General features: G+C 52.6%; 55 protein-coding genes and 5 tRNA genes (1 of these 60 running past the window's edge). 26 read left to right on the top strand and 34 right to left on the bottom strand.

What is annotated here, in order from left to right; translation table 11 throughout:
• Window positions 1-461 carry the final stretch of a multidrug efflux MFS transporter permease subunit EmrB gene (gene emrB, locus ACU8YC_RS19260; protein WP_151218180.1) on the top strand. Its footprint begins 1,078 nt before the window's first position, so the window shows 461 of its 1,539 coding nt (coding positions 1,079-1,539); the start codon falls outside the window, past its left edge; the stop codon is at window positions 459-461.
• A 49-nt stretch (window positions 462-510) separates the two neighbouring features.
• Here the strand turns inward: emrB and ACU8YC_RS19255 are convergent, their stop codons facing one another.
• From ACU8YC_RS19255 to mltB, 16 genes are all read right to left on the bottom strand, one after another.
• The gene (locus ACU8YC_RS19255; RefSeq protein ID WP_151218181.1) at window positions 511-1,878 is read right to left on the bottom strand and encodes a carbohydrate porin; all 1,368 of its coding nucleotides are present in this window, start codon (window positions 1,876-1,878) and stop codon (window positions 511-513) included.
• Between the two features lie 346 nt (window positions 1,879-2,224).
• Window positions 2,225-2,740, bottom strand: coding sequence for an S-ribosylhomocysteine lyase (luxS, locus tag ACU8YC_RS19250; protein WP_370619758.1), 516 nt, complete (start codon window positions 2,738-2,740; stop codon window positions 2,225-2,227).
• A gap of 149 nt (window positions 2,741-2,889) precedes the next feature.
• Window positions 2,890-4,446, bottom strand: coding sequence for a glutamate--cysteine ligase (gshA, locus tag ACU8YC_RS19245; RefSeq protein WP_151218183.1), 1,557 nt, complete (start codon window positions 4,444-4,446; stop codon window positions 2,890-2,892).
• 77 nt (window positions 4,447-4,523) lie between these two features.
• The gene (locus ACU8YC_RS19240) at window positions 4,524-4,952 is read right to left on the bottom strand and encodes a YqaA family protein (RefSeq protein ID WP_151218184.1); all 429 of its coding nucleotides are present in this window, start codon (window positions 4,950-4,952) and stop codon (window positions 4,524-4,526) included.
• Complete coding sequence (gene yqaB / locus ACU8YC_RS19235) at window positions 4,949-5,515, bottom strand: fructose-1-phosphate/6-phosphogluconate phosphatase (RefSeq protein WP_446895656.1); 567 nt, start codon at window positions 5,513-5,515, stop codon at window positions 4,949-4,951. The genes ACU8YC_RS19240 and yqaB overlap by 4 nt, the downstream gene beginning before the upstream one ends.
• A 307-nt stretch (window positions 5,516-5,822) precedes the next feature.
• Window positions 5,823-5,899, bottom strand: a tRNA-Arg gene (locus tag ACU8YC_RS19230).
• A gap of 192 nt (window positions 5,900-6,091) precedes the next feature.
• Window positions 6,092-6,168, bottom strand: a tRNA-Arg gene (locus tag ACU8YC_RS19225).
• A gap of 192 nt (window positions 6,169-6,360) precedes the next feature.
• A tRNA-Arg gene (locus ACU8YC_RS19220) sits at window positions 6,361-6,437 on the bottom strand.
• A gap of 90 nt (window positions 6,438-6,527) precedes the next feature.
• Window positions 6,528-6,604 (bottom strand) — tRNA-Arg (locus ACU8YC_RS19215).
• Between the two features lie 3 nt (window positions 6,605-6,607).
• Window positions 6,608-6,700, bottom strand: a tRNA-Ser gene (locus ACU8YC_RS19210).
• Window positions 6,701-7,036: 336 nt separating this feature from the next.
• Entirely contained in the window at window positions 7,037-7,222 is a 186-nt protein-coding gene (gene csrA / locus ACU8YC_RS19205) for a carbon storage regulator CsrA (protein ID WP_000906486.1), read from the bottom strand.
• A 237-nt stretch (window positions 7,223-7,459) separates the two neighbouring features.
• The gene (gene alaS, locus ACU8YC_RS19200) at window positions 7,460-10,087 is read right to left on the bottom strand and encodes an alanine--tRNA ligase (RefSeq protein ID WP_187253098.1); all 2,628 of its coding nucleotides are present in this window, start codon (window positions 10,085-10,087) and stop codon (window positions 7,460-7,462) included.
• A 128-nt stretch (window positions 10,088-10,215) separates the two neighbouring features.
• Window positions 10,216-10,716, bottom strand: a complete 501-nt coding sequence (recX, locus tag ACU8YC_RS19195) for a recombination regulator RecX (protein ID WP_151218187.1) — start codon at window positions 10,714-10,716, stop codon at window positions 10,216-10,218.
• Between the two features lie 72 nt (window positions 10,717-10,788).
• Entirely contained in the window at window positions 10,789-11,853 is a 1,065-nt protein-coding gene (recA, locus tag ACU8YC_RS19190) for a recombinase RecA (RefSeq protein WP_003037330.1), read from the bottom strand.
• Between the two features lie 92 nt (window positions 11,854-11,945).
• Window positions 11,946-12,443, bottom strand: a complete 498-nt coding sequence (gene pncC, locus ACU8YC_RS19185; RefSeq protein ID WP_151218188.1) for a nicotinamide-nucleotide amidase — start codon at window positions 12,441-12,443, stop codon at window positions 11,946-11,948.
• 192 nt (window positions 12,444-12,635) lie between these two features.
• Complete coding sequence (gene mltB, locus ACU8YC_RS19180) at window positions 12,636-13,715, bottom strand: lytic murein transglycosylase B (RefSeq protein WP_032947148.1); 1,080 nt, start codon at window positions 13,713-13,715, stop codon at window positions 12,636-12,638.
• Between the two features lie 265 nt (window positions 13,716-13,980).
• Between mltB and srlA the strand changes: the two genes are divergently transcribed.
• From srlA to gutQ, 7 genes are all read left to right on the top strand, one after another.
• Window positions 13,981-14,544, top strand: a complete 564-nt coding sequence (gene srlA, locus ACU8YC_RS19175; protein ID WP_003037339.1) for a PTS glucitol/sorbitol transporter subunit IIC — start codon at window positions 13,981-13,983, stop codon at window positions 14,542-14,544.
• Window positions 14,541-15,512, top strand: a complete 972-nt coding sequence (srlE, locus tag ACU8YC_RS19170; RefSeq protein WP_151224238.1) for a PTS glucitol/sorbitol transporter subunit IIB — start codon at window positions 14,541-14,543, stop codon at window positions 15,510-15,512. The genes srlA and srlE overlap by 4 nt, the downstream gene beginning before the upstream one ends.
• A 13-nt stretch (window positions 15,513-15,525) precedes the next feature.
• Window positions 15,526-15,888 (top strand): PTS glucitol/sorbitol transporter subunit IIA, encoded by a 363-nt coding sequence (gene srlB, locus ACU8YC_RS19165; RefSeq protein ID WP_151224239.1) that lies wholly within the window; start codon window positions 15,526-15,528, stop codon window positions 15,886-15,888.
• A gap of 17 nt (window positions 15,889-15,905) precedes the next feature.
• On the top strand, window positions 15,906-16,685 hold the full coding sequence (gene srlD, locus ACU8YC_RS19160) for a sorbitol-6-phosphate dehydrogenase (RefSeq protein WP_151218191.1): 780 nt from the start codon (window positions 15,906-15,908) through the stop codon (window positions 16,683-16,685).
• Window positions 16,686-16,740: 55 nt separating this feature from the next.
• On the top strand, window positions 16,741-17,100 hold the full coding sequence (gutM, locus tag ACU8YC_RS19155; protein WP_151218192.1) for a transcriptional regulator GutM: 360 nt from the start codon (window positions 16,741-16,743) through the stop codon (window positions 17,098-17,100).
• A 68-nt stretch (window positions 17,101-17,168) separates the two neighbouring features.
• A complete protein-coding gene (gene srlR, locus ACU8YC_RS19150) occupies window positions 17,169-17,942 on the top strand; it encodes a glucitol operon DNA-binding transcriptional repressor SrlR (protein WP_003037350.1) in 774 nt (257 codons plus the stop codon).
• Window positions 17,935-18,900 carry an arabinose-5-phosphate isomerase GutQ gene (gene gutQ / locus ACU8YC_RS19145; protein WP_187253100.1) on the top strand — a complete coding sequence of 322 codons (966 nt, stop codon included), beginning with the start codon at window positions 17,935-17,937 and terminating at the stop codon, window positions 18,898-18,900. Before srlR ends, gutQ begins: the two co-directional genes overlap by 8 nt.
• On the opposite strand, the gene norR is transcribed toward gutQ, so the two are convergent.
• Window positions 18,897-20,417, bottom strand: coding sequence for a nitric oxide reductase transcriptional regulator NorR (gene norR, locus ACU8YC_RS19140; protein WP_151218194.1), 1,521 nt, complete (start codon window positions 20,415-20,417; stop codon window positions 18,897-18,899). The two genes, gutQ and norR, sit on opposite strands and share 4 nt — an antisense overlap.
• A 187-nt stretch (window positions 20,418-20,604) precedes the next feature.
• Between norR and norV the strand changes: the two genes are divergently transcribed.
• Both norV and norW read left to right on the top strand, forming a co-directional pair.
• A complete protein-coding gene (norV, locus tag ACU8YC_RS19135; protein ID WP_278238630.1) occupies window positions 20,605-22,053 on the top strand; it encodes an anaerobic nitric oxide reductase flavorubredoxin in 1,449 nt (482 codons plus the stop codon).
• The gene (norW, locus tag ACU8YC_RS19130) at window positions 22,050-23,183 is read left to right on the top strand and encodes an NADH:flavorubredoxin reductase NorW (protein WP_446895655.1); all 1,134 of its coding nucleotides are present in this window, start codon (window positions 22,050-22,052) and stop codon (window positions 23,181-23,183) included. Before norV ends, norW begins: the two co-directional genes overlap by 4 nt.
• A gap of 112 nt (window positions 23,184-23,295) precedes the next feature.
• Here norW and hypF read toward each other — a convergent pair whose 3' ends face one another.
• From hypF to ACU8YC_RS19115, 3 genes are all read right to left on the bottom strand, one after another.
• Window positions 23,296-25,536, bottom strand: a complete 2,241-nt coding sequence (gene hypF, locus ACU8YC_RS19125; protein WP_414438478.1) for a carbamoyltransferase HypF — start codon at window positions 25,534-25,536, stop codon at window positions 23,296-23,298.
• 139 nt (window positions 25,537-25,675) lie between these two features.
• Entirely contained in the window at window positions 25,676-26,221 is a 546-nt protein-coding gene (hydN, locus tag ACU8YC_RS19120; protein WP_003037366.1) for an electron transport protein HydN, read from the bottom strand.
• 145 nt (window positions 26,222-26,366) lie between these two features.
• Window positions 26,367-27,380, bottom strand: a complete 1,014-nt coding sequence (locus ACU8YC_RS19115) for a LacI family DNA-binding transcriptional regulator (RefSeq protein ID WP_151224446.1) — start codon at window positions 27,378-27,380, stop codon at window positions 26,367-26,369.
• A 264-nt stretch (window positions 27,381-27,644) separates the two neighbouring features.
• On the opposite strand from ACU8YC_RS19115, the gene ascF reads away from it, so the two are divergent.
• From ascF to ACU8YC_RS19100, 3 genes are all read left to right on the top strand, one after another.
• Window positions 27,645-29,099 (top strand): PTS cellobiose/arbutin/salicin transporter subunit IIBC, encoded by a 1,455-nt coding sequence (gene ascF, locus ACU8YC_RS19110; protein WP_446895654.1) that lies wholly within the window; start codon window positions 27,645-27,647, stop codon window positions 29,097-29,099.
• A gap of 22 nt (window positions 29,100-29,121) precedes the next feature.
• Entirely contained in the window at window positions 29,122-30,546 is a 1,425-nt protein-coding gene (locus tag ACU8YC_RS19105) for a 6-phospho-beta-glucosidase (protein ID WP_151224243.1), read from the top strand.
• 172 nt (window positions 30,547-30,718) lie between these two features.
• On the top strand, window positions 30,719-30,958 hold the full coding sequence (locus tag ACU8YC_RS19100; RefSeq protein WP_151218200.1) for a SymE family type I addiction module toxin: 240 nt from the start codon (window positions 30,719-30,721) through the stop codon (window positions 30,956-30,958).
• 55 nt (window positions 30,959-31,013) lie between these two features.
• On the opposite strand, the gene hycI is transcribed toward ACU8YC_RS19100, so the two are convergent.
• The 9 genes from hycI to hycA all read right to left on the bottom strand — a co-directional run bounded on the left by hycI (window position 31,014) and on the right by hycA (window position 38,892).
• A complete protein-coding gene (gene hycI / locus ACU8YC_RS19095) occupies window positions 31,014-31,484 on the bottom strand; it encodes a hydrogenase maturation peptidase HycI (RefSeq protein ID WP_446895653.1) in 471 nt (156 codons plus the stop codon).
• The gene (locus ACU8YC_RS19090) at window positions 31,477-31,887 is read right to left on the bottom strand and encodes a formate hydrogenlyase maturation HycH family protein (protein ID WP_005130585.1); all 411 of its coding nucleotides are present in this window, start codon (window positions 31,885-31,887) and stop codon (window positions 31,477-31,479) included. The genes hycI and ACU8YC_RS19090 overlap by 8 nt, the downstream gene beginning before the upstream one ends.
• Complete coding sequence (gene hycG, locus ACU8YC_RS19085; RefSeq protein ID WP_151224246.1) at window positions 31,884-32,651, bottom strand: formate hydrogenlyase subunit HycG; 768 nt, start codon at window positions 32,649-32,651, stop codon at window positions 31,884-31,886. The genes ACU8YC_RS19090 and hycG overlap by 4 nt, the downstream gene beginning before the upstream one ends.
• On the bottom strand, window positions 32,651-33,193 hold the full coding sequence (hycF, locus tag ACU8YC_RS19080) for a formate hydrogenlyase subunit HycF (protein ID WP_003846595.1): 543 nt from the start codon (window positions 33,191-33,193) through the stop codon (window positions 32,651-32,653). Before hycF ends, hycG begins: the two co-directional genes overlap by 1 nt.
• 9 nt (window positions 33,194-33,202) lie before the next feature.
• Window positions 33,203-34,912, bottom strand: coding sequence for a formate hydrogenlyase subunit HycE (gene hycE, locus ACU8YC_RS19075; protein ID WP_446895652.1), 1,710 nt, complete (start codon window positions 34,910-34,912; stop codon window positions 33,203-33,205).
• A 17-nt stretch (window positions 34,913-34,929) separates the two neighbouring features.
• On the bottom strand, window positions 34,930-35,853 hold the full coding sequence (locus ACU8YC_RS19070) for a respiratory chain complex I subunit 1 family protein (protein ID WP_003825914.1): 924 nt from the start codon (window positions 35,851-35,853) through the stop codon (window positions 34,930-34,932).
• A gap of 2 nt (window positions 35,854-35,855) precedes the next feature.
• Window positions 35,856-37,682 (bottom strand): formate hydrogenlyase subunit 3, encoded by a 1,827-nt coding sequence (gene hycC, locus ACU8YC_RS19065; RefSeq protein WP_187258903.1) that lies wholly within the window; start codon window positions 37,680-37,682, stop codon window positions 35,856-35,858.
• Window positions 37,679-38,290 (bottom strand): formate hydrogenlyase subunit HycB, encoded by a 612-nt coding sequence (hycB, locus tag ACU8YC_RS19060; protein ID WP_005130602.1) that lies wholly within the window; start codon window positions 38,288-38,290, stop codon window positions 37,679-37,681. Before hycB ends, hycC begins: the two co-directional genes overlap by 4 nt.
• A 143-nt stretch (window positions 38,291-38,433) precedes the next feature.
• Window positions 38,434-38,892, bottom strand: coding sequence for a formate hydrogenlyase regulator HycA (gene hycA, locus ACU8YC_RS19055; protein WP_151218204.1), 459 nt, complete (start codon window positions 38,890-38,892; stop codon window positions 38,434-38,436).
• Window positions 38,893-39,090: 198 nt separating this feature from the next.
• Here hycA and hypA point away from each other — a divergent pair, with 198 nt between their 5' ends.
• The 6 genes from hypA (at window position 39,091) to flhA (ending at window position 44,990) form a co-directional block, all read left to right on the top strand.
• Window positions 39,091-39,447, top strand: a complete 357-nt coding sequence (gene hypA / locus ACU8YC_RS19050; protein WP_042310587.1) for a hydrogenase maturation nickel metallochaperone HypA — start codon at window positions 39,091-39,093, stop codon at window positions 39,445-39,447.
• A gap of 72 nt (window positions 39,448-39,519) precedes the next feature.
• Entirely contained in the window at window positions 39,520-40,392 is an 873-nt protein-coding gene (gene hypB / locus ACU8YC_RS19045; protein ID WP_151218205.1) for a hydrogenase nickel incorporation protein HypB, read from the top strand.
• Window positions 40,383-40,655, top strand: a complete 273-nt coding sequence (gene hypC, locus ACU8YC_RS19040) for a hydrogenase 3 maturation protein HypC (protein WP_151218206.1) — start codon at window positions 40,383-40,385, stop codon at window positions 40,653-40,655. Before hypB ends, hypC begins: the two co-directional genes overlap by 10 nt.
• Window positions 40,655-41,776: a hydrogenase formation protein HypD gene (gene hypD, locus ACU8YC_RS19035; protein ID WP_151218207.1), complete on the top strand. Its 1,122-nt coding sequence runs from the start codon at window positions 40,655-40,657 to the stop codon at window positions 41,774-41,776. The genes hypC and hypD overlap by 1 nt, the downstream gene beginning before the upstream one ends.
• Window positions 41,773-42,783 (top strand): hydrogenase expression/formation protein HypE, encoded by a 1,011-nt coding sequence (gene hypE / locus ACU8YC_RS19030; protein ID WP_151218208.1) that lies wholly within the window; start codon window positions 41,773-41,775, stop codon window positions 42,781-42,783. Before hypD ends, hypE begins: the two co-directional genes overlap by 4 nt.
• A 128-nt stretch (window positions 42,784-42,911) precedes the next feature.
• Window positions 42,912-44,990, top strand: a complete 2,079-nt coding sequence (gene flhA, locus ACU8YC_RS19025; RefSeq protein WP_446895651.1) for a formate hydrogenlyase transcriptional activator FlhA — start codon at window positions 42,912-42,914, stop codon at window positions 44,988-44,990.
• A gap of 39 nt (window positions 44,991-45,029) precedes the next feature.
• On the opposite strand, the gene ACU8YC_RS19020 is transcribed toward flhA, so the two are convergent.
• The 3 genes from ACU8YC_RS19020 to dcuC all read right to left on the bottom strand — a co-directional run bounded on the left by ACU8YC_RS19020 (window position 45,030) and on the right by dcuC (window position 48,572).
• Window positions 45,030-45,374 carry a nitrous oxide-stimulated promoter family protein gene (locus ACU8YC_RS19020; RefSeq protein WP_446895650.1) on the bottom strand — a complete coding sequence of 115 codons (345 nt, stop codon included), beginning with the start codon at window positions 45,372-45,374 and terminating at the stop codon, window positions 45,030-45,032.
• An 84-nt stretch (window positions 45,375-45,458) separates the two neighbouring features.
• Window positions 45,459-47,153, bottom strand: coding sequence for an NAD-dependent malic enzyme (locus ACU8YC_RS19015; RefSeq protein ID WP_151224251.1), 1,695 nt, complete (start codon window positions 47,151-47,153; stop codon window positions 45,459-45,461).
• A gap of 51 nt (window positions 47,154-47,204) precedes the next feature.
• Window positions 47,205-48,572, bottom strand: coding sequence for a C4-dicarboxylate transporter DcuC (gene dcuC / locus ACU8YC_RS19010; protein WP_151218209.1), 1,368 nt, complete (start codon window positions 48,570-48,572; stop codon window positions 47,205-47,207).
• A 353-nt stretch (window positions 48,573-48,925) separates the two neighbouring features.
• Between dcuC and ACU8YC_RS19005 the strand changes: the two genes are divergently transcribed.
• Complete coding sequence (locus tag ACU8YC_RS19005) at window positions 48,926-49,819, top strand: MurR/RpiR family transcriptional regulator (RefSeq protein ID WP_151218210.1); 894 nt, start codon at window positions 48,926-48,928, stop codon at window positions 49,817-49,819.
• Window positions 49,820-49,865: 46 nt separating this feature from the next.
• Here the strand turns inward: ACU8YC_RS19005 and ACU8YC_RS19000 are convergent, their stop codons facing one another.
• Window positions 49,866-51,236, bottom strand: a complete 1,371-nt coding sequence (locus ACU8YC_RS19000; protein WP_151224252.1) for a class-II fumarase/aspartase family protein — start codon at window positions 51,234-51,236, stop codon at window positions 49,866-49,868.
• A gap of 407 nt (window positions 51,237-51,643) precedes the next feature.
• Between ACU8YC_RS19000 and ACU8YC_RS18995 the strand changes: the two genes are divergently transcribed.
• The 6 genes from ACU8YC_RS18995 (at window position 51,644) to sitD (ending at window position 57,085) form a co-directional block, all read left to right on the top strand.
• Window positions 51,644-52,684 (top strand): porin, encoded by a 1,041-nt coding sequence (locus ACU8YC_RS18995; protein ID WP_151224253.1) that lies wholly within the window; start codon window positions 51,644-51,646, stop codon window positions 52,682-52,684.
• A gap of 10 nt (window positions 52,685-52,694) precedes the next feature.
• A complete protein-coding gene (locus ACU8YC_RS18990; protein WP_151218213.1) occupies window positions 52,695-53,468 on the top strand; it encodes a DUF4886 domain-containing protein in 774 nt (257 codons plus the stop codon).
• A gap of 179 nt (window positions 53,469-53,647) precedes the next feature.
• Window positions 53,648-54,565, top strand: a complete 918-nt coding sequence (locus tag ACU8YC_RS18985; RefSeq protein ID WP_446895649.1) for a metal ABC transporter substrate-binding protein — start codon at window positions 53,648-53,650, stop codon at window positions 54,563-54,565.
• Window positions 54,562-55,377 carry a manganese/iron ABC transporter ATP-binding protein gene (gene sitB / locus ACU8YC_RS18980; RefSeq protein ID WP_210905308.1) on the top strand — a complete coding sequence of 272 codons (816 nt, stop codon included), beginning with the start codon at window positions 54,562-54,564 and terminating at the stop codon, window positions 55,375-55,377. Before ACU8YC_RS18985 ends, sitB begins: the two co-directional genes overlap by 4 nt.
• Window positions 55,378-55,379: 2 nt before the next feature.
• The gene (sitC, locus tag ACU8YC_RS18975) at window positions 55,380-56,237 is read left to right on the top strand and encodes an iron/manganese ABC transporter permease subunit SitC (RefSeq protein WP_187258907.1); all 858 of its coding nucleotides are present in this window, start codon (window positions 55,380-55,382) and stop codon (window positions 56,235-56,237) included.
• Window positions 56,234-57,085 carry an iron/manganese ABC transporter permease subunit SitD gene (gene sitD, locus ACU8YC_RS18970; protein ID WP_446895648.1) on the top strand — a complete coding sequence of 284 codons (852 nt, stop codon included), beginning with the start codon at window positions 56,234-56,236 and terminating at the stop codon, window positions 57,083-57,085. The genes sitC and sitD overlap by 4 nt, the downstream gene beginning before the upstream one ends.
• An 80-nt stretch (window positions 57,086-57,165) precedes the next feature.
• Here sitD and ACU8YC_RS18965 read toward each other — a convergent pair.
• Window positions 57,166-57,671: M20/M25/M40 family metallo-hydrolase (locus ACU8YC_RS18965; protein WP_446895647.1), on the bottom strand; the 506-nt coding region annotated here is incomplete at its 5' end.

The raw sequence follows: 57,671 nt of genomic DNA, 5'->3' as shown, positions 1-57,671 counted from the left end.
ACTTTGGCGCATCGGCCTGGCCGCAGTTTATTCAGGGTTTCGCGGTAGCCTGCTTCTTTATGCCACTGACGACCATCACGCTGTCCGGTTTACCGCCTGAGCGTTTGGCGGCTGCATCGAGCTTGTCTAACTTTACGCGAACGCTGGCCGGCTCTATTGGTACATCGATTACAACAACGATGTGGACTAACCGTGAGTCGCTGCATCATGCGCAGCTAACGGAATCCGTTAATCCCTACAACCCAAATGCTCAGGCAATGTACGACAAGCTGCAGGATTTAGGGATGACGCACCAGCAAGCGTCAGGATGGATAGCCCAGCAAATCACTAATCAGGGTCTGATTATTTCAGCCAACGAAATCTTCTGGATGTCGGCGGGGATCTTCTTGGTTCTGCTTGGTCTGGTGTGGTTCGCTAAACCCCCCTTCGGCGCGGGCGGCGGCGGCGGTGGCGCGCACTAACTATCTGAAAAAAAGGGATCTGCGGATCCCTTTTTTATTGTGGCCAGCATCAGAAATAATATTTGAATCTCAGGCGTCCGCCGTAACGTGCATCTTCACTATTGTCGCCACTGTTCGGATCGGCCTCAACCCATGAGGCATAAGCACCGAGATAGATATTAAAGTTTTTCATATTCATTACGTTAGGGAATAAGTATGAGGCATGAATGGTGTGAATGTCATAGCTGCCCGGATCGGTGATCCAGCAGTCTTCCTCGCAAACGGCCCCCAGGTTAGCGGCATTGAAAGCATCAATATTGTTATGCGCATAGATATAGCCCAGTTCGAATCGATGCCACAACGCGTTCACCCCAGCGGTAAAATCGGTCTCATCGGTCGCGTCCATATAAGCAGTATTCAGGTTAATCACCGCGCCATCTTCCGGATCGGTTTTTTGTCCGTCCCAGGTCATGGTAAAACCATACCCCGTACGATCGGACTGATCGATCCACTTCCCGTTCTCATAATAGCCGTAGGCATTATTGACGACGTTACTTTCCATCGCCACCGCCGTCGAGAAACGCCCGTTTTGCCAGGCGATCACCGGGCGCACGTAAGCCACGTTTTTATCATTGGTTAAGTCCATTCCGTGGTACTGCTTCTCGGTATAGAGCGTACTGCCATTTTCCATCAATGTATTCACTTCAAAATACCAGTTATCGATGGTTTTACTGATCAGGAAATTACCGCCGCTGTCGCTACGTCCACGCCCCTCTTTCATCATATAAATATAGCCATAGCCATCACTGTAAAGGTCATTCGCCGTATTACCTGAATATTCAATAAACGTATCCTGATTCAGCGGGAACATATCGTACGCTTCAAAACGTCCCACCTTAATTTTCCAGTCTTTTTCCTGACCAAAAAAGAACACCGCATCATCGAGGTTCATTTTTCCGGTCAGGTCTGCCAGAGGTTGAACCGAGAATCCGGCAAAATTACCGTTATTCAGTCGTTGGTAGCCATCAAACCCCAATAGCAGACGCCCGTTGATATCCCAACGTTCATTCGTTCCAGGTGCCCAATCTTTATTTGCCGAGGTTCGGGTTGATGTCAGACTACCAGAGCGGCTTGCCGCATCCATGTTAAACTCAACGTCGCCATAGAACTTAATATCGCTAAAACCGGATAGCGTTAACTTGGGTGGATTTTCCGTAGAGGCGGTGGGTTCAGCAGACTGTACTTGCACCGTCGGCGCTGCGGCTACTTGCTGCTGCTTCAGCGAGCGAATTTGCGACTCAGCATCTGCGGCTCGCTGTTCGGCCTTAATCACGCGCTGCTCCAGCTCGGCAAGACGCTGTTCAATAGTGGTATTTGCTGCCCAAAGGTTATGCGAAAAGCAAGCGCCGACCACAAGCGCTAAATATTTCACCTTCATTTTTTATCCCTAAAGTTTAATGTATACCAGATAAGATTTGATAAAAACCCCATCCACCAGCAATGAAAAGAGTCTTTTTATTACCTGGATACCTGGCGTATTCCATTATGTTTTTCTATTAATTATTTATGTTTTTTTATTTATGTGATCGGTGTGAGATGGCATCGTTAATTATCCATTATTTTCTGCCTGCCAGATCACATTTTATTATTTAGCAGGTTATGAATTAATTGAGCGAGATTATATTCCCGTCGTAAATATAATAGCTCTGGATTATATAGCGAAATAAAAAACCCCGGTGATAAGCCGGGGTTGATTTCAATACAAGAACAGCTAATTAATAAGACTAAATATGCAATTCCTGCAGTTTCTCTTTCGGCAACGCCAGCTCTTCATTGCTGTTCACGCGCACACCATGCTCCAGAATATGACGCGCGATATCCTGTGCTTCGCTAAGAGAGTGCATCTGATACGTACCGCACTGGTAAACGTTCAGTTCCGGGATCTGATTCTGATCCTGCACTTTCAGCACGTCCGCCATCGCCGCTTTCCATGCATCGGCAACACGCTGCTCGTCCGGCGTACCAATCAGGCTCATGTAAAAGCCGGTACGGCATCCCATCGGAGAGATATCGATAATTTCAACGCCGTCACCGTTGAGGTGGTTACGCATAAAACCTGCAAACAGGTGCTCCAGCGTATGGATACCTTTCTCAGGCATCACTTCTTTGTTCGGAATGCAGAAACGTAGATCAAACACGGTGATTGCGTCGCCATGCGGGGTATTCATCGTTTTTGCAACCCGGACTGCGGGAGCTTCCATCCGGGTGTGATCGACAGTAAAACTATCTAACAACGGCATTTAGCCACCTCCGATAAATTTTTTTAAAATAATCTGAACTCTTTGTTCCGGGGCGAGTCTGAGTATATGAAAGACGCGCATTTGTTATCATCATCCCTGTTTTCAGAGATGAAATTTTGGCCACTCCCGAGTGGCCTTTTTCTTTTGTATCAAGCGTGCTTTTCCAGCCACACGCTAAACGGCTCAGTATCAGCCGCTTCTATCTCCTGCTGACGACGCTTTGAAGCCTCGGTTTCAGCAATAAATTCAGCTTCCTGCAATATTTCTAATGGCTCTTCACGCAGCAGATTTCGGTAAGCCTCACCCAGCGCTTTGCCCGTACCGCCAATGCCTTCATCAATCATAGACCGCAGGATCCGGGCAGAGAAAGTCAGTTCAGGATTGTCAAAACAGGCCACCAGTTGATCACAGATCTTCTGATACTCCTCTCCCCCATCGATGCTGTCCAGCGTTTGTGCCACACGTTTCAGATCACGGAACAGATCTTTACCCACTTTAGGCAGCGGGAACTGGGCGGCTTCACAGCCAATACCTAACGTCAGCCCTGGCTTACGACCTTCGAGAATCACACGATTCCAGTTTTTACGCGTACACAGCAATTCATCACTGCTCATTTCCGGGGCATCAGCAAGAGCACACCAGACCATAAACAGATCGAGGAAGCGCACCTGCTGCTCGTCAACGCCGATCGGTGAGAACGGATTAATATCCAGCGAGCGTACTTCGATGTATTCAATGCCGCCACGCAGAAGCGCATCAGATGGTGTTTCACCACGACGAGTAACACGTTTCGGGCGGATAGGCGCATACAGCTCATTTTCAATCTGAAGAACGTTGCTGTTGATTTGCAGGCGCTTACCCTCCTTCTCCAGACCGATCGCTGCATACTCCTCGGAAGGCGTTTTAATCGCGCGCTTTAATCCTGCCACATACTCATGCAAATCGTTAAACGTAATTCCGAGATTACTTTGCGACTTATTGGTATAGCCCAAATCACTCAGACGCAACGATGTTGCGTACGGCAGGTAGTACATCCCGCAGTCAGTTTTTTCAAACGGAAGGGTTGTCGGTTTTCCTTGCAGGAAGGAGGAACAAATGGCCGGAGAGGCGCCAAACAGATACGGGATCACCCAACCAAAACGGTAGTAGTTGCGAATCAGACGGAAGTAGCCCGCAGAGATCTTCTCTTTAGCATCTTCGCCTTCGGTTACGCCGCACTTCGCCTGCCAGAAGGCCATTGGCAGGGAGAAATTGTAGTGTACGCCGGAGATAGTCTGCATCAATGCGCCGTAACGGTTTTTAAGGCCTTCACGGTACAGCGTCTTCAGACGACCAGTATTAGACGTGCCGTACTGCGCCAGTTCGATATCCTGGCCTTCGGCAATATAGCAAGGCATGCTCAACGGCCACATACGCTCGTCGCCCAGGTTTCTGGCGGTATACCGATGCAGGTCGCGCATGAACGTGAGCATTTTCTCAATGTCATCGCCTGGCGGAGTGATAAATTCCAGCAGCGCTTCGGCAAAGTCAGTCGTTATCCATTTATGCGTTAGCGCTGAGCCTAACACCTCAGGATGGCCTGTTGTTGCTAATGACCCGTCTGCATTAACACGCAGCGTTTCGCGCTCCAGCCCACGTTGAATCCCCTTTAACGCCTGAGGATGGTTTTCCAGCCAGGCCAGCGCCTGTGATACGTCCGGGATCAAATTGACCTCCCGCCTGTCAAAATCGTTTTAATTAGCATAATGGTATTGGTTACCCTGAAGGCTATCTCACAACACAATTAGTGCCACCACATAATGCCTTGCGTCGTAACCGCCGCGACAACAACATAGCGCAGCGCCTTGCCAAGGCATAAGAAAAAGAGAACTGGACCCCACGAGATGCGCATCCATCCAGCTAACAGGCACAATAAATCACCTATAACCGGCATCCAGCTTAATAATAGTGTGACAGCGCCATAGCGCCGCAGCCAGCCAGTGGCTTTTTCTTGCCAGCGCGATGTTTTACGCAATGGAAAGAAACGCCCAAGGATAACGTTAGTTAACCCTCCAAGGCTATTACCCATTGTTGCTGTTAAGACTAAGACCCAGGGATGACTTACCCCGGAGACCAGCAAAGCAACTAAAACAACTTCAGAATTGCCGGGTAATAGCGTGGCGCTGAGAAAACTGCTGGCAAACAGTGACAGGAGCGACAGTCCATCACTCACAATAACCGGACATCCACGGCGTCCATTCCTGCGGCACGCGCCGCCTGAAGTCCAAAATCGGCATCTTCAAACACGACGCAACGCGCCGGTTCAACACCCATGCGTTCAGCACAGAGCAAAAACGTATCAGGAGCAGGTTTGTGGCGTTGTACGTGATCGGCTGCGACGACAGCATCAAAATAGCGACGCAGTCCAAGGTGAGCGAGCAGCACTTCTGCAATCGCGCTCTCACTCCCCGTTCCTACCGCCATAGGCCGACGCCCATGCCAGGCTTTCACGACGTCAACCAACGGCAGAGGCTGGACGCTGTCCAGCAACATGCTTCTCACCTTGTCGGTTTTCTCACGCGCTAAGGCATGGGGATCAAGATCGGCATGATTCAATTCAATTACCGACTGGGCAATACGCCACGTTGGGGAGCCATTGAGGGCGACCATGGCTTGTTCATCAAAACGCAACCCATAATGCCCCAATACCTCATGCCACGCCTTACGGTGTGTTGGCTCGGTATCCAGGATGGTGCCATCCATATCAAAAATCAAACCCGCATAACGTTCGTACATCGTCTTCTCACAAGCCGAATGACCAGACGTTATTTTATCGTAATTGATTGATTTTGTCGCTGACAGCGAATGAAGAGGGTTCTGAGTGTTGGTGGAAATGATTCAACGGGGGAAAAGTACTGGTGATTATCTCGCAGACCATGAAACAACAGTTTTGCTGCTATCTCGGAGAAGATGGTGCATCCGGGAGGATTACTCGGCTGCGCCTCGCCCTGCGGGCCGTTGCTGAAGCAACGTTATCCTCCCTGGTGCTCGCGATTATCTCGCAGACCATGAAACAACAGTTTTGCTGTTGTCTCGGAGAATATGGTGCATCCGGGAGGATTCGAACCTCCGACCGCTCGGTTCGTAGCCGAGTACTCTATCCAGCTGAGCTACGGATGCATCAGGAAACTTGCTTTACTGCCGATATTGATATCGAAATAAGTGATACCAAGTAAGAGATGGTGCATCCGGGAGGATTACTCGGCTGCGCCTCGCCCTGCGGGCCGTTGCTGAAGCAACGTTATCCTCCCTGGTGCTCGCGATTATCTCGCAGACCATGAAACAACAGTTTTGCTGTTGTCTCGGATAATATGGTGCATCCGGGAGGATTCGAACCTCCGACCGCTCGGTTCGTAGCCGAGTACTCTATCCAGCTGAGCTACGGATGCATCAGGAAACTTGCTTTACTGCCGATATTGATATCGAAATAAGTGATATCAAGTAAGAGATGGTGCATCCGGGAGGATTACTCGGCTGCGCCTCGCCCTGCGGGCCGTTGCTGAAGCAACGTTATCCTCCCTAGTGCTCGCGATTATCTCGCAGACCATGAAACAACAGTTTTGCTGTTGTCTCGGAGAATATGGTGCATCCGGGAGGATTCGAACCTCCGACCGCTCGGTTCGTAGCCGAGTACTCTATCCAGCTGAGCTACGGATGCATCAGGGAAACTTACTTACTGCAGATTTGATATCACTGCTAAAGTGATATCGTTTTCCGTAACAACGCTAATGCATTATTGCAGAGAAAATGGTGCATCCGGGAGGATTCGAACCTCCGACCGCTCGGTTCGTAGCCGAGTACTCTATCCAGCTGAGCTACGGATGCAAATGGCGGTGAGGCGGGGATTCGAACCCCGGATGCAGCTTTTGACCGCATACTCCCTTAGCAGGGGAGCGCCTTCAGCCTCTCGGCCACCTCACCAACACGCCTCTTACGAGTGCTTCGAAGAACTTGTTTCTGCTCATCGTCGCTGCGTGGCGCACATATTACTTTCTGGGACTTATAAGTCAAACAATTTTTCCAGCGCTTTTATCGTTTGCACATTTCACGCGCAATTAGTCTGCAAAAACGGCAAAAAGAGTGTTTTATCAACAGATAAATTGGCAATTCTCTGAAGCAATGAACAAACGGAAAATTCGCAGGGAACGGCAATACGTGTAAGGGAATCGAGAAAACAAGGAAGGCAAAGAAGAAAAGTTAAGAAAAAGGACAACTCAATCAGGTTGCGCCTCACCAGAAAGGTGAGACGCGAAAACCTTAGTAACTGGACTGCTGGGATTTTTCAGCCTGGATACGCTGGTAGATCTCTTCCCGATGGACAGAAACTTCTTTCGGGGCGTTTACGCCGATGCGCACCTGGTTGCCCTTCACCCCTAAAACTGTCACGGTGACCTCATCGCCTATCATGAGGGTCTCACCAACTCGACGAGTCAGAATCAGCATTCTTTGCTCCTTGAAAGATTAAAAGAGTCGGGTCTCTCTGTATCCCGGCATTATCCATCATATAACGCCAAAAAGTAAGCGATGACAAACACCTAAGTGTAAGCAGTCACGGCATCACATTCTGTTAAACCTAAGTTTAGCCGATATACACAACTTCAACCTGACTTTATCGTTGTCGATAGCGTTGATTCGCATGCCGTAACTTGGGGTTTCGGCATGCGCTAACGCTTATAGTTATTACAGTTTTGCGCTGACCCAGCCTTTCACACTGGCTAACGCTGCAGGCAGAGCCGCCGCATCCGTACCACCGGCTTGCGCCATATCCGGACGACCGCCACCCTTACCGCCTACCTGCTGAGCGACCATACCAACCAGCTCCCCTGCTTTCACGCGATCTGTCACGTCCTTAGACACACCCGCAATCAGAGAAACCTTACCTTCCACCACCGTTGCCAGAACGATAATGGTAGACCCCAGTTGATTTTTCAGATCATCAACCATGGTACGCAGCATTTTCGGCTCAACGTCCGCGAGTTCGCTGACCAACAGCTTCACGCCATTGATATCAACCGCTTTGCTGGAAAGATTTGCACTCTCCTGCGCCGCAGCCTGTTCCTTCAATTGCTGCAATTCTTTTTCGAGCTGACGCGTACGCTCCAGTACGGAACGAACTTTGTCACCGATATTCTGGCTATCGCCTTTCAGCAGCTGCGCAATATCGCTTAAGCGATCGCTCTCAGCATGCACTGTTTGGATAGCGCCTTCACCGGTTACGGCTTCGATACGACGAACGCCTGCAGCAGTACCTGACTCGGACACAATGCGGAACAGACCGATATCACCCGTACGGCTGGCATGAGTACCACCACACAGTTCGGTAGAGAAATCACCCATGCTCAGAACGCGCACGTGGTCGTCATATTTCTCGCCAAACAGCGCCATTGCACCTTTGGCTTTCGCCGCTTCAAGATCCATGATGTTCGTTTCAATCGGCAGGTTGCGACGAATTTGTGCATTCACCAGATCTTCAACGGCACGGATTTCAGCAGGTTTCATCGCTTCGGTATGAGAGAAGTCAAAGCGCAGAATTTTATCGTTAACCAGCGAGCCTTTCTGCGCCACGTGCGTGCCCAGAACCTCGCGCAGCGCCGCATGCATCAGGTGCGTTGCGGAGTGGTTCAAGCGGATACGCGCACGACGAGCTTCATCTACGTCAGCCTGCACGGCATCGCCAACTTTCAGAGAACCCGCAGACAGTTTGCCGATGTGACCAATCGCCTGACCATATTTCTGCGTATCGCTAACGGCAAACGCGAAGCCCGCACCTTTCAGTTCGCCTTTATCACCAATCTGACCACCGGATTCCGCATAGAACGGCGTCTGGTCAAGAACGACAACGGCATCCTGACCTGCGTTAATGGCGTCTACCGCTTTACCATCAACAAACAGTGCGGTGACTTTGCCGTTCAGTTCCAGGTACTCGTAGCCTTTAAATTCAGAAGCACCATCAACGCGAATCATCGCATTGTAGTCTGTACCAAAGCCGCTGGCTTCACGCGCACGACGGCGTTGCTCTTCCATTGCGGCTTCAAAGCCCGCTTCGTCAACCTTGATGTTACGCTCGCGGCAAACGTCTGCCGTCAGGTCAACCGGGAAACCGTAGGTGTCATACAGACGGAATGCGGTTTCGCCGTCCAGCGTATCGCCGGACAGTTTTGCCAGTTCTTCATCCAGCAGCGCCAGGCCACGCTCCAGCGTACGCGCAAACTGCTCTTCTTCGGTTTTAAGAACCTGCTCAACCATAGCCTGTTGATGCTTCAGTTCTTCGCCCGCGGAACCCATTACGTCTACCAGCGGACCAACCAGCTTGTAGAAGAAAGTGTCCTTCGCGCCCAGCATGTTGCCATGACGAACTGCGCGACGAATGATACGACGCAGCACATAGCCACGGTTTTCATTCGACGGAACAACGCCATCGGCAATCAGGAACGCACAGGAACGGATATGGTCGGCAATAACGCGCAGCGACTTGTTGCTCAGATCGGTCGCGCCGGTAACTTTCGCCACGGACTCAATCAGTGAACGGAACAGGTCAATTTCATAGTTGGAGTTAACGTGTTGCAGCACGGCCGCAATACGCTCCAGACCCATACCAGTATCCACGGACGGTTTCGGCAGCGGTTCCATGGTGCCGTCAGCCTGACGGTTGAACTGCATGAAGACGATGTTCCAGATCTCAATGTAGCGATCGCCATCTTCTTCCGCGCTTCCCGGAGGCCCCCCCCAAATGTGGTCGCCGTGGTCGTAGAAAATTTCGGTGCACGGACCGCAAGGACCGGTATCACCCATCTGCCAGAAGTTGTCGGAAGCATAAGCCGCGCCTTTGTTATCACCGATACGGATGATACGTTCGCGCGGAATACCGACTTCTTTTTCCCAGATTTCATAGGCTTCATCGTCAGTTTCATAGACGGTGACCCACAGACGCTCTTTTGGCAGGGCAAACCAGTTTTCACCGGTCAACAGTTCCCATGCGTATTGAATGGCGTCGTGTTTGAAGTAATCGCCGAAGCTGAAGTTGCCCAGCATTTCGAAAAAGGTATGGTGACGTGCAGTGTAACCGACGTTTTCCAGGTCGTTGTGCTTACCGCCCGCACGTACGCAACGCTGCGAGGTGGTTGCGCGGGAATAATTACGCTTGTCGAGGCCAAGGAAAACATCCTTGAACTGGTTCATCCCGGCGTTGGTAAACAACAAAGTAGGGTCATTGTTCGGTACCAGGGAGCTGCTGGCAACTACCTGATGTCCTTTACTATGGAAAAAATCGAGAAACGCCTGACGGATCTCAGCGGTGCTCTTGCTCATAATTATCCTGAAGAAATCAAGCTAACGAAATGTCATTACCAGCATCGGCACGTAAACTGCGCCTCTGGCAATCGAAAAGTGGGAATAAGATAAGTTTTCTTTACTGGGAAGTAAAATCCCGTATGCGGTCAATCGTCAAAATTTCGCCATATTGCCTGAATATCTTCCATCAGATAGCCGCGATAGAGCAAAAAACGCTGGACCTTTACCTTATCTGAAAATTCCACAGGTAAAGGTTCTCCATATTTCCGGACGGCCTGCTCACGTGCAAGCACTGCCCAGTCAATTTCGCACTCACGCATGGCTCGCTCAATAGCCTCACGCGCGATCCCTTTCTGATTTAATTCCTGACGCACGCGGGCAGGTCCGTAGCCCTTACGACTGCGGCTGGCGATAAACTGCTGCACGAAGCGATCATCATCCAGATAACGACTTTCAATACACCAGGCGATGACCTTGTCGTAATCCTCTGGCGTGGCATCAATTTCTTCTGGTCCATTTTTCCCCATCACCGGAGCGGCCAGCTTACGTCGCAGTTCCTGCTCGCTGTGATCGCGCATCGCCAGAATACGTACGGCGCGGTCAAGCAGTCGGGAATAAGCGGAACGGCGGGAAGTTGCGTCTGTCATAGTGAGCCTTCAGAAATGAAAAAGGGCTGCATGATATGCAGCCCTTTACTATATGCGATTCAAAACAGATTATCAGAAATCTTCGTTCGTTTCTTTTACGTCTTCGCCGCTATCATCAACGGAGAAATCAGGCGTTGAATCCTGGTTATTGAGCAGTAACTCACGTAATTTCTTCTCAATTTCTTTCGCAGTTGCCGGGTTTTCTTTCAGCCAGTTGGTTGCGTTCGCTTTACCCTGACCGATCTTCTCACCGTTGTAGCTGTACCATGCACCAGCTTTTTCAATCAGCTTCTCTTTCACGCCCAGGTCAACCAGTTCGCCGTAGAAGTTGATACCTTCACCGTAAAGAATCTGGAATTCGGCCTGTTTAAACGGTGCTGCAATTTTGTTTTTCACGACCTTAACGCGGGTTTCACTACCCACCACGTTGTCGCCTTCTTTCACCGCACCAATACGACGGATATCCAGACGAACAGAAGCATAGAATTTCAGGGCGTTGCCACCGGTGGTGGTTTCCGGGTTACCGAACATAACGCCAATCTTCATACGGATCTGGTTGATGAAAATCAGCAGCGTGTTGGACTGCTTCAGGTTACCGGCCAGTTTACGCATTGCCTGGCTCATCATACGTGCCGCAAGGCCCATGTGAGAGTCACCAATTTCGCCTTCGATTTCTGCCTTCGGCGTCAATGCGGCAACGGAGTCGACAACGATAACGTCAACCGCACCGGAACGCGCCAGCGCATCACAGATTTCCAGCGCTTGCTCACCGGTATCCGGCTGAGAACACAGCAGGTTATCGATATCAACGCCAAGTTTACGCGCATAAACGGGATCCAACGCGTGTTCCGCATCGATGAACGCACAGGTTTTACCTTCGCGCTGTGCGGCGGCAATAACCTGCAGTGTCAGCGTTGTTTTACCGGAGGATTCTGGCCCGTAGATTTCGACGATACGACCCATAGGCAAACCGCCCGCGCCCAATGCGATATCCAGAGAAAGCGAACCGGTGGAGATGGTTTCCACATCCATGGAACGGTCTTCACCGAGGCGCATGATGGAGCCTTTACCGAATTGCTTTTCGATCTGACCCAGCGCTGCCGCCAACGCTTTCTGTTTGTTTTCGTCGATAGCCATTAATTACTCCTGTCATGCCGCTTTCGGGTTAAACCGCGAAACGTGATAGATAATGTTCTGTTGAAGCAATTATACTGTATGCTCATACAGTATCAAGTATTTTGTAGAAATTGTTGCCACAGGGTTTGTAACGCGTAGGCGGTCGCCTGTCGACGTACTGCATCGCGATCGCCGCTAAAGCATTCCCGGCGGGTAATCCCCTCGCCGCTTGCGCTGGCAAAAGCAAACCATACCGTCCCCACGGGCTTTTCTTTGCTGCCGCCATCCGGCCCCGCAATACCGCTTATCGAAACAGCGAAATGCGCGCGGGCGGCTTTTAGCGCACCTATCGCCATCTCCACCACCACTGGCTCACTCACCGCGCCATGCTGGGCCAGCGTCTCTTCACGCACGCCAATCATCTGCGCTTTGGCTTCATTGCTGTAAGTCACAAACCCGCGTTCAAACCAGGTGGAGCTTCCGGCAATATCCGTAATCGCTTTGGCTACCCAGCCGCCGGTGCAGGATTCCGCCGTCGTCACGGTTGCCCCGCGCGCTTTCAGCGCCAGGCCAACCTGCTCGCTTAACTGCATCAGTTCACTGTCGGTCATTTCAGCCTCTGTCAGTTAAAAAAATATGCCGGACAAGATAGCACTTTCATAACCAATGTGGGGATGGCGAGAACGTTTTACGAGGGGGATTCCAAAAATTGCTCCGTTGCATAAATAAGACCTGCCGGATGGCGATGTCAGGGCATCTTCTCCGGCCTACAAGAGATATCCTCCAGTAGGCCGGGGGAGTGATTACTGCACACGCGCCAGCGCCACCGCCTGACCCAATTGCCACACGGCCATCGCGTAATGGGTACTGTGGTTATAGCGGGTAATCGTGTAGAAGTTCGGCAACCCATACCAGTACTGGTAGCCGGTACCGATATCCAGGCGTAGCAGGCTGGCCTGCTGATGATTCCCCAATGACTGCTGCGGCGTCAGACCTGCGGCGGCAAGCTGAGAAATGCTGTACTGCGTTTTAAAGCCGTTAGCCAACCCAGGCGCCTGACCATTTGCCGGAACCGCTACTGTATCGCCTTTCACCCAGCCGTGGCCTTTGAAGTAGTTCGCCACGCTACCGATGGCATCAACCGGATCCCACAGGTTAATGTGCCCATCACCATTGAAATCAACGGCATATTGTTTATAGGAAGACGGCATAAACTGGCCGTAGCCCATTGCCCCCGCGAAAGAACCTTTCAAATCGAGCGGATCGTCGCTTTCATCTCGCGCCATCAGCAGGAAGGTTTCCAGTTCGCCAGAGAAGTATTCCGCACGACGAGGATAGTTAAAGGACAGCGTCGCCAGCGCATCCAGAATCCGCGTTTTACCCATCACGCGGCCCCAGCGAGTTTCTACGCCAATAATGCCAACGATAATTTCCGGCGGTACGCCGTAGACCTGCCAGGCGCGGTTCAGGGCATCTTCATATTGGTTCCAGAAAGCCACGCCGTTTTGCACGTTATCCGGTGTGATGAACTGTTTACGATACCGTAACCATGCGCCGTTAGGTCCGGCTGGCGGTTGTGTCGTCGGCGCCTGGCGGTCCATCAGACGCAATACCGAGTCCAGACGCTTAGCCTGCGACAAGATCTCCTGCAACTGCTGGCGGTCAAAACCGTGCTTATTCACCATTTTCTCGATGAACTGCTGGGCGTTCGGATTATTGGCAAAATCACCGCCCGTTTGCATGACATTGTGCTGCGGCTCAAGCAGGAATCCGCCGGATGGCGTACCCGTAGTCGTTTGAGTCTCTGAAGGTTTAGGTTTGCTGCTACAGGCAGCGAGCAATACGAAAAGGGGAAGTAACGCTACATAACGACGCTTGAACATGAGACATCCATTAAACAAATTCAGCCTGGGGGAAGTATGGTAAAGCATCCTCCGTCACACAAGGAAGCAGTTGTCGCTCTCCTTCACAGAATTTCCCCCCTCTTGCACTTCCGCCCGGCACAATTGCGAGCCTTCACGCACTTTCTTTCAAATTAAAATATTTATCTTTCATTTTGAGATCAAAATAACACTTTCAAACCTTTCAATGTGATTAAAATAAATTACCGTTTGGCAAGATAACTAAAAACCCCTACAGGAGAGAATAATGATCGACACCATCACACTCGGGGCTGAGTGGTTTATCGGCTTGTTCCAGAAAGGCGGAGAGGTCTTTACCGGCATGGTGACCGGTATTCTTCCTCTGCTGATCAGCTTGCTGGTCATCATGAATGCGCTGATTAACTTTATCGGTCAGCAGCGTATTGAACGTTTTGCCCAGCGCTGCGCTGGAAACCCGCTGTCCCGCTACCTGCTACTGCCGTGCATCGGCACATTTGTGTTTTGTAACCCTATGACGCTGAGCCTGGGTCGCTTTATGCCGGAAAAATACAAGCCCAGCTACTACGCCGCCGCCTCTTACAGTTGCCATTCAATGAACGGCTTGTTCCCGCACATCAACCCTGGCGAGCTGTTTGTCTATCTGGGGATCGCCAGCGGACTGACTACGCTGGGTCTGCCGCTCGGTCCGCTCGCGGTGAGCTATTTGCTGGTCGGTCTGGTGACCAACTTCTTCCGTGGCTGGGTGACCGATTTCACCACCACCATCTTTGAGAAAAAAATGGGCATTCAACTTGAGCAGAAAGTACATCTGGCGGGAGCAACATCATGACGCGTATTCGTATTGAAAAAGGCACCGGCGGCTGGGGCGGCCCGCTTGAACTGGATGCCGTTCCGGGCAAGAAAATTGTCTATATCACTGCAGGAACGCGCCCGGCGATTGTCGACAAGCTGGCGAATCTGACCGGTTGGCAGGCCGTTGATGGCTTCAAAGAAGGCGAACCGCCGGAGAATGAAATTGGCGTGGCGATCATCGACTGCGGCGGCACACTGCGCTGCGGGATCTATCCAAAACGTCGTATCCCGACGGTGAACATTCACGCCACGGGAAAATCCGGTCCGCTGGCCCAGTTCATTGTTGAAGATATCTATGTCTCTGGCGTAAAAGAAGAAAACATTACCGTTGTCGGTGAAGCGTCCGCTACACCAACGCCCGCAAACAGCAGCATGGGCCGCGATTACGACACCAGCAAGAAAATTACCGAGCAAAGCGACGGTCTGTTGGCAAAAGTCGGGATGGGCATGGGCTCAGCCGTTGCGGTTCTGTTCCAGGCCGGGCGCGACACTATTGATACCGTGCTGAAAACCATTCTGCCGTTTATGGCATTCGTCTCGGCGCTGATCGGCATCATTATGGCTTCTGGTCTGGGAGACTGGATCGCCCATGGACTCGCACCGCTGGCCAGCCATCCGCTGGGGCTGGTGACGCTGGCGCTGATTTGTTCTTTCCCACTGCTGTCGCCTTTCCTCGGCCCCGGTGCGGTCATCGCCCAGGTTATCGGCGTTCTGATCGGCGTACAGATTGGTTTGGGGAATATTCCCCCGCATCTGGCGTTACCTGCTCTGTTCGCCATTAACGCCCAGGCTGCATGCGACTTTATCCCTGTCGGGCTGTCGCTGGCCGAAGCACGTCAGGACACGGTCCGCGTCGGCGTGCCATCCGTTCTGGTGAGTCGTTTTCTGACCGGCGCGCCAACCGTTCTCATCGCCTGGTTTGTTTCCGGCTTTATTTACCAATAAGAGGCACTCAAAAATGACCGTGATTTATCAGACCACCATCACCCGCATCGGCCAGAGCGCCCCGGATGCACTCAGCGACCAGATGTTGATTACCTTTCGTGAAGGTGCGCCCGCGGATATCGAGGAGTTTTGCTTCATTCATTGCCACGGCGAGCTGAACGGTTCGTTACAAGCGGGGATCCAGTTTGAACTAGGCCAGCATCAGTACCCGGTCACCGCCGTTGGCAGCGTGGCAGAACAAAACTTACGTGAACTGGGACATATCACCCTGCGTTTTGACGGACTGAGTGAAGCGGAATTCCCCGGCACCGTACACGTTTCAGGCCCCGTGCCAGACGGTATCGCGCCGGGCTGTATTTTGAAGTTTGTTGCTTAAGATTGAAGGAGATAAAGATGAATCAGGTTGCCGTTGTCATTGGTGGAGGCCAGACCCTTGGCGCATTCCTTTGCCGTGGGCTTGCGACAGAAGGATACCGCGTCGCGGTGGTGGATATTCAAAGCGATAAAGCCGCCAACGTGGCGCAGGAAATTAACGCCGAGTTTGGCGAAGGCACCGCCTACGGTTTTGGCGCAGATGCCACCAGCGAACAGAGTGTGATGGCGCTATCGCGCGGAGTGGATGAAATATTCGGCCGCGTCGATCTGCTGGTTTACAGCGCGGGTATCGCTAAAGCCGCGTTTATCAGCGACTTTCAGCTCGGTGATTTCGACCGTTCGCTGCAGGTGAATCTGGTCGGCTACTTCCTCTGCGCACGTGAGTTCTCACGCCTGATGATCCGCGATGGTATTCAGGGACGCATTATCCAGATCAACTCCAAATCCGGGAAAGTGGGCAGTAAACACAATTCAGGCTATAGCGCGGCAAAATTTGGCGGCGTGGGCTTAACCCAGTCACTGGCGCTGGATCTGGCGGAATACGGGATCACCGTGCATTCACTGATGCTTGGCAATCTGCTGAAATCACCGATGTTCCAGTCGTTATTGCCGCAATATGCAACCAAACTTGGACTTAAGCCAGACGAAGTTGAGCAGTACTACATTGATAAGGTTCCGCTCAAACGCGGCTGCGATTATCAGGACGTGCTGAACATGCTGCTGTTTTACGCCAGCCCGAAAGCCTCTTACTGCACAGGGCAGTCCATCAACGTGACCGGCGGTCAGGTGATGTTTTAATATTGAATTGCCGGATAGCGGCTACGCTTATCCGGCAAAATTAAAGGAGTACATAATGGTTTCCGCACTGATTACCGTCGCCGCCATTGCGTGGTGTCTGCAGCTGGCATTAGGGGGCTGGCAAATATCCCGCTTTAATCGGGCGTTTGATAGGCTTTGCCAACAGGGTCGGGTTGGCGTGGGGCGCTCCGGCGGACGTTTTAAACCCCGCGTGGTGGTCGCCATTGCGCTAGATGAGCAGCAGCGAGTAACTGATACGTTATTTATGAAAGGTCTTACGGTATTCGCCAGACCCGGCAAAATTGCCACAATAATGGGCAAACATCTTGATGATTTACAGCCTGATGTGATCTTTCCCCATGATCCGCTATCGCAGAATGCACTATCATTGGCGCTTAAACTGAAACATGGATAATTTCGTTGTGAATGCTAATAGCTTGCGAAATTATCATTTTGCAACCTATAGTCAGGGTAATCACGCCTATGAAACCTCGTCAGCGTCAGGCTGCCATACTGGAGCATCTGCAAAAGCAGGGAAAATGCTCGGTTGAAGAACTGGCCCACTACTTTGACACGACCGGCACGACCATTCGTAAAGACCTTGTTATTCTGGAGAATGCCGGTACCGTCATTCGTACCTATGGCGGCGTAGTATTAAATAAAGACGAATCCGACCCGCCAATCGATCACAAAACGCTAATCAACACGCATAAAAAAGAGCAGATTGCCGAAGCCGCCGTCCGTTTTATTCACGATGGCGACTCCATTATTCTGGATGCGGGCAGCACCGTACTGCAGATGGTGCCAATGCTCACGCGCTTTAGCAACATCACAGTCATGACCAACAGCCTGCACATTGTTAACGCCCTTTCGGAGCTGGACAACGAGCAAACCATCCTGATGCCCGGCGGGACCTTTCGCAAAAAATCTGCGTCATTTCACGGTCAGCTGGCTGAAAACGCCTTTGAGCAGTTCAGCTTTGATAAACTCTTCATGGGCACCGACGGCATTGACCTCAATGCTGGCGTGACCACCTTTAATGAAGTGTTTAGCGTCAGCAAAGCGATGTGCAATGCCGCTCGCGAAGTAATTCTGATGGCTGACTCATCAAAATTTGGGCGCAAAAGCCCCAATGTTGTCTGCAGTCTGGAAAGCGTCGACAAGCTGATTACCGATGCGGGTATCGACCCTGCGTTTCGTCAGGCGCTGGAAGCAAAAGGGATTGAAGTAATCATAACCGGAGAAACCAATGAGTGATGCACTACTGAACGCGGGCCGCCAGACGTTAATGCTGGAGCTACAGGAAGCCAGCCGACTGCCAGAACGACTGGGTGATGATTTTGTCCGCGCTGCCAATACGATCATCCACTGCGAAGGCAAAGTGATTGTCTCCGGGATTGGCAAATCCGGCCATATTGGCAAAAAAATCGCGGCAACCCTCGCCAGTACCGGCACCCCCGCCTTTTTTGTACATCCGGCGGAAGCATTGCACGGCGACTTAGGCATGATTGAAAGCCGCGATGTCATGCTGTTTATCTCCTACTCCGGCGGCGCGAAAGAGTTGGATCTCATCATTCCACGCCTGGAAGACAAATCCGTCGCTCTGCTGGCCATGACCGGAAAACCGACCTCACCGCTGGGTCTGGCGGCCAAAGCGGTGCTGGATATTTCCGTTGAGCGTGAAGCCTGTCCGATGCGCCTGGCACCGACCTCCAGCACCGTTAACACGCTGATGATGGGCGACGCGCTGGCCATCGCCGTAATGCAGGCGCGCGGCTTCAACGAAGAAGATTTTGCGCGCTCGCATCCGGCGGGTGCGCTGGGCGCTCGTCTGTTAAATAAAGTGCATCATCTGATGCGTCGTGACGATGCCATACCGCAGGTGACGCTCACCACCAGCGTCATGGACGCGATGCTGGAACTTAGCCGTACGGGTCTTGGCCTGGTGGCAGTCTGTGATGATGACTCGTTGGTGAAAGGCGTCTTTACCGACGGCGACCTGCGCCGCTGGCTGGTTGGCGGTGGAGCGCTCACCACTCAGGTTAGCGAGGCGATGACCCACAACGGCGTTACGTTGCAGGCACAGAGCCGCGCCATTGACGCCAAAGAGATCCTGATGAAACGCAAAATCACCGCAGCACCGGTGGTCGATGAAAACGGTAAACTTACCGGTGCTATCAACCTGCAGGATTTCTATCAGGCCGGTATTATCTAATCCTTCAGCCCCAGACGTTTCGCCAGCCGGTGCAGGTTGGCGACGTCTGTTTCCAGCGCCCGCGCACTTGCTGCCCAACTGTGATTATTTTGCGCCAGCGCCCGGCGGATCATCTCTCGCTGGAATGACTCCGTTGCTTCACGCAGATTATGCTGTTGCGGGATCTCTGCAACACCTTCCGCCGCTGGTGTTACAGGCGCTTCATCCTGCAAGGCAAAATGCTGCGTCTCCAGCACCACTTCATCCCCTGCTCTGGTGGCCCTTGCCAGAACAACCGCACGGTGAATGGCATGTTCCAGCTCGCGTACGTTACCAGGCCAGGCGTAGCTCAACAGATGACTACGCGCACCGGGGCTTAACACCACACGGGAAAGTCCCAGTCGCAGTCGACATTGCTCGCAAAAATAGCCTGCCAGCAGCACCACATCTTCGCCACGCTCACGAAGAGGCGGTACGGAAAGGGGAAAGACGCTCAGGCGGTGGAATAAATCCGCACGGAAATTCCCGGCCAGCACCTCTTCGCGTAAATCACGGTTCGTTGCCGCGAGTACGCGCACGTCGACACGCAGGCTGCGATCGTCACCCACGCGTTGAATATCACCGTATTGCAGCACGCGTAGCAGCTTAGCCTGTAGCGCCAGCGAGAGTTCGCCAATTTCATCGAGAAACAGCGTCCCGTTATCGGCCATTTCAAACTTACCGCTCCGATTACTGATAGCCCCGGTAAAGGCCCCTTTTACGTGACCAAACAGCTCGCTTTCCGCTACGCTTTCTGGCAAGGCCGCACAGTTCAGATACACCAGCGGGTTCACCGCGCGGGGTGAACCTTCATGAATCGCTTTCGCTACCAGCTCCTTCCCGGTCCCCGTTTCGCCGCTAATCAGTACGTTGAGATCGGACCCCGCCACAATCTCAATCTCTTTTTTCAGCTGCATCATATTGGGCGACAGGCCAATCATCTGGGTTTCCGTCACCTGCTCGAAAGCCGTCGACGAACCCGGCAGCATATTCTGGCTTTCCAGCTGTTCAATCAGTAGCGCATTGCTCAACGCGCCAGCCGCCAGCGCGGCAATCAGCCTGAGTTCTTCATCACTGAACACATCAAACTGATCCGGCTCCATGCCATCCAGCGTTAACGCGCCAATCAAATTTTGACCGGCGAACAGTGGTAAGCCAATACAGGCATGCACTTTCAGACTCTCCTGGCCTGGGATCAGCCCGTCGTAAGGATCGGGCAAATCACTGTCGGCAGGAAAACGTACCACGTCTCCGGCACGGGCAATCGCTTCCAGACGCGGATGCCCTTCCAGCGTAAAGCGCCTGCCGAGAACATCCTGGGCCAGCCCATCGATTGCCAGTGGAATAAACTGTCGCGACTCGTAGCGCAGCAATGCCGACGCGTCGCACTCCAGTACCTGACGCAAGGTGGTTATCAGGCGTTGAAAGCGATCCTGATGTCCAATACCGCTTTGTAATTCAATGGCGATGCCCGCCAGCACATCTACGGAAAAGCTCATGGCTACCTCATTGTCATTTTGACAATTCATATTGTCATATTGACAATAAGAAACATAGTCATTTTGACTACCACCTTATGAGCAATAAAAAATAAAATCTTTAAAATCAAAGAAATAAAAAGTTGGCATGCAACCTGCAATTAGCAAAACATCTTTTTTGAAAAACGCTGAATTAATTGAGGTTGTTATGTCTATTCTGGTTAAAAATAACATTCATTGGGTTGGCCAACGTGACTGGGAAGTGCGTGATTTCCACGGAACTGAATACAAAACGCTGCGCGGCAGCAGCTATAACAGCTATCTCATCCGTGAAGAAAAAAATGTCCTGATCGATACCGTAGACCACAAATTCAGCCGCGAATTCGTGCAGAACCTGCGCAGTGAAATCGACCTTGCCGATATCGACTACATCATTATTAACCACGCGGAAGAAGACCATGCCGGTGCGCTGACCGAGCTGATGTCCTGCATCCCGGACACGCCAATCTACTGCACCGCTAATGCCATTGACTCTATTAACGGACACCACCATCACCCGGAGTGGAACTTCAATGTGGTCAAAACCGGCGACAGCCTTGACATCGGCAACGGCAAACAGCTGATCTTCGTTGAAACACCTATGCTGCACTGGCCGGACAGTATGATGACCTACATGACCGGCGATGCGGTGCTGTTCAGTAACGATGCCTTCGGCCAGCACTACTGCGACGAACGCCTGTTCAACGACGAAGTTGACCAGGCCGAACTGTTCGAACAGTGCCAGCGCTACTATGCCAATATCCTGACGCCGTTCAGCCGTCTGGTGACGCCGAAAATTACTGAGATCCTCAGCTTCAACCTGCCGGTCGATATGATTGCCACTTCCCACGGCGTGGTATGGCGCGACAACCCGACACAAATCGTTGAGCTGTACCTGAAATGGGCAGCGGATTATCAGGAAGACCGCATCACCATTTTCTACGACACCATGTCCAATAACACCCGCATGATGGCGGACGCGATTGCCCAGGGCATCAACGAAGTCGACCCGAACGTGGCGGTAAAAATCTTTAACGTCGCCCGTAGCGACAAAAACGAAGTCCTGACTAACGTCTTCCGCTCTAAAGGCGTGCTGGTCGGGACTTCCACAATGAACAACGTGATGATGCCGAAAATCGCCGGTCTGGTGGAAGAGATGACCGGCCTGCGTTTTCGTAACAAGCGTGCCAGCGCCTTTGGTTCACACGGCTGGAGCGGCGGTGCGGTAGACCGTTTGTCCACGCGTTTGCAGGATGCCGGTTTCGAGATGTCGCTGAGCCTGAAGGCGAAATGGCGTCCGGACCTCGGTGCACTGGAACTGTGCCGCCAGCATGGCCGCGAAATTGCACGTCAGTGGGCGCTTGCTCCACTGCCGGAGACCCCCGTTAAAGCCTTGTCCAAAGAAGAAGAGTGCGCCTGTGCCGCTGCGGCTGCCGCTGACCTTGGCCCAGGCATGCAGTGCAGCGTGTGCCAGTGGATTTACGACCCAGCAAAAGGTGAACCGCTGCAGGACGTTGCACCGGGTACACCGTGGAGCGACGTACCGGACAACTTCCTGTGCCCGGAATGTTCATTAGGTAAAGACGTCTTCGACGTACTGGCAACGGAGGCAAAATGAGCCACGAAATTGTCATCATTGGTTCGGGCTTCGCCGCCCGCCAGTTAGTCAAAAATATCCGTAAACAGGATGTGACTGTCCCGCTGACCCTGATTGCCGCGGACAGCATGGATGAGTACAACAAGCCCGATCTCAGCCACGTTATCAGTCAGTCACAGCGTGCAGACGACCTCACCCGCCAGTCGGCGGGGGAGTTTGCCGAGCAGTTTAATTTGCGCCTGTTCCCACATACCTGGGTAACCGACATCGACGCCGATGCCCACATAGTGAAAAGTCAGGACAAGCAGTGGCAGTACGACAAACTGGTGCTGGCGACGGGGGCTTCAGCCGTTGTACCTCCGGTTAGCGGGCGTGAGTTAATGCTTACATTGAACAGCCAACAAGAGTATCGCGCCTGTGAAACGCTGCTGCGTGACGCCCGGCGGGTGCTGATTGTTGGCGGCGGACTGATTGGTAGCGAACTGGCGATGGATTTCTGTCGGGCCGGTAAAGCGGTAACGCTTATCGACAACGCCGCCAGCATTCTGGCCTCGCTGATGCCGCCGGAAGTCAGCAGTCGCTTACAGCATCGTCTGACCGATATGGGTGTCCATCTGCTGCTGAAATCCCAGCTTCAGGGGCTGGAAAAAACGGCCTCGGGTATTCGCGCCACGCTCGATCGTAGCCGCAACGTAGAAGTCGATGCGGTGATTGCCGCCACCGGCCTGCGCCCTGAAACCGCGCTGGCGCGTCGCGCCGGATTGAACATCAATCGTGGCGTCTGCGTCGACAGCTATCTGCAAACCAGCCACCCGGACATTTATGCCCTCGGCGACTGTGCGGAAATTAATGGTCAGGTTCTGCCGTTCCTGCAGCCGATTCAACTGAGCGCCATGTATCTGGCGAAGAACCTGCTCGGCGGCAATGCCCAATTGAAGCTGCCAGCGATGTTAGTAAAAGTCAAAACCCCGGAGTTGCCATTGCATCTGGCCGGGGAAACCCAGCGCCGCGATCTAAACTGGCATATTGCCGCCGAAGCGCAGGGTATGGTGGCCAGAGGGATGAACGCTGAAGGCCAGCTGTGTGCGTTTGTCGTCAGTGAAGACCGAATGAAAGAGGCCTTTGCGCTGCTGAAAACGCTGCCCGTGTAAGTCCAGAGTACCGTTGCTTGATTTATTAACCTCACGCGCACGGATGTGCGTTGCCACTTGTCGGTATGCCCCGACATGTTTTTCTTGCCCCGCCAGTCCCGGGGCTTTTTTTTTATTTTTGCGTCAACACCCGCGCCGCGGCAATCACGCCCTGCCCCAATGACAACCCGCCGTCGCCCGCCGGTAAACGCTGCGGGAACAGTAATGTAAAATCACGCAGATAAAACGCCAGACGGGCCGACAATAAGCGGTTATGCATCACGCCACCGCTGAATACTAACGTTTTAATTCCGCGCGCTTCGGCCTGCTCACGCATCAGCGTGGCAAAACCACGCGCCAGCGCGTCGTGAAACGTCCACGCTCTTTCTGCAGGGTCGGTCTGCCAGGTGAGCCATTGCTGCCAAAAAATCGCTAAGTCCAGTTGATTGCCATTAAGCGGCACCGTAACAGGGTGATCAACACCTGCACACCGCGATGCCAGCGCCTCCAGCGCACAGGCCGCCTCACCTTCATAACTCAACGATTCCGGCGCACAATGCAACGCGGCGGCAACCGCATCAAACAAGCGCCCGCACGACGATGCCAGCGGGGCATTGATTCCCCGCTCAATGGCGCGCGCCAGTACGTTCCAGTTTGGATGCTGTAGCCCCGATGTTTCCGGGTAACGCTGCCAGTCAGGAACAAAACGCAGGCATTGCGCGAGCAGATTGCGCCATGGCTGTTTTGCCGCTAAATCGCCGCCCGCCAGCGCTACCGCCGGTAAGCCGCCAAGGTGCTCGCATTCACGATAGTTGATCCGCAAACACTCACCTCCCCACAGCGCACCATTTTCCCCCATGCCGATGCCGTCCAGCGTCAGAGCAATCACGTCATCTCCGTCGAGCGGCCAGCCGTGCTCGGCCAGACATGCTGCAGCATGCGCATGGTGATGCAGTACTGTTTCGGTTGGCAGATTCATTTCACTGGCCCACTGGCTGGAAACATAGCCAGGGTGTGCATCATGCACGATACGCTGTGGCGTAAAATCATAAATGTTCTGGATAAGACGCAGCGCATCACGCCACTGTTGCTGAATGCCGTCATCGCTGAGATCGCCTAAATGCTGGCTGATAACCGCCTGTTCGCCGCGCACCAGGCAGAAAGTATTTTTCAGATCCGCACCTAAGCACAGCATCGGCGGCACGTCGCGAAATCCCGGCGGCAGCGCGACCGCATCCGGCACGTAACCCCGGGAACGACGCAGCATTTCCCCGCTGTCGCGCACCACGGAGTCATCCATCCGCTGCACAATTTCGCGGTTATGCAGCAAAAAACCATCGGCAATCTCACTTAAATCTTCCAGCGCCTGCGCATTGGTAATAGCAGGCGGCCTGCCGCTAAGATTGCCAGAGGTCATCACCAGCGGGCAATTCATCTCTTGCAAGAGCAAATGCTGTAACGGATTCGCGGGCAGCATGACGCCCACTTCCGTTAACCCTGGCGCAATGCCCTCGCTCAATGCAGCGACATAGCGTTTTTGCACCAGCACGATCGGCGCAGCGGGGGTTGTGAGCAAACGACGCGCGGGTTCAGGTAGTCCGTCATCAGTTGGTAGCATTACCGCCAACGGTTTCGCCGGGCGGTGTTTGCGCAGCCTGAGCAGCGCGACGACGTCATCATTGCGCGCATCGCACACCAGATGAAACCCACCAATGCCTTTAACGGCCACAATTCCGCCCGCTTTCAGTCGCGATACCGCCGCCTGCAACGCTGCTTCTTTTTCCGCCCGCAGATCTGCGCTTATCCACTCAAGATGCGGGCCACACGCCGGGCAAGCGACAGGCTGCGCATGAAAACGACGATCATATGGATCGCGGTATTCCGCTTCGCATTGTGAACACAGTGGGAATGAGGTCATGACGGTAAAGGGACGGTCATACGGCATTGCACGAATAATGGTGAAGCGCGGACCGCAGTGGGTACAGTTGATAAAAGGATAACGATAACGGCGTTCGCCGGGGGTGCTCATTTCAATCAGACATTCGGGACAGGTCGCGGCGTCCGGAACGATCTGCGTATTCATCGAACCGCCAGCGCTTTGCCGAATAGTGAAATCGGCAGGCTGTTGCGTCCAGGCGAACGATTCGCGCTCAACGCTATCAATGCGCGCCAGTGGCGGGCAGTGTTGGTGCAACTGCGCAATAAACTCCGCCGGATCTTCCTGCAAGCGCACAACCACACCGTCACCGTCGTTACACACGTCGCCATGCAGCTGTAACCGCTGCGCCAGTTGCCAGACGTAGGGGCGAAATCCAACGCCCTGTACCTTGCCGCGAATACGCAACTGTACGCCGGTGTGGGTGTTTATTGTCATGATGAATTCCCGCGGTAATGTATCCCTGAAATCTCCGTTTGCCGGATGGCAGCTTCGCCTTATCCGGCCTACGTTACTCCTTTGTAGACCTGACAAGCACAGCGCCATCAGGCACGTATTTTACGCGGATTTTCAGATATCAGAACAGCAAAGATGCGGTGGAATCCAGCGCCGCGCGACGGCGTTTTTCAGCGCTCAGTTGTTCAAGCTTATTGCGATCCACATAAATCAGCGCGTGAGTCGGGCAGACTTCCATACAGGCGGGACCGGCCTCGCGATGGTGGCACAGGTCGCACTTATTGGCTTCGGCTTTTTCTGCACGGACGTTCAGGCCAGCCCCACTGTTACGTACAACCGGGCGCACAACCACTTCCATTGCGCCATAAGGACAAGCCACAACGCAGGTTTTACAGCCAATACAGCGTTCCTGCATTACGTGGACAAAGCCTTTATCACGGCTGATTGCACCGTTCGGACAGACGTTAGCGCACGGCGCATCTTCACACTGGCGGCACAATGTCGCCGTGGAGACATTAACGCCTTTGATGACGTGAATGCGGGGTAAAAAGGTTTCAGGGGTCAGCGATGCGCAGTCCTGGTTATCCTGATGGGATACCACGCAGGCCACTTCACAGGTACGGCAACCAATGCATTTATTGGCGTCTGCAATGATGAAACGGTTCATCAATTTCTCCAGCAATGACAGAATATCTGCCGAAGCATTCACAAATCGTGCCAGATTTTAATCTACTGTTCTTAAAGGTTTTTTATTTTGATGTCTACAAGGAAAGCGTGTCATCGTCACTAGTGACGATGACAAATGACAGCCGTCAGGACGAAACGGGTGGCGCAACAGAGTCGCGGTGAATGAGTTCACCGGTGAAGGTTTTTGGCGGGGTAAATACCCCGTCCCCCAGCATAAAGATCAGCCGTCCAATCGTTTCCTGGATCATTTCCGTCACGGGGATTTTGACACTGGAAAGCGCAGGAATCGTATATGGCGCGAGGGCGATATCATCGAAGCCAATCACCGAGACCTGTAAAGGCACGCACACACCACGGGCGTGCAACTGCTTCATCGCGCCGATCGCCATATCGTCATTGCTGGCCACCAGCGCGGTAAAATTGACCTTACGCGAAAGCAAAGTATCCACACCCGCAGCACCGCAGGCTGGCGTCCACTTTCCTTTAACAATCAATTCATTATTAAGCGCAATTCCATGATGTGCCAGCGCGTCTTTATAGCCTGAAAGTCGCTCCACGCCGGTAGGTGAATCCATCGAACCGGTAATAAATCCAATCTCTTTGTGTCCGGCGGCAATGAGCTGAGTGACGGCGTTAAAGCTGGTCTGCTTTTGATCGCACCACACGCAGTGGCTGGTGTTTTTCCGCAGACGTCGATTAAGCACCATAATCGGCTGACTATGGGCGTCGATGATATCGTCTATCTCATCCACGCTGAGAAAACGCGGATAAATCATAATCGCGTCGCAGCGTAAGTCGAGCAAGTACTGGATCGCCTGGCGCTCTTCCTCAGCGCTGTGCTTACCATCAGCCAGCAACAGCTGACGTCCCTTATCCTCCGCCATACGTGCGGTATGAAACAGCAGTTCGCTGAAATAGACACCGTGATAAAGGGTGTTCGTCACCACTAGTCCCAGCGTCTGCGTGGTTTTCGCCGCCAGACTGCGCGCCAGCAAGTTAGGGCGATAACCACTCTCTTCAATGGCCTGAAACACGCGGTCTTTGGTCTCCTGGCTGACGTAGCCGTTCCCAGAAAGCACCCGGGAAACCGTCGCTTTCGACACGCCGGCACGCTTCGCCACCTCCAGCATAGTGGTCATATTACTCATCCCTTTTCTCTTAATGTGACGCAGTGTACTGCACCGTTTCGCCGCTGTCCTCGCTGCTAAATCGCAGACGCTGACATCTAGTGATATGGGTCACAATTACAAAAAATGATCAAAATTAAATCTTGCTCATTATTCATAATTTAAACATGATTTTGTGGAACCGGTTTCCTACCTGCGTTTCATAACTCAGAAAAGCGACCCAACGTAAACGGATAAAACATAACGTACCCTACTGATAAAACAGGATTAAATCCGATGTCCAAGAATTATGCAGCGCTGGCGCGCTCCGTTGTGACGGCTCTGGGAGACGTTGACAACATCACAGCAGTGACCCACTGTATGACCCGTTTGCGTTTCGTTATCAAAGATGACTCGCAGGTCGACAGCGCGACGCTGAAGACGCTCTCTGGCGTACTTGGCGTGGTGCGTAGCGATAACCAGTGCCAGGTGATCATCGGCAACACCGTTTCGCAGGCGTATCGCGAAGTGGTCAGCCTGTTGCCTGCCAATATGCAGCCTGCTGAGCCGCAAACCAAACCCCGACTGACACTGAAGCGGATTGGCGCGGGGATCCTCGACGCGCTGATCGGCACCATGTCGCCGTTGATCCCGGCTATTATCGGCGGATCAATGCTCAAGCTGCTGGCAATGATCCTCGAAATGACCGGCGTGCTGGAGAAAGGATCGTCCACGCTCACCATTCTGACCGTTATCGGTGACGGCGCATTTTTCTTCCTGCCGCTGATGGTCGCCGCGTCGGCCGCTATCAAATTCAAAACCAACATGTCGCTGGCAATCGCCATCGCAGGCGTACTGGTGCACCCCAGCTTCATCGATCTGATGGCGAAGGCTGCGCAGGGTGAGCACGTTGAGTTTGCCCTGATCCCGGTGACGGCGGTGAAATACACCTACACGGTGATCCCGGCGCTGGTGATGACCTGGTGCCTGTCATACATCGAACGTTGGGTGGATAGCATCACTCCGGCGGTAACCAAAAACTTCCTTAAACCAATGCTAATCGTGCTGATCGCCGCGCCGCTCGCCATCGTCATCATTGGCCCGATCGGTATCTGGATCGGTAGCGCAATTTCCGCGCTGGTTTATACCATTCACGGCTATCTCGGCTGGCTGTCGGTGGCCATTATGGGCGCATTGTGGCCGCTGCTGGTGATGACCGGCATGCATCGCGTCTTCACCCCAACCATTATTCAGACCATTGCTGAAACCGGGAAAGAAGGCATGGTGATGCCGTCAGAAATCGGCGCCAACTTGTCGTTAGGCGGTTCATCGCTGGCAGTGGCATGGAAAACCAAAAACCCGGAACTGCGTCAGACGGCGTTAGCGGCAGCCGCCTCCGCCATCATGGCGGGCATTTCCGAACCCGCGCTGTATGGCGTGGCAATCCGCCTGAAACGACCGCTGATTGCAAGCCTTATCAGCGGTTTTATCTGCGGTGCCGTTGCCGGGATGGCCGGGCTGGCGAGTCATTCCATGGCGGCTCCTGGCTTGTTCACCAGCGTACAGTTTTTCGATCCGGCCAATCCGATGACCATCGTTTGGGTGTTTGGCGTGATGGCGCTGGCGGTAGTGCTTTCCTTTGTATTAACGCTGATTCTGGGCTTTGAAGATATCCCTGTCGAAGATGCAGCCGCGCAGGCCAGAAAAAACCAGGCCGCACAACCGGGCAATATCAATGGAGCCAGCATTTGACTGGTATGAACTGAGGTTAATTATGTCTGTTTTTCCGCAAGGATTTTTATGGGGCGGCGCACTGGCCGCCAACCAGTCTGAAGGGGCATACCGGGAAGGCGGCAAAGGACTGACTACCGTCGATATGATCCCCCACGGCACACATCGGATGCCCGTCAAGCTGGGTCAGGAAAAGCGCTTTGCGCTGCGGGATAACGAATTTTATCCCAGCCATCAGGCGATCGATTTTTATCATCGCTACAAAGAGGATATCGCGCTGATGGCGGAAATGGGATTTACGGTTTTTCGTACTTCCATTGCCTGGAGCCGTCTCTACCCCAACGGCGATGAGCTGACGCCGAATGCAGAGGGTATCGCGTTTTACCGGGCGGTATTTGCCGAGTGTAAAAAATACAGTATTGAACCGCTGGTCACGCTGTGTCACTTCGATGTGCCGATGCATCTGGTCACCGAGTACGGCTCCTGGCGTAACCGCAAAATGGTTGAGTTCTTTACCCGCTACGCCCGTACCTGCTTCGAGGCTTTTGATGGGCTGGTGAAATACTGGCTGACGTTCAACGAAATCAACATTATGCTGCACAGCCCCTTTTCAGGCGCCGGGCTGGTATTTGAAGAAGGTGAAAATCAGGATCAGGTGAAATATCAGTCCGCTCACCACGAACTTATTGCCAGCGCCCTGGCGACGAAAATAGCCCATGAAATTAATCCGCAAAACCAGGTCGGTTGTATGCTGGCTGGCGGTAATTTTTATCCTTATTCCTGTAAACCAGAAGATGTGTGGACCGCGCTGGAAAAAGACCGCGAAAACCTGTTCTTTATTGATGTGCAGGCGCGCGGGGCTTATCCCGCTTACTCTGCCCGCGTGTTTCGCGAAAAGGGCGTGGTGATAGAAAAAGCCCCGGAAGATGACGATATCCTGAAAAACACCGTCGATTTTGTCTCGTTTAGCTACTACGCATCACGCTGTGCCTCGGCGGAAATGAACACCGGCAATACCAGCGCCGCCAACGTGGTGAAGTCGCTGCGTAATCCGTACATTGCCGCCAGCGAATGGGGCTGGGGCATCGATCCGCTTGGTCTGCGCATTACCATGAATATGATGTATGACCGCTACCAGAAACCGTTGTTTCTGGTGGAAAATGGGCTGGGGGCGAAAGATGAAATTGATGCTAACGGCGAGATCAATGACGACTACCGCATCAGCTATTTACGCGAACACATTCGCGCGATGGCAGACGCTATTGAAGATGGTGTGCCGCTGATGGGTTACACCACATGGGGCTGTATTGATTTGGTTTCTGCCTCAACCGGTGAGATGAGTAAACGCTACGGTTTTGTGTATGTGGACCGCGATGATACGGGCAACGGCACGCTGGCGCGCACCCGCAAGAAATCATTCTGGTGGTACAAAAAAGTGATCGCCAGCAACGGCGTCGATCTGGCGTGAAGGGCCTGCCGGAGAGGTCCACAGCCCTCCGGCAGACGTGCGTATTTTCATTTCATTTATTGCATTCAAAATGTGGAACCGTCCTTCCCGTTTCAGGTTTGCCCCCACGCTTTTTTACTGGCATTTTATTCAGTAGTTTTTAATCCTGGTCGCTCACCATAAGGAAGCGCGCATGTCTGATAAAAATGGCACAGCAGCAGTGGCTATCACCAAACCCGTCCGTCGTTTAACTGTTGGATATGTCAGAAAACGCCATGAGGATCCCAAAACGGGTTACACGCGACGAATCAGTCGGCACGCTTCACTCACACTGAACGGCGACTGGCTGGAACAAGCAGGGTTTCCTACCGGAACAGCAGTGAGTGTGTCAGTGACCCAGGGGAAATTAATTATTGAGCAGGCCATTGAGTAACGAGGATAGGCGGGGAAACAGGCCGGATGTCACTCCCATCCGGCACTGATACGGTTTACTCTTCCGGCGCTTCAAGCTCGGAGAATCCACCGTGCCCTTCCCAGCCAGCTAACCGCTGATAGACGGTATCGACCGCATCCTTGATTGGTTGTGTCATTGGGTAATAAAAACCAACAATATCCGGCTGAATACCAAGGAAAATCACCTCGCCAACATCGTCTTTCAGCTGATCAACCAGGTAGTTCAGTGGCATGTTGTGAGTGGTCATCATGAACATCTCGGCAATGTCATCGGGATCGATAATGCGGATTTGACCTGGGTTCAGCCCCATATCGGTAGCATCAACAATCAACAAACGTTGCGGACGCAGTTCACGGATGGCGACAATGTCGTTCTCCGGCGCGCTACCGCCGTCGATGACAACCCAGTTGCCTTGAGGATTTGTGACACACATTTCAGCCAGCAGGGGACCCGCGCCGTCGTCGCCCATTATGCTGTTACCCACACATAATAAAACGTCAGTCACGATGTCTCCTCACCATCAGATAGATGGCGCTTTCCTGGTGGATGTCGTGCAACATGCTGAGCATCAGTTTGCTCCACTCCTGCTGCTGAGGGGTTTGCACGGCACGCGCATCATCGAACGCACGCGCCAGCATTTGTACATGGTTGAAATCGATGACGATCTCGCCGTACTTCGGCACGCCCTCCATTTTCCGGCGGGCTTCACTGCCTTCGGCAAGCGTGGCAATCCACGCCAGATAGTCATCCCACGGACAGGTTAACGCCGCTTCCAGGCAATCGATGATCCCAAGGTGGTGACCAATCGCCAGGCTGTAATAGACAACCTGCTGCGCCTCGGCGGGCGTTGCATCGTTCTCATCAATAAACTTACGGCTCAGTTGGCTGAACACCACCGTTTCACTCATCGGATACGTGCCTCTTCAACAACATGGTTAAGATGCGTAACGATCTCGGTCAGACGCGGATCGTTTTCCGCTTCCAGCCAGCGCGCCACCTGGTGCTCGCCCTGGCCTAACTGCGTCATATAATCATCAGCAATCTGGCGACCATAGCGATAGCCCGCCAGACGGCGCGCTTCGCGATCGATCTTCACGCGCAGCGGTTGGACCATATCCGAATGCAGAATTTCGGCGGGCTGCCCATCCAGTTCACCCGGCGCACGCGCGTGAATTTTCTGTTCCAGCAGACCAAGCGCCATGGCAAAACCGTACAGCGTGGCCGCAGGCGTTGGCGGGCAGCCAGGGATATACACATCCACCGGTACGATTTTGTCCGTGCCGCCCCATACGCAGTATAAGTCGTGGAAGATACCGCCGCTGTTGCCGCAGGCACCGTAAGAGATACAAATTTTCGGGTCTGGCGCAGACTGCCAGGCGCGCAGCGCCGGAGAGCGCATGGCACGTGTTACCGCGCCGGTAAACAGCAGGATATCCGCATGGCGCGGGGACGGTACCACTTTGATGCCAAAGCGTTCGGCGTCAAACAACGGAGAGAGCGTGGCGAAGATTTCGATTTCGCAACCGTTGCAGCCGCCGCAGTCCACACGGTAAACGTACGCTGAACGCTTGATGCTTTTTAGCAGCGACGCTTTCATGCTGGCAATGGATTCATCCACCGTCATCGGTACCGGAATACCGTTGGCATCACGTGGGCCTAATAAATTGCTCATCAGCTGGCCTCTTTCATATGGCGAGTCAGTTCAATACGGTCAGACGGCACCAGGCATTTCTGGCGCTTACAATCCGGGCAGGTCTCAAAGCTTTCGCGGTGGTTTTCCGCACGGGAATCACCGTTGTGCTTCAGCAACGCAATGGCGTAATCAATCTCTTTTTGTACCGCAAACGGGCGGTTACATACGCGGCAATTACACAGCGCAAAGCGAGACTGCTGCAGGAAATCCTCTTTCTTCCACACCGCCAGCTCATACTCCTGCGACAGCTTGATTGCCGCCGTCGGGCAAACTTCTTCGCAGCGGGCACAGAAGATGCAGCGACCAAGGTTGAACTGCCACGCCAGTTCATTGGTGACCAGATCGGTTTCAACCGTCAGCGCGTTCGACGGGCACGCATTCACACAGGCCGCGCAGCCAATACACTGCTGCGGATTGTGTTCCGGTTTGCCACGGAAGTTTTTATCGACCGCAATCGGCTCCAGCGGATACGACGACGTCGGCGCCCCGGTTTTGATGACTTTTTTGATAAAGGTAAACATGGCGATTCCTTATTTCAGCGGCGAGTTTTTACGCTCGATGCTGTAGCGCTCAAGTTCTTTGTACGGCACGACTTTGCTCTTCTTCTTACGCACATCAACCACGGTCATACGGTCAGTACAGGAGTAGCAAGGATCGAGGCTACCGATAATCAGAGGTGCATCGGAAACGGTATTGCCACGCAGCATGTAGCGCAGCGTCGGCCAGTTGGCGTAGGTCGCCGCACGGCAACGCCAGCGATACAGTTTCTGGTTATCGCCGGTCATACTCCAGTGGATATCATCTCCGCGCGGCGCTTCAGCAAAGCCCAGTGCAAAACGGTGAGGAATATAAGTAAAGCCTTCTACCATCAGCGGACCGACCGGCAGGTTATCCAGACCAAAGTCGATCATATTCAGTGCGGTATAGACTTCATTAATACGAACTTTCAGACGAGAAATAACGTCGCAGCCCTGCTCGCTATGAACTTCCATCGGCAGCAGACCATAGCCAACAAACGGGTGATCGGCGCGGGTATCGCGCGCGTGGCCGCTGGCGCGAACCATCGGGCCGACGTTACTGAAGTCGCGGGCAATTTCCGGATCCAGACGACCAATACCGACCGTACGCTGTTCCATGTTTGGCGTGCTGAGCAGCATATCGACCAGTTCCTGCACGTCACGACGCATCTGCTGCGCCAGTTGACGGGTCTGGATCATATCTTCTTTCAGCAGATCACGACGGATACCGCCGATCAGGTTCAGACCGTAAGTTTTACGTGCCCCGGTGAGGATCTCCGCCATCTTCATCGACGTTTCACGCACGCGGAAGAACTGCATAAAGCCGGAGTCAAAACCGGTGAAGTGACAGGCCAGACCGAGGTTCAGCAGATGTGAGTGCAGACGCTCAACTTCCAGCAGAATGGCGCGGATCATCTGCGCACGCTCCGGCACCACGATGCCCATCGCATTCTCAACGGAGGTGGTATAGGCGGTGCTATGCGCAAAGCCGCAGATACCACACACGCGATCTGAGAGGAACGTCACTTCGTTGTAACCCATACGGGTTTCCGCCAGTTTCTCCATGCCGCGATGGACATAGAACAGACGGTAGTCGGCGTCGATGATGTTCTCGCCGTCAACGAACAGACGGAAGTGACCTGGTTCATCAGAGGTGACGTGCAGCGGGCCGATCGGCACCACGTTATTTTTCTTGTCGCCCAGTTCGTTGATGAACTCGTAGGTTTCAGCATCGGTAGTCGGCGCCGGGCGCTGACGATAATCCATGCTGTCTTTACGCAGCGGATAGAGTTCGTCCGGCCAGTCATCAGGCAGTACCAGACGGCGCTCATCCGGCAAACCAACCGGGATCAAACCGTACATATCGCGCACTTCGCGCTCACCCCAGACCGCAGCCGGAACACGCGGCGTGACGGACGGGAACTCCAGCTTATTGGCATCGACTTCAACGCGGACGGTTATCCAGCACTTGGTGCCCTGCTCCATCGACATCACGTAGTAAACGGCGTAATGGCCGCACAGCTGACGTTCGTCGTTACCAAACAGCACGGACAACCAGCCACCCTGTTTGTAGTACAGGAACTCCACCACTTCCGGCAGGTAGTTCACCTTGACGGTGATCGTCAGCTGATCTTTGGTCTGCCAGGCTTCATCCAGCACCACGCCCGGAAAGGCCTGATGCAGTGCAGCGAGATAGTGTTGACCTAATTTTTCTTCAGACATGCTCAAACTCTCTTAAATCACGCCACCAGCAAGGAGACGAACGCTAAAAACGCAAACCCAAAACCGGCCCAGGTCACGCGTGAAGTGGCGCAAAAACGCAGACGCGCCATGCTGTTTTCGAACAGGGCGATAACCAGCACGCCGAGAACCAGTTTGACGACGGCAATCACCAACGCCAACAGCAGCCCCCCGGCGGTGAAGGTTTCCATCTGTCCCCACGGCAAGAACACACCAACGAACATTTGCAGAACAACCAATTGCTTAAGGCTAATGCCCCATTTCAGCACCGCAAAACCGCTGCCGCTGTATTCGGTCAATGGGCCTTCCTGCAGTTCCTGCTCGGCTTCCGCCAAATCGAACGGTAGTTTGCCCATTTCGATAAAAGTGGCAAAAGCGCAGGCGCACAGCGCCAGAATCAGCGGGATGCTACGCGCAGCAGGCCAGTGGTAAATGGTATCGGCGATGTTGCTGATGTGGGTCGAACCGGCAACCTGCGCTGCAACCCACAGACCCAGCAGCAGGATGGGTTCAACCAATACGCCGAGCATCGCTTCGCGGCTGGCACCAATGGCGGTAAACGGGCTACCGGTATCCAGTCCCGCGATAGAGAAGAAGAAGCGGGCGATAGCGAACAGATAAATTAAGGTGATCAGATCGCCCAGTTGCGGCAGCGGTGAGCCAACGGTCACTACCGGCAACGCAGTGGCGATAGTCAGCATCACGCCCACCATCACAAACGGCGTCAGGCGGAAAACCCAGCTGGAATCCGCAGGCGCAATGCTCTGACGCCCCAGCAGTTTGATAATGTCGCGGTATTCCTGCAAAACGCCCGGACCGCGGCGATTGTGCAAACGCGCACGCGCCACGCGGGTAACACCGGAAAGCAGCGGCGCAACGGCAAACAGCACCAGCGCCTGAATTAACGGATATAAAACACTCATTCTCAGGCTCCTCGTGAAACCACAATCACCACCAGTACCGCCAGCTCAATCAGCGCCAGGCGACGGAACAGCACCGGCGCAGCCGCATTCTGCCAGCCCGGAACCAGTGATACCGGATTCAGCCATTTACGCAGTTTGAGTACCGGAGCAAAGGCTTCTTTCACTGGCATAGCAAAACCATGCGCAGTAATGACCATTGACTGCTCGTGATCGTAGCCACACACCCATGCCGCACCGCGTGAACGCGACGGCAGGCGGTTACCTTTGAAAATCGCCATGATGATGAACGGCAGTAGCGGACACGCGATCAGCAGCAGCGTGATCATCGGCTGAGAAACGGTGGTGTTCGCGGTTTCCAGCGGTAGCGGAACAGCAGAGGAGATCATCGGCAGCAGCCACGGCGCAGCCACACCGCCAATCACACAGCAGATAGCCAGCGCAACGACACTCACACCCATCAGGATTGGTGCGCAGCAGGCATTCTCAGCTTCCTTCGTACGCGGTGCGCCAAGGAACGTTACGCCATAGACTTTTGCCATACACATCACCGCCAGCGCGCCGGTAATTGCCAGCCCAACCGCCAGCAACGGCCCTAACAGACGACCGACAAACGCCCCGCTGTTACCCAGCTTGAAGAAGGATTGATAGATAACCCACTCACCGGCAAAACCGTTCAGCGGCGGCAGCGCGGCCATCGCCATCAGGCCAACCAACATCGCCAGAGAGATAACCGGCATACGTTTACCGATCCCGCCCAGTTTTTCGATATCGCGATGACCGGTACGGAACCAGATGCTGCCCGCGCCCAGGAACAGAACGCTTTTGAACAGGCTGTGGTTGACCAGATGATACAGACCACCGGTTAAACCCAGCGCAATCAAAGCAGGTTGATTCAGGGAAATGCCGGTCACGCCAGCACCCAGACCCAGCAGAATAATGCCGATATTTTCCAGCGTGTGGTACGCCAGCAGACGCTGGATGTTGTGCTCCATCAGCGCATAAAGACCGCCGACAAATGCGGTGATCATACCCAACACCAGCAGCGTAATTCCCCACCACAGCGGCGCGTTACCGCCCAGCAGCGACAGCGACAGAATACCCAGCAGCCCCACCTTCATGACCACGGTAGAGAACAGCGCCGCAGCCGGCGCGCTGGCGTTGGCGTGTGCCTGCGGCACCCATCCGTGCAGCGGAATAATCCCGGCCAGCAGGCCAAAACCTGCCACACCCAGCAGCCAGATGTCAGACCCGAGCGGCAGCTCCTGAGTGCGCAGGTCTAGCAGACGCAGCTCCAGCGTGCCGTAACGTTGCCACACAAGGTAGCAGGCAATCGCCAGCAGCAGCGTACCGATACGCCCCAGCGCAAACCACAGTTTCCCCTCTTTGCTGCAGCCGGTGAGGAACACGGCACAAAGCGCCATGATTTCCGCCATCACCACCAGCGTCCCGAGGTTGCTGGCCACCACCGCACATACCGCTGCTGCCATCAGCAAATTTATCAGCAGGCCGTTAGCTTTGACCTGTGGATGACGATGCCAGTCGATGTTGTACAGGCTGACAAACAGGCCACACAAGCCCAGCGTAATCAGCCAGATGGCATTTAGCGGGGTAATTTGCAGACTGTGACCAATAAACGGCATCACGCCGCTCACCGCCAGCGCATTAGTCAGAACGGTAAAACCCGCAGCCGCCGTACACAAGCTGCCGACCGCGCCGCCAACCCCGGCAATCCAACCGCTCAACGGTTTATGAAATGAAAACAGAAATGCCAGAACCGCCGCAGCCGCAAACCAAGCCACGCCGCTGTTAATTAGTGAAATTGCGCTCATTTTGCATCCCCACTCTGAGCCTGCTGAAACAAGGTGAGATCGCCGAAATCGGTATTGAAAGTCAGCTCACGCTTACGTTTGCTGGCGCGGGCGATATCCATGTTGCTCACCAGGTGCAGGGCTTTGGTTGGGCACATGCGCACGCAGGCCGGACCCTGTTCGTCAAAACTGCACAGATCGCATTTCACCGCAATGGCGCGAACGCCCGGAACCCAGTCCAGCAGCGTGCTCACACGGGCAGGTGCAGGCGGAGCCGGAGGCGCTTTTGGCGTATTGGCGTTTGCCGGGATGTGTAGCGGACGGCTACCGGAAAACTCAATCGCGCCGAACGGACAGGCAATCCCGCACAATTTGCAACTGACGCACAGGCTTTCATTCAGCTGTACAGCACCGTCAACACGATTAATCGCATTAACCGGACAAACGGTGGCGCAAGGTGCATCTTCACACTGGTGGCAAAGCTGCGGCGCGGATTCTTTTTCATTTAACATCACTTTCAGGCGCGGCATAGACTGCAGGCCATGCTGGCGATGTGTCTCTGAGCAGGCAGCTTCACAGGTGTGGCAGCCGATACAAAGAGTGGAGTCAGCAATTACAAAACGATTCACCAGGCATTCCTCAGGTGATAGTCATTTTTGACGAAAACATGTCTACGAAATGTCATTTCGACATTTTTCGACATGCCCATTCCCTAAACTGTCGTGACGCAGAATGAAAGCGCATCATGACAAAACTGGGCAGTACCCGAGGCTTAAGCCGGGCTATGTCCCTCAACCAGTTGACTTAAATTCACCGGCATATTGTTCTCAACCGCGGTATACAGGCTGTCGTAGACGGTGGCGATTTTTTCGAGATAGTGCTCCAGCACCTGTTCACGATCGCGGGCGTTGATACGCTCATCGACTTTACCGTCGATGGTCAACTGTGCCTGTGCAATCAGTTGTTTATCATCACCATCTTTTGTTTCGACGTAGTACTCGATGGTGTGGCTGTTAAAGCCATCCGCCAGCGTGACGTAGATAGTGAAGTGTTCAAAAAGGACAAAGCAGAGATCTTTGTCCGGCGCACAGCTCATTGCATGATGCAAACGCGCTTTCGACAGGGTGATCCCCTGAACCAGCGAGTTACAGTAAATACGCCACTGGTCCTGTAGGCGACGATGCCGTTCAGCGATGTAATCGGCTTTTTCGCTTATTTCCCAAATAGTCATGTCAGGTTACCCGTTTAGCAGAGATGAACAGCTTTAAGCACATTTCATGCCAAAATTAAAATCCTTAATTTTCATACAGATAAAAAATCAAAAACGAGTGACGACATGTCATTTCGTCATCGTCGTCATTGTCACGTTGGAAAAAATCCAAGCTGGCATGTTTATTGCTTTTAGTACGGCAACTTCACAGGAGGCGGTATGCACGAAATAACCCTCTGCCAACGGGCACTGGAATTGATTGAACAACAGGCCACCCAGCACGGCGCAAAACGAGTAACTGGGGTCTGGCTCAAAATTGGCGCATTTTCTTGCGTAGAAACCAGCGCTCTCGCCTTTTGTTTTGATCTGGTATGCCGTGGCACCCTTGCAGAAGGTTGTAAACTCCACCTCGAAGAACAAGAAGCCGAATGTTGGTGCGAATCTTGTCAGCAATACGTCACCTTACTGACGCAACGCGTGCGTCGGTGCCCGCAATGCAACAGCGATACGCTGAGAATTGTGGCCGATGACGGTCTACAGATTCGGCGAATTGAAATTGGCGACGCTGAAGATTAATTAATGCCGGATATCGACTTAGTCATTTCCGGCATAAAAAGCTAGTAATAAGCAATAGATCAGGAGTGAGCGATGTGTACGACATGTGGTTGCGCTGAAGGCAACCTTTATATAGAGGGTGATGAGCATAATCCCCACTCGGCGTTTCGCAGCGCGCCATTTGCCCCGGCGGCTCGCCCGGCACTGAATATTACCGGTGTGAAAACCTCCAGTTTCACACCGAGTCAGACCGAAGAAGGCGATTTGCACTATGGTCACGGTGAAGCAGGTACCCATGCGCCGGGCATGAGCCAGCGCCGCATGCTGGAAGTGGAAATTGACGTACTGGATAAAAACAACCGTCTGGCCGAACGCAACCGCGCCCGCTTTGCCGCTCGTCAGCATCTGGTACTGAACCTTGTCTCAAGCCCGGGTTCCGGTAAAACCACGCTGCTGACCGAAACGCTGATGAAGCTCAAAGACAACGTGCCGTGTGCCGTCATTGAAGGCGACCAGCAAACGGTTAACGATGCCGCACGTATTCGTGCCACGGGCACGCCAGCCATCCAGGTCAACACCGGTAAAGGTTGCCACCTCGACGCCCAAATGATCGCTGACGCCGCGCCGCGTTTGCCGCTTGAAGACAATGGTATTTTGTTCATTGAAAACGTCGGCAACCTGGTTTGCCCGGCGAGTTTCGACCTCGGCGAACGCCATAAAGTGGCCGTGCTTTCCGTCACTGAAGGCGAAGACAAACCGCTGAAATACCCGCATATGTTTGCCGCCGCCTCGCTGATGCTGCTCAATAAAGTGGATCTGCTGCCGTACCTCAATTTTGACGTAGATAAGTGCATCGCCAGCGCCCGGGAAGTGAACCCGGAAATTGAGATCATCCTGATTTCTGCCACCAGCGGCGAAGGGATGGACCAATGGCTCTCCTGGCTGGAGACGCAGCGATGTGCATAGGTGTTCCGGGTCAAATCCGCACCATTGACGGCAACCAGGCTAAAGTCGACGTTTGCGGTATTCAGCGCGACGTCGATCTGACGCTGGTCGGTAGCTACGATGAGCATGGTCAACCCCGTTTGGGCCAGTGGGTACTGGTTCACGTCGGCTTTGCCATGAGCATCATTAATGAAGCAGAAGCGCGCGACACGCTCGATGCGCTACAAAACATGTTTGACGTTGAGCCGGATGTCGGCGCGTTGCTGTATGGCGAGGAAAAATAATGCGTTTTGTTGACGAATACCGCGCACCAGAACAGGTGATGCAGTTGATAGAGCACCTGTGTGAACGTGCTGCACTCCTCCCCTACACTGCTGAACACCCGCTGCGCATCATGGAAGTTTGTGGTGGTCATACTCACGCAATCTTCAAGTTCGGTCTCGATCAATTACTGCCTGAAAACGTCGAGTTTATTCATGGTCCGGGCTGCCCAGTTTGCGTTCTACCGATGGGCAGAATCGACAGCTGTGTAGAAATTGCCAGCCATCCGGAAGTGATTTTCTGCACCTTTGGCGATGCGATGCGCGTCCCGGGTAAACAAGGTTCCCTGCTACAAGCCAAGGCGCGCGGCGCGGATATCCGCATCGTCTATTCACCGATGGATGCGCTGAAGCTGGCACAGGAAAACCCAACGCGTAAGGTTGTGTTCTTTGGCCTGGGTTTTGAAACCACCATGCCAACAACCGCCATTACCCTGCAACAAGCAAAACAGCGTGACGTGCAGAATTTTTACTTTTTCTGCCAGCACATCACGCTTATCCCTACGCTGCGCAGCCTGCTGGAACAACCGGACAACGGCATTGATGCCTTTTTAGCGCCGGGCCACGTCAGCATGGTGATTGGTACCGATGCCTATAATTTCATTGCCTCAGATTTCCATCGTCCGTTAGTGGTCGCCGGTTTCGAACCGCTCGATCTGCTGCAGGGCGTGGTGATGTTGATTGAGCAGAAAATTGCCGCGCACAGCCAGGTAGAAAACCAGTACCGTCGCGTGGTACCGGACGCCGGTAACGCGCTAGCGCAACAGGCAATTGCCGACGTTTTCTGCGTCAATGGCGACAGCGAATGGCGCGGTCTGGGCGTAATTGAATCTTCCGGTGTTCATCTGACGCCGGAGTATCAACGCTTTGATGCCGAAGCGCATTTCCAGCCAGCACCGCAGCAGGTGTATGACGATCCGCGTGCGCGTTGCGGAGAAGTATTGACCGGCAGATGCAAACCGCATCAGTGCCCGTTGTTTGGTAAAACCTGTAATCCGGAGACCGCATTTGGCGCCCTGATGGTCTCCTCAGAAGGCGCATGTGCCGCCTGGTATCAATATCGTCAGCAGGAGTGTGAAGCATGAACAGCGTACAACTCGCCCACGGTAGCGGCGGTCAAGCTATGCAGCAGTTGATCAACAGTCTGTTTATGGAGGCTTTTGCGAATCCGTGGCTGGCGGAACAGGAAGATCAGGCACGTCTGGAACTGGCGCAACTGGTCGCTGAAGGCGACCGTCTGGCGTTTTCAACCGACAGCTATGTTATTGATCCGTTGTTCTTCCCGGGGGGGAATATCGGCAAGCTGGCTATCTGTGGTACGGCTAACGATGTGGCCGTCAGCGGCGCGCTCCCGCGCTATCTCTCCTGCGGTTTTATCCTCGAAGAAGGTTTACCAATGGAGACACTGAAAACCGTCGTTAACAGCATGGCGGCAACCGCGCGCGAAGCGGGCATTGCCATCGTCACCGGCGACACCAAGGTTGTACAGCGCGGCGCGGCGGACAAACTGTTTATCAACACCGCCGGAATGGGCGCGATCCCGGCTAACATTCACTGGGGGGCACAAACCCTGAGCGTGGGCGATGTGCTGCTGGTCAGCGGTACGCTTGGCGATCATGGCGCAACTATCCTCAACCTCCGCGAACAACTGGGTCTTGATGGCGAACTGGTCAGTGACTGCGCGGTATTGACACCGCTTATCCAGACGCTACGTGATATCCCCGGCGTGAAGGCTCTGCGTGACGCGACCCGTGGCGGCGTGAATGCGGTAACGCATGAATTTGCCGCATCATGCGGGTTTGGTATTGAGCTGTCAGAAGCGGCCCTGCCCGTGAAGCCTGCAGTACGTGGCGTTTGCGAACTGCTGGGCCTCGATGCGCTCAACTTTGCTAACGAAGGCAAGCTGGTGATTGCCGTTGAACGTCAGGCCGCTGAAACGGCACTTGCCGCGCTGCGCGCGCATCCGTTAGGACGCGATGCCGCAATGATTGGCGAAGTGGTAGAGCGCAAGGGTGTGCGTCTTGCCGGACTCTACGGCGTGAAACGAACCCTTGATTTACCACACGCCGAACCCTTACCTCGTATATGCTAACAGCCCATTAGCGGCAACGTGTAGGCCGGATAAGCTGAAATCGCTATCCGGCAATAATTTACGACTTATACCTATAATTCATTTACCGTTTTCGCACCGTTCTGCGGTGCTTTTCCTGGAAAAGCAATATGTCGTATACACCGATGAGTGACCTCGGACAGCAAGGCCTGTTCGATATTACTCGTACATTATTACAGCAGCCCGATCTCCCGTCTCTCAGCGAGGCGCTTTCGCAGCTGGTCAAGCGTTCAGCGCTGGCCGACTGTGCGGCTATTGTCTTATGGCAGGCACAAACGCAGCGTGCGCGTTATTTTGCGACGCGTGAAAATGGTAAACCCATCGATTATGAAGACGAAACAGTACTGGCCCATGGCCCGGTACGCCGTATTTTGTCCCGCCCCGATGCGCTGCACTGCAACTATCACGAATTTACTGAAACCTGGCCACAGCTGGCCGCTGGCGGACTGTATTCTGAATTTGGCCACTACTGCCTGCTGCCGCTGGCGGCGGATGGGCGCATCTTTGGCGGCTGTGAATTCATCCGTAACGAGGATCGTCCGTGGAGTGAAAAAGAGTACAACCGGCTGCAGACCTTCACCCAAATAGTCGGCGTTGTAGCTGAACAAATTCAAAGCCGGGTCAGCAACAACGTCGATTACGATCTGTTGTGCCGCGAGCGTGATAACTTTCGCATCCTGGTCGCCATCACCAATGCAGTGCTCTCTCGCCTGGACATTGACGAACTGGTCAGCGAAGTCGCCAAAGAGATCCACCACTACTTCGACATCGATGCCATCAGCATCGTGTTACGCAGCGATCGCAAAAACAAACTCAGCATTTATTCCACCCACTATCTGGATGAACATCATCCGGCGCACGAACAAAGTGAAGTGGATGAAGCTGGTACGCTTTCCGAACGCGTGTTCAAAAGCAAAGAGATGCTGCTGATTAATCTGAGCGAACGCGATACGCTCGCCCCTTACGAACGGATGCTGTTCGAAACCTGGGGCAACCAGCTACAGACCCTGTGTCTGCTGCCGCTGATGTCGGGCAATACTATGCTCGGCGTCCTTAAGCTGGCGCAGTGCGAAGAGAAAGTGTTCACCACTGCCAACCTCAAACTGCTACGCCAAATCGCCGAACGCGTGGCGATCGCCGTAGATAACGCTCTCGCCTATCAGGAAATTCATCGCCTGAAAGAGCGCCTGGTCGATGAAAACCTGGCGCTCACTGAACAACTTAACAACGTGGAGAGCGAGTTCGGCGAAATCATTGGCCGCAGTGAAGCAATGTACAGCGTGCTCAAACAGGTCGAAATGGTGGCGCAGAGCGACAGTACCGTCCTGATTCTCGGCGAAACCGGAACCGGTAAGGAGCTGATTGCCCGAGCAATTCACAACCTGAGTGGGCGTAACGCCCGCCGGATGGTAAAAATGAACTGTGCCGCCATGCCTGCCGGGTTGCTGGAAAGCGACCTATTTGGTCATGAGCGCGGCGCATTTACCGGGGCCAGCACGCAGCGGATTGGACGTTTCGAGCTGGCCGATAAAAGCTCGCTGTTCCTCGATGAAGTGGGCGACATGCCGCTGGAGCTTCAGCCCAAACTGCTGCGCGTATTGCAGGAGCAGGAGTTTGAACGTCTGGGCAGCAATAAACTGATCCAGACCGACGTTCGCTTGATCGCCGCCACTAATCGCGATCTGAAAAAGATGGTCGCCGATCGCGAGTTTCGTAACGATCTCTACTATCGACTGAACGTCTTCCCAATCCATCTGCCGCCACTGAGCGAGCGCCCGGAAGATATCCCGCTGCTGGTGAAAGCCTTCACCTTTAAAATTGCCCGCCGGATGGGGCGCAATATCGACAGCATTCCTGCCGAAGCGCTGCGTACGCTGAGCAGCATGGAATGGCCGGGCAACGTGCGCGAACTGGAAAATGTGGTGGAGCGTGCAGTTCTGCTTACCCGAGGCAACGTGCTACAGCTGTCCCTGCCGGATATTGCCGCGTTGACGCCGTCCGCACCACCAGTGGCCACCGAAGTTGCGCAGGATGGCGAGGACGAATACCAGTTGATCATGCGCGTTCTGAAAGAGACCAACGGCGTGGTTGCCGGTCCTAAAGGTGCAGCGCAGCGCCTGGGACTGAAGCGCACCACGTTACTCTCGCGTATGAAACGCCTGGGCATTGATAAGGATGCGCTGGTTTAACTGATTGCCCGATAGCGCCACGCTTATCGGGCATCTGAATTACTTCTTGCGCTGATATTTCTCTGGCAATTCCGGGACAGGGCGTTTGTCATCAATCAGATGACGCACGGTCAGAATCGGATGACGCCAGAGCATTCTTGGCCCAGCCCAGCGCATAATTTGTTTCATCTCTTCGCGTTTAGTAGGTTGATAACAGTGTGCCGGACACTGTTTACAGGCCGGTTTTTCCTCACCAAATACGCACTTATCGAGGCGCTTTTGCGCATAGGCAAACAACGCATCGTAATGCCCCGGCTCGTCTGAAGCCTGCGGACACTGGCTCTCGTAGAGTGAGATCATTCTCCGGATCGTCATTTTTTCACGAGCAATACGTTTGCCGGACATAATGCCTCCATAATTAAGTTGCATAAATAATACACCTTAACCATAGAGGCAACCAAGAGCCGTTAATCATTCCAGGAAAAATGACTAAATAGCTCTGCGTTTATAAGGTCGATAATGCGGTAGCCAAAAGTTATCTTTAATACTCTGCAACAGCGTCTCGTCGCTCATCTTCTCCGCCACACCGGAATGCTGTGCTGCCTTACCGACCTCAAAAGCAACACTGCGAGTCACTTCGCAGATTGTCTTAACCTCCGGTAGCAGAGCACCTTCACCATTGCGCACCAGTGGAGAAGCATTGGCCAGTGCGCAGCTTGCCGCCATCAGCATCGTGTCTGTTATGCGCGTCGCGCCGCTGGCGATAGCCCCCAGACCGATGGCCGGGAAAACATACACATTATTGCACTGTGCAACGGGAATGGAACCCCCATTAAATACAACCGCATCGCAGGGACTGCCTGTCGCGATGATGGCCCGTCCCTCGGTCCAGCGCACGATATCTTCTGGCCGCGCTTCCATTCTCGAGGTGGGATTCGACAGCGGCATGACAATCGGGCGATCGCAGTATTGATACATCGTGCTAATCACCTCCTGCGAGAACAGTCCGGCCTGGCCCGACACACCCAGCATCACCGTGGGTTTGACATTATGAATCACCTCCAGTAATGACGGCGCCTGCCCATCATACTGCCAGTCAGATAAGGCTTCGGGAGGTTGCGCCAGCGATTGCTGGAAATCAGCTAAGGCATCATTGGTGGTCATCACCAGACCGTCGCGATCCACCATAAAAATGGTCCGTCGGGCTTCAGCCTGGCTCATACCTTCAGATATACGACAGGCAATAATATGCTGGGCGATGCCACATCCTGCCGCGCCCGCCCCTACAATCACGATGGGTTGCTGGCAGAGGTCGCGACCGCTACCACGACAGCCCGAGAGAATTGTTGCAAGAGCCACTGACGCCGTGCCCTGAATATCATCATTAAAACAGCATAGTTCATCACGATAACTCGCCAACAAAGGGATCGCTGTATGCTGGGCGAAGTCTTCAAACTGCAGCAGAACGTTAGGCCAGCGTCGTTTAACCGCCGCAATAAACATGCCAATAAATGCGAAGTAATCTTCACCGGTGATACGCGGATGACGCCAGCCGATATAGCGCGGATCGTCCAGCAGTCGTGTATTGTTAGTGCCGACATCCAGAAGAATGGGTAACGTATTCGCCGGATTTACCCCTCCACAAACGGTATAAAGCGACAACTTCCCGATAGGAATACCCATACCGCCAACGCCCTGGTCGCCCAAGCCCAGAATGCGCTCACCATCAGTGACGACAATGACTTTAATATCGTGCCGTGGAATATCATGCAAAATATCGTCAATACGATCGCGATCGGGCCATGAAATAAATACACCACGCGCACGACGATATATCCAGGAGAATTTTTCGCAGGCGGCCCCGACTACCGGGGTATAAACGATTGGCAGCATCTCAGGTAGATGCTTTTTCAGCAGATAATAAAATAACGTTTCGTTGGTATCCTGAATATTACGCAAATAAATATGCCGGGCGTTGTGGGATTCAGCCTCAAGATATTGTTGATACGCCCGCTCGGCTTGTTCATCAATATTCTCAATGGCGCAAGGCAGTAGCCCACTCAGGTTAAAGTCATGTCGTTCTTGTTGCGTGAAGCTGCTTCCCTTGTTCAATAACGGAGACTCAAGCAGTAACTTGCCCGTAAACGGGACGTATAAAACATCGTTTGTCACGTTGCCATCCATAAATTACAACCAGATAAACAATAAGAGCCTGCATTAACAGGCTCTCGGGATTCAAATCAGGACATAGTTGGCAACCAGCATCGCCGCGATACCGGCCAGCGCTGGAAGCAGCGTCCTTCTGACGATCATAAACGGTGAACATTCCCCTGCTTTGCTTACCGCAATAATGATGCCAGCCACAGGAGACATTGAGCGCCCCATTCCCGCCATCAGTTGCATAGGCAGGATCATATTAACGGCGCTTTCGCCAAATTTTGCCGCAATGGAGGGGGCCAGGCCGGAGAAAGAGAAGAAGGCAGCAACGCCAGAGCCAGTCAGTACAGCGGTTACTCCCACCAGCGCGGTCATCACTAGTGTCATGCTGGTAAAGCCCAGACCTGCGTTTTGCACCGACTGCAGCAGGTAGTCCACTGCGCCAATTTTCTGCAGCCCCTGCGCATAGATATCCGCACACACCAGCAAGGAAACGATGCTGGTAAACATGCTGCCCATACCTTTGAAGAAGACCTGTAATCCTTTACAGCAGCTTTTGAAATCTCGGGTTGACACCAGTTCAAAGAAAAATGCGACGACCGCGCCAAGAATCATCGCCGTCACTACGTCAATTTTAATAGATTTGATCACCAGCGGGCTAAAGACCAGCACCAGAACCACAGGCAGAACCGGCAGAAGCGCGTAAATAACGGGAGACTTGCGACCCTCTTCTTCCGCTTGCGCGACACTTTGCTCGCCCGGCACGAAGCCATCCTTTTTGTCAAAATATTTCGCGGTGAAGTAAATCACCACCGCAACAGCCAGCATCACCACCACCGCGACCGGCATCTGGTAATGAGCAAAGTAGATAGCGCTTTCCATTCCGGCATGCTTGGCCGCCAAATTCGCTGTTCCAACCGCAGGCCCTAAATCCATAAACGCGCACAGACCAATCATCGCTGCCGCAGAGGCTTTACTGACTCCGAGACGGACCAGAACCGGGAAGAATGTCACCAGCAGCAACATCGCCAATCCCGCCGCACTTGAAATTGCCACATGCAGAAGCTGCGCACAGATGTACCCCAGCGCGAGGATAAGGTAAGGCGCTTTAATCACTTGTAGCGGACGAATGCACATATTAACCATCGCGTTCGACGCTTTGATGTGATCCATATAGCTGGCAAATCCGCCCGCAGCCATGATGATAAGACCAATACCCGCAATTTGTGTGGTCAGCGATTCTTTGGCAAAGCTAAAGATATCCAGCCAGGTTGATCCCGTGGATTTGGCTTTATCATAGAGAATGCTTTTTTCAGGATAAAACAGTACGGTAATGGTCAATAATGCCAATCCAGCGAGTAATAAAACAGTTTGCGGCTGATAATTTTTCACAATTAACCATGCAGCAATAGCTGTTATCACTATAGCTATAATAAACGCTGTCATAATAACAATTCCTATGCCATACAAATCGGGTAGGGTTACCTGTCATATCATCATAGCTTATGTAGGATAGTAAAAAATTACACCTATATATAAGCAGCTATAATATGTACGTAAATTTATCGTATTACATACTCAAATATTGAGATTTAAGTGTAATGGGTTGTGTGGTTGTAAAATACGGGAAAGGTGTTTTCCCACCCCTTTTTGTGAGTAAGATCGCAACTCATCTGAATAAGGTAGCATCCGTAAGAAAAGGCTGGATGCGGGTTTCCAAGATATTCATTCAATGGTTGACGTCGAAAAGGTATTATCCTATAACAACGTTGATATACAACAGCAACCGGGTGTTATCCATGTACAATAAAAACACATTAAGTCTGGATGAGTATAACTTACTGACTCTTAATATGGGTGATCTAACTGAATCTGAGTGCCGACTTAATGAGTACATTAATAAACACTTTAATGAACTCCCTTATCATGGCATTGTTGATCTCTCGCAAAATGCGATGGTAAGCAAAGCAACTATTGGCCGATTTTTAAATAAGATTGGGTTTACGGGTTATGCTGCTTTCCGTAAGGCATTAGATATCACGCTGTCAAAAAATAAAATATCTGCGCCGTTTGAGAAAAACATCAAACTGCGTAACAATCCCAGCATTACCACCGAAACTATCGTTACCGATTTCACCCACAAAGTATCAGAGTTATTTAATCAATTTAAAAATAATATTGATATTGAGAGCCTTAATGCGTTTATAGATCTGGTGCTGAATAATAAACGTCATATTTATGTCGTCGGCCCTTCATCATCTCATGCCATGGCGACGCATTTTTGTACACTGCTAAAGTACTTTCGCAGCAACATCACTCTGTTACCGACGGACATCAGCGAGCTCCCCAAATGTCTCATCAATATTGAGGAAGGGGATGTCCTGATTGTTTTCTCTTACTATCGATTTAACCGGGTCGCCCTCAATATTGCAAAATGGTTCAGAAAAAAGAATGCCGTCGTAGTGTTGGTGACCAACTCAGAGGCGAACCCTTACGGTAAGTTCTGCGATCTGCAGTTTGTTCTCCCAAGCGACGTACATTCCATTTTTCAAAGCCGTATTCTTGGCTTCTTTTTTATCGAACTCATTCTGCATCTGGCTTATGAGAAAGGAGATAGCGAGGGTAATTTTGCCCAACTGGAAGAATTATTCGTCTTTTTCGAAACATTTTCTGCTTCGGCCCACAATACTTAGCGCCACCAACCGCCAGGAGTGTTATCCCTCCCGGCGACATGACGAATCAGGCAATATCTGCGGTTTTCACGCGATCGAACTCAGCGATAGTCTCAGCGATTAGCGCGTCGTTAGCCCCGATATATGACAGCGGCTCGCAGGCGGCAGCAATTTCCGCCCCAGATAATGACGCGCGGATTTCCGGGCTAGCCTGTACGATCTCCATGAAGCTGTGCTCGCCGGTTGCATGCTTCAGCAGCTTTTTCACTAGGTTATAAGCGGACTCTCTGCCAATTTTGGCGGCAAGCTTCATCGTCAGCGATTCCGACATAATAAAGTGCTTTGAGCAGTCAAAATTAGCGCGCATCTTATCTTCATTAACAATGAGATGCGAAAGCAGGCTCTTTGCGCGTGTCAGGCTGGTCGATAACGCATTAGAGGCCTCCGGAAGGATCGTCCAGTTTAATACCCGCATAGAGGCTGCTCGCACATCCTGTTGATCCAGCATTGCTGGCGCGCCGGAAGCATACATCCACCCCATTCTTGCCAGCGTTTGCATCATATTACTGGCGCGTGGATTAACTTTGTGTGGCATGGTGCTGGATCCGCCACCGCCCTCTCCCTCAAGTACTTCAGCAATCGGCGTACGTCCCATTGTTTCGACATCGTTGGCCAGACGACACAGCGTGCCGTGAACAAGAGCAAAAAACTGCACAACTTCAACGACCGCATCCTGACTGGCATTATTAATCCCGCAGGGCACGTTCAGACCCAACGCTAACATCAGCCGCTGGCGTGTTTCCATTCCCTGCTTACCTACAGAAGCCAGATTCCCCACCGCACCACCAAAAAGTCCGGTTACGGCACGCGGATACAGCTGCTGTAGACGTGTCAGGTGGCGGTTTATCTCCGCCAGATAACTGCAAACATGAAGCCCCCACGTCGTTGCAGAAGCATCCACCGAATTGGTTCGTGCAACCATTACCGTGCGAGCATGTCGTAACGCCATCGTTTTCATGGCTTCGCCAACATCAAGCAATTGCTCACGTAACAGTTGCAGCGTTTGCTGCAATCTCATCGCCATGCCTGAGTCCAGTAAATCCTGAGTGGTACATCCCCAGTGCAGAAACTGACTTACCAATGGTGTTCCACTGGCGGAGATCTGATCGATCAGCGGCTTTATAGCCATGCCGACGGTTTTTGTTTCTTGCGCCAGGGTGGGCCAGTCAATCTCTATTTCCCGACAGGTTTGTTCAATTTCAACGGCTGCTTGTTGAGGAATAATCCCCAGCTCACTTTGCACGCGAGCGACCGTCGCCTCAAAACGCAACCAACAACGCAGCAGATTGTCGTCAGACCATATTTCCCGCATCTTCTCCTGAGTGAACAATGATGAATAAAGGTCAGAATCAAATACCGTTGTTTGCTTCCCGTACATACAGCGCCTCTCCGGCTAGTGAATGCGTGATAATCGAAAATGTGATTAATCAATTTTGCGGGATTTGTCTGCCAAATTATAGGGGAAAATAGTATTCCCACCCCAAAATAGGCCATGAGAATGTAATATTCCCATTTTCAGTTTTTGCCTTCTGTAAAAATGCGATGTAGTTCACAGTAACTTCTGCATTACAATTTAAGTCACCGTAATACCTTAAAAAAAACACTCATTAAATATAAGAACCATTAATACAATCGCCAAATCAGAGATAGTTATGCGCGAATAATCACATTTCATTACGAGAAAAAATGATTCCCATATCGCTGTCATTCCTTTTCCTCAAACAATTACCTCGCTGTGAAATTTATTTTTATGGTCAGGAAACTAATGCTGATTTGAGGGATAACATGAAACTAAAAAATTATTCACTAATATTACTAATGGGTATGAGTTCCTCGGCGTTCGCCTTAAACGTCTATAATAAGGATGGAAATACGCTGGATATCTATGGTCGTGTTGAGGGCAAAATTGCAAGTGGTCAGAATTCATTCGCTGGCAGTGAAAGTCGAAGTGATTTAGGTGGTCGTATAGGTATTTATCTCACGCGAGATCTGGATCTTCTGCCAGAGACTAAAATCGTAGGCCGACTGGAATGGCAGGTGCGTACCGAAAAAAATGATAATAATACCGGCGAAAGCGATATGGAGGCCCGCTATTCCTATGTCGGCCTGTCGAATAAAACATGGGGTGAACTGATCACCGGGAGAACCAAAAACCCGTTGTATCAGGTAATGAAAATGACCGATAAGTACAAAAACTTCACCCCCAATATCTACAGCTATGGCATTACAACCATTGATGACTCTTACCAGTTCAACCGACAGGACGGCACCGTGCAGTGGAACGCCAAATTTGCCGGCAATGAGATTCAACTGGCATGGGTTTCCGGTAACGGCAACAGTGATAACGAAGCTCTGGATTACGGCGCGATGGCCAGCTATCGCAATTCTTTCAAATTTGGCGATTTTAGGATTACACCGGCGATAGCGGCCAGCCGTTATAAACGACAGGACGGGGTAGTGACCACCGATGGACGTAATCAAAACGATCAAATCATGGGAGGATTACAACTCAGTTATAAAGCCTATGAAGTCGCAGTAACCGCATTACGTACGTCTATTTCTCGTGATAACAAAAGCGATAATAATTATAAAGGGATGGATTCGTTCATTTCCTACAACTTTGGCACCGTCAAGGTTCTTACCGGATATAGCTTTTTAAATGAAGATGGTAAAGATATTGCTGAAAAAGAAGACTGGCGTGCTGAAGCGCAATTAACATTGGCTAAAGACACGTGGTTATCATTTACTTACGATAAAGAGTTCGCAAGTAAGAACAAAAAGACCAATGATGATGCGCTTATCGTTGGGCTCCGTTATGATTTCTAAGAGATAAAAAATGAAAAAGATAACATTACTTGCCGCAGCGACGACTTTCGCCTTAAGTAGTATCTGTGTTCAAGCGGATACGTTATTAGCGCCTTCCGCATATGCGAAAATGGATGGTGAGAATAAAATTGTCGCGCTTTATGGTAACTCTTTCACTTTCTATAACAATAATATTAATACCCGCCTGCGGGATTTGACGCAGTCCTTACTGCCTGATCACGCCAAAGGCTATAAATATCGGGGGATCACGATTTCCAGCGGTCATTTAGGCTGGCAAATTGAGAATATGCGCTATCAGAACACGCTACAGAAATGGGATGTCGTCATCCTGCAGGGGAATTCTACAGAAACGATTTCAAAGAAAGAAAGTACCCGACAAAATTTCGTGGACTCTGCAACCCAAATGGCCGAAATGGCGCATAAAGCCGGTGCAAAAGTCGTCTATTTCATGACCTGGCCGAAAAAAGACAAACCCGAAGATAGCCAAAAACTGGCAGATGCTTATATCTCGATTGCGCAAAAAACGGGGGGATATGTAGCTCCGGTAGGTCTGGCTTTCGAGAAAGCGCGTACAACGCACCCAGAAATTAACCTGTATTATCAAGATGGTGTACACCCTTCGATTTCAGGAACATATCTCGCCGCCTGCGTATTTTTCGCTACTCTGTATAATCAGTCTCCGGTCGGCGGTGCGCTTCCCATTGATACGGACATGAACCCTGCTACCGCCAAAGCCTTGCAGCAAGTAGCCTGGGAAACCGTCACTGAGTTCCAGAAATCATAATCATCGGCTTTGTCCTCCCCTGCACGCCGACAATCGTGTCGGCGTAAACGCATATCCTCATCCATTCCTTAGCACCCTACGCAAATAAGAATTATTTTCATTTACTCATACCTTGTGCTATATAACATAGCAAAGGCTATATTTGATGATAAATTAACCATTTTATTGTGAGGGATACTATGCCGCATCTGCCCCATCTGAAATCGCTTCTCCTTGCAAGCGTAATCACGGCGCTGACGCTGTCTCCTGCCTGGGCGAAAGAAAAATTTAAGGTAGTAACCACCTTTACGGTGATTGCCGATATGGCCAGTAATGTGGCAGGTGACGCCGCTGACGTCAGTTCTATCACCAAACCCGGGGCTGAAATTCACGAATATCAGCCCACACCAGGGGATATTAAACGCGCACAGGGTGCACAGCTAATCCTCTCCAACGGCCTCAATCTGGAGCTTTGGTTTGCCCGCTTCTATCAGCATTTATCCGGCGTGCCGGAGGTAATGGTCTCAAATGGCGTGCAGCCAATGGGTATCAGCGAAGGGCCGTACAACGGCAAACCGAACCCGCATGCCTGGATGTCAGCGGAGAACGCGCTCATCTACGTGGATAACATTCGCGATGCGCTGATGAAATACGATCCAGACAATGCTGCCACCTACCAGAAAAATGCGGAGAATTATAAAGCGAAAATCCAGCAGACTCTGGCGCCGCTGCATGATGAACTGATAAAGCTCCCTGCCGATAAACGCTGGCTGGTCACCAGCGAAGGCGCATTCTCTTACCTGGCACGTGATAACGGCCTGAAAGAGCTGTATCTGTGGCCAATCAATGCCGATCAGCAAGGCACGCCCAAACAGGTACGCAAAGTGATCGACGCGATCAAAGAGCATCAAATCCCCACCGTATTTAGCGAAAGCACCGTGTCCGACAAGCCTACACGTCAGGTCGCTCGTGAGTCTGGCGCGCATTACGGCGGCGTGCTGTATGTCGATTCGCTCAGCGCTGCCGATGGTCCGGTACCGACCTATCTGGATTTACTGCGCGTGACGACACAAACCATCGTCAGCGGCATCAACGACGGGTTAAGGAGCCAAAAATGAGTCAATCTGCGATTACCGTGAATCAGGTTACGGTGACGTATCGCAACGGGCACACTGCGCTGCGGGATGCCACTTTTCAGGTTCCGGGCGGCTCAATTGCCGCCCTGGTCGGCGTCAACGGTTCGGGAAAATCAACGCTATTTAAAGCGTTGATGGGGTTTGTCCGTCTGGCGCGGGGGGAAATCTCTATTCTGCAACAACCGGTTAATAAAGCGCTCAAACAGAATCTGATCGCCTATGTCCCCCAGTCAGAGGAGGTGGACTGGTCGTTTCCGGTGCTGGTGGAAGATGTGGTGATGATGGGACGATTTGGCCATATGGGCTGGCTGCGTCGGCCAAAACAGATCGACCACGACTGCGTAGATACGGCGCTGGCGCGGGTCGACATGCTGGACTATCGCCATCGCCAGATTGGTGAACTTTCTGGCGGGCAGAAAAAACGCGTCTTTCTGGCGCGCGCTATCGCACAGGACGGCCAGGTCATTTTACTGGATGAACCGTTTACTGGTGTAGATGTGAAAACCGAGGCCCGGATCATCGACCTGCTGCGTGAACTGCGTGATGAAGGCCGGACCATGCTGGTCTCTACCCATAACCTGGGCTCCGTCACCGAGTTTTGTGATTACACGGTGATGATTAAGGGCACGGTGCTGGCAAGTGGCCCGACCGAAACCACCTTTACTCCCGAGAATCTCGAGCTGGCATTTAGCGGTGTCCTGCGTCACGTTGCCCTGCGCGGCGGCGAACAGCACGTGATTACCGATGATGAACGTCCGTTTATTTCGCGACGCGCGGCAAGCGAGGGGGAATAATCATGAACTGGCTGACAGAGCCGTTTGGTTACCAGTATATGCTCAACGCCATGTGGGTTTCGGCGATGGTCGGCGGCCTGTGCGCGTTTCTCTCTTGCTATCTGATGCTCAAAGGCTGGTCGCTGATTGGCGATGCGCTATCGCACTCTATCGTGCCGGGTGTAGCCGGAGCCTATATGTTAGGGCTTCCCTTCGCACTGGGCGCATTTCTTTCCGGTGGGCTGGCAGCGGGCAGCATGCTGTTTCTCAATCAGCGTTCACGCCTGAAGGAAGATGCGATTATCGGGCTGATTTTTTCGTCTTTTTTCGGTATCGGGATTTTTATGGTGTCGCTCAATCCGATGTCGGTGAACATCCAGACCATTATTCTCGGTAATATCCTGGCAATTGCGCCGGAAGATATTCTGCAGCTGGCGATCATCGGTGTGGTATCGCTGACCATCCTGTTATTGAAGTGGAAAGATTTGATGGTGGTCTTTTTTGATGAAAACCACGCCCGGTCTATCGGTCTGAATCCGGGGCGTTTGAAGCTGCTGTTTTTTACACTGCTCTCCGTTTCAACGGTAGCCGCCCTGCAAACCGTCGGCGCATTTCTGGTGATTTGCCTGGTGGTCACGCCCGGAGCCACCGCCTGGCTGTTGACCGATCGTTTTCCTCGCCTGCTGGCGGTTGCCGTAGCTATCGGTAGCCTGACCAGCTTTTTCGGGGCCTGGCTGAGCTACTGGCTGGATGGTGCAACCGGCGGAATTATCGTCGTATTGCAAACACTGCTGTTCCTGCTGGCGTTTGTCTTCGCCCCCAAACACGGTCTGCTGGCGAATCGCCGCCGCGCCCGCAGGATCAATAAGGAGCTGGTATGATCTTAACAACGCTGCTGGACCCCTTTCAGTTTAGCTTTATGGTCAATGCGCTGATCATCTCCACTATTGTGGCTATCCCCTGCGCGTTGTTATCGGTTTTTTTAGTGCTCAAGGGGTGGGCGCTGATGGGTGATGCCATGAGCCATGCGGTTTTTCCGGGGATCGTGCTGGCTTACATCGCGGGCATCCCGCTGGCAATTGGCGCGTTTGTCGCTGGACTGTTCTGCGCGGTAGCCACCGGATACCTCGACGATAACAGCCGCATTAAGCGCGACACCATCATGGGCATTGTTTTCTCCGGGATGTTTGGTGCGGGACTGGTGCTGTATGTTTCCATTCAGTCGGAAGTGCATCTGGATCATATTCTGTTCGGCGATATGCTCGGCATATCACTGAGCGATATCATGCAAACAACGGTGATTGCGTTGGGGATCGCGCTAATCATTGGGCTGAAGTGGAAAGATCTGCTGCTGTATGCGTTCGACCCACATCAGGCCAAGACCAGTGGGCTTAACACCACTCTGCTGCATTACGGCCTGTTGTGTATGATCGCCCTGACGATTGTCGCCACGCTAAAATCGGTCGGGATTATTTTGTCGATTTCTTTACTGATTGCTCCTGGGGCGATTGCAATTTTACTGACGCGGAAATTTTCCAACGCCTTGTGGCTGGCGGTCGTGATGTCGATCGTTACTTCGTTTATAGGGGTATATCTGTCATTTTTCATCGACAGCGCACCGGCTCCCACCATCGTCGTATTATTTTCACTGCTGTTTGTGATTACTTTTATTTATGCAACCCTGCGCGATCGGCGTTTAGAAAATCAGCTTCAGCTACGTGATGTATAAATAATACTTTATAATATGTCAGCTAATTTTTTATTTTGATATGAATATAGCCTCCGGTCAGAGGCTATATTATCAGCAGATTACAACATCGTGATGATACGTTTTAATAAACGAATTCGCTGTTCGATGGAGGAGATATTCAGCCATTCATCAACACCGTGAAAACCCGCGCCGACTGGTCCCAAACCATCCAGCGTCGGGATCCCCAGTGACGCAGTGAGATTAGCATCGCTACCGCCGCCAACGGCCTGCCATGTCACGGCGATCCCTTCTTCCTGTCCGGCTCGTTCAACCAGCGCCATCAGCTGTTGCGTCTCCTCGTTCGCAGCCATCGCAGGCTTATGGCTGACCCGGGTAAGCGTAGTGGTCACGCCCTCAAGAAAACCTTGCTGGCAGAGCGACAGTAAAGCCTGATGGACACGATCATATTCTTCATTGTCCCAAAAGCGCACGTCCAACTCTGCGCGGAGTTTCGCTGCCACCACATTCGCCGCACTGCCACCCTGCACCACCCCCACATTTAGCGTGGTGCCACGCGTCATGTCGGTCAATGCATTAATCGCCAGTACGCTATTAGCAAAAGCGG

This window comes from Citrobacter sp. VF227 (assembly GCF_052950715.1).
The sequence above is the reverse complement of the archived record's forward strand: the minus strand, read 5'-3'. Positions and strand labels throughout refer to the sequence as shown.

Excerpts from the sequence above, each read along its gene's own strand:
- flhA (WP_446895651.1), top strand. The coding sequence starts at position 42,912 with ATGTCGTATACACCGATGAGTGACCTCGGACAGCAAGGCCTGTTCGAT.
- hycE (WP_446895652.1), bottom strand. The coding sequence starts at position 34,912 with ATGTCTGAAGAAAAATTAGGTCAACACTATCTCGCTGCACTGCATCAG.
- ACU8YC_RS19100 (WP_151218200.1), top strand. The coding sequence starts at position 30,719 with ATGTCTGATAAAAATGGCACAGCAGCAGTGGCTATCACCAAACCCGTC.
- ACU8YC_RS19000 (WP_151224252.1), bottom strand. The coding sequence starts at position 51,236 with ATGTACGGGAAGCAAACAACGGTATTTGATTCTGACCTTTATTCATCA.
- yqaB (WP_446895656.1), bottom strand. The coding sequence starts at position 5,515 with ATGTACGAACGTTATGCGGGTTTGATTTTTGATATGGATGGCACCATC.
- ACU8YC_RS19115 (WP_151224446.1), bottom strand. The coding sequence starts at position 27,380 with ATGACCACTATGCTGGAGGTGGCGAAGCGTGCCGGCGTGTCGAAAGCG.
- srlA (WP_003037339.1), top strand. The coding sequence starts at position 13,981 with ATGATCGACACCATCACACTCGGGGCTGAGTGGTTTATCGGCTTGTTC.
- hypB (WP_151218205.1), top strand. The coding sequence starts at position 39,520 with ATGTGTACGACATGTGGTTGCGCTGAAGGCAACCTTTATATAGAGGGT.
- hydN (WP_003037366.1), bottom strand. The coding sequence starts at position 26,221 with ATGAACCGTTTCATCATTGCAGACGCCAATAAATGCATTGGTTGCCGT.
- ACU8YC_RS19070 (WP_003825914.1), bottom strand. The coding sequence starts at position 35,853 with ATGAGTGTTTTATATCCGTTAATTCAGGCGCTGGTGCTGTTTGCCGTT.
- ACU8YC_RS18995 (WP_151224253.1), top strand. The coding sequence starts at position 51,644 with ATGAAACTAAAAAATTATTCACTAATATTACTAATGGGTATGAGTTCC.
- ACU8YC_RS19090 (WP_005130585.1), bottom strand. The coding sequence starts at position 31,887 with ATGAGTGAAACGGTGGTGTTCAGCCAACTGAGCCGTAAGTTTATTGAT.
- sitD (WP_446895648.1), top strand. The coding sequence starts at position 56,234 with ATGATCTTAACAACGCTGCTGGACCCCTTTCAGTTTAGCTTTATGGTC.
- norR (WP_151218194.1), bottom strand. The coding sequence starts at position 20,417 with ATGAGCTTTTCCGTAGATGTGCTGGCGGGCATCGCCATTGAATTACAA.
- sitC (WP_187258907.1), top strand. The coding sequence starts at position 55,380 with ATGAACTGGCTGACAGAGCCGTTTGGTTACCAGTATATGCTCAACGCC.
- mltB (WP_032947148.1), bottom strand. The coding sequence starts at position 13,715 with ATGTTCAAGCGTCGTTATGTAGCGTTACTTCCCCTTTTCGTATTGCTC.
- pncC (WP_151218188.1), bottom strand. The coding sequence starts at position 12,443 with ATGACCGACAGTGAACTGATGCAGTTAAGCGAGCAGGTTGGCCTGGCG.
- csrA (WP_000906486.1), bottom strand. The coding sequence starts at position 7,222 with ATGCTGATTCTGACTCGTCGAGTTGGTGAGACCCTCATGATAGGCGAT.
- hycG (WP_151224246.1), bottom strand. The coding sequence starts at position 32,651 with ATGAGCAATTTATTAGGCCCACGTGATGCCAACGGTATTCCGGTACCG.
- dcuC (WP_151218209.1), bottom strand. The coding sequence starts at position 48,572 with ATGACAGCGTTTATTATAGCTATAGTGATAACAGCTATTGCTGCATGG.
- ACU8YC_RS19020 (WP_446895650.1), bottom strand. The coding sequence starts at position 45,374 with ATGTCCGGCAAACGTATTGCTCGTGAAAAAATGACGATCCGGAGAATG.
- ACU8YC_RS19005 (WP_151218210.1), top strand. The coding sequence starts at position 48,926 with ATGTACAATAAAAACACATTAAGTCTGGATGAGTATAACTTACTGACT.
- srlB (WP_151224239.1), top strand. The coding sequence starts at position 15,526 with ATGACCGTGATTTATCAGACCACCATCACCCGCATCGGCCAGAGCGCC.
- recA (WP_003037330.1), bottom strand. The coding sequence starts at position 11,853 with ATGGCTATCGACGAAAACAAACAGAAAGCGTTGGCGGCAGCGCTGGGT.
- srlD (WP_151218191.1), top strand. The coding sequence starts at position 15,906 with ATGAATCAGGTTGCCGTTGTCATTGGTGGAGGCCAGACCCTTGGCGCA.
- hypA (WP_042310587.1), top strand. The coding sequence starts at position 39,091 with ATGCACGAAATAACCCTCTGCCAACGGGCACTGGAATTGATTGAACAA.
- alaS (WP_187253098.1), bottom strand. The coding sequence starts at position 10,087 with ATGAGCAAGAGCACCGCTGAGATCCGTCAGGCGTTTCTCGATTTTTTC.
- srlR (WP_003037350.1), top strand. The coding sequence starts at position 17,169 with ATGAAACCTCGTCAGCGTCAGGCTGCCATACTGGAGCATCTGCAAAAG.
- recX (WP_151218187.1), bottom strand. The coding sequence starts at position 10,716 with ATGACAGACGCAACTTCCCGCCGTTCCGCTTATTCCCGACTGCTTGAC.
- luxS (WP_370619758.1), bottom strand. The coding sequence starts at position 2,740 with ATGCCGTTGTTAGATAGTTTTACTGTCGATCACACCCGGATGGAAGCT.
- ACU8YC_RS18990 (WP_151218213.1), top strand. The coding sequence starts at position 52,695 with ATGAAAAAGATAACATTACTTGCCGCAGCGACGACTTTCGCCTTAAGT.
- ACU8YC_RS19255 (WP_151218181.1), bottom strand. The coding sequence starts at position 1,878 with ATGAAGGTGAAATATTTAGCGCTTGTGGTCGGCGCTTGCTTTTCGCAT.
- ACU8YC_RS19015 (WP_151224251.1), bottom strand. The coding sequence starts at position 47,153 with ATGGATGGCAACGTGACAAACGATGTTTTATACGTCCCGTTTACGGGC.
- ascF (WP_446895654.1), top strand. The coding sequence starts at position 27,645 with ATGTCCAAGAATTATGCAGCGCTGGCGCGCTCCGTTGTGACGGCTCTG.
- sitB (WP_210905308.1), top strand. The coding sequence starts at position 54,562 with ATGAGTCAATCTGCGATTACCGTGAATCAGGTTACGGTGACGTATCGC.
- gutM (WP_151218192.1), top strand. The coding sequence starts at position 16,741 with ATGGTTTCCGCACTGATTACCGTCGCCGCCATTGCGTGGTGTCTGCAG.
- gutQ (WP_187253100.1), top strand. The coding sequence starts at position 17,935 with ATGAGTGATGCACTACTGAACGCGGGCCGCCAGACGTTAATGCTGGAG.
- hycC (WP_187258903.1), bottom strand. The coding sequence starts at position 37,682 with ATGAGCGCAATTTCACTAATTAACAGCGGCGTGGCTTGGTTTGCGGCT.
- hycF (WP_003846595.1), bottom strand. The coding sequence starts at position 33,193 with ATGTTTACCTTTATCAAAAAAGTCATCAAAACCGGGGCGCCGACGTCG.
- ACU8YC_RS19105 (WP_151224243.1), top strand. The coding sequence starts at position 29,122 with ATGTCTGTTTTTCCGCAAGGATTTTTATGGGGCGGCGCACTGGCCGCC.
- hycA (WP_151218204.1), bottom strand. The coding sequence starts at position 38,892 with ATGACTATTTGGGAAATAAGCGAAAAAGCCGATTACATCGCTGAACGG.
- srlE (WP_151224238.1), top strand. The coding sequence starts at position 14,541 with ATGACGCGTATTCGTATTGAAAAAGGCACCGGCGGCTGGGGCGGCCCG.
- ACU8YC_RS18985 (WP_446895649.1), top strand. The coding sequence starts at position 53,648 with ATGCCGCATCTGCCCCATCTGAAATCGCTTCTCCTTGCAAGCGTAATC.
- norW (WP_446895655.1), top strand. The coding sequence starts at position 22,050 with ATGAGCCACGAAATTGTCATCATTGGTTCGGGCTTCGCCGCCCGCCAG.
- hypF (WP_414438478.1), bottom strand. The coding sequence starts at position 25,536 with ATGACAATAAACACCCACACCGGCGTACAGTTGCGTATTCGCGGCAAG.
- hypD (WP_151218207.1), top strand. The coding sequence starts at position 40,655 with ATGCGTTTTGTTGACGAATACCGCGCACCAGAACAGGTGATGCAGTTG.
- hypE (WP_151218208.1), top strand. The coding sequence starts at position 41,773 with ATGAACAGCGTACAACTCGCCCACGGTAGCGGCGGTCAAGCTATGCAG.
- norV (WP_278238630.1), top strand. The coding sequence starts at position 20,605 with ATGTCTATTCTGGTTAAAAATAACATTCATTGGGTTGGCCAACGTGAC.
- hypC (WP_151218206.1), top strand. The coding sequence starts at position 40,383 with ATGTGCATAGGTGTTCCGGGTCAAATCCGCACCATTGACGGCAACCAG.